Source organism: Antarcticimicrobium sediminis (assembly GCF_004348975.1).
In the GTDB taxonomy this organism is placed as follows: domain Bacteria; phylum Pseudomonadota; class Alphaproteobacteria; order Rhodobacterales; family Rhodobacteraceae; genus Antarcticimicrobium; species Antarcticimicrobium sediminis.
This window is the reverse complement of sequence record NZ_SMFP01000010.1, coordinates 57,672-112,573: the sequence shown is the minus strand read 5'-3', so window position 1 is coordinate 112,573 and position 54,902 is coordinate 57,672. Positions and strand designations below refer to the sequence as shown.

The following is a 54,902-nucleotide window of genomic DNA, read 5'->3' as shown; positions in this document are numbered from 1 at the left end:
CACCTGACGCCCGCGCCAGACCCCCTGCGTGCCAAAGCCCGGCACCTCGCTCAGATCGCTGACCTTGGCCGGTGTGATCCCAGCCTCACGCGCCGCGCGTGTAAGCGCGACAGACAGCGGGTGCGACGAGCCTTCGGCCAGCGCCAGCGCGATTTCCAGATCGGCGCTGGTGTGATCGCCCAGATTGGTCAGCTCCGGCGTGCCAGCTGTCAGGGTGCCGGTCTTGTCGAACACCACGGTATCAACCTGCGACAACCGCTCCAGCGCGGTCGCATGTTTGATCAACATTCCCTTGCGGAACAGCCGCCCCGAGGCGGCGGTGGTCACCGCAGGCACCGCAAGACCCAGCGCACAGGGACAGGTGATGATCAACACGGCGGCGGCAATGTTCAGCGCGGTGCGCAGATCCCACGTATACAGAAACCAGCCCGCAAAGCTGAGCGCCGAAAGAATATGAACCCCCGGCGCATAGAGCCGCGCCGCCTTGTCGGCCAGCGAGGTATAGCGCGAGCGCCCGGATTCCGCGATCGCCACCAGATCGGCAATCCGGTGCAGCGAGGTATCCTCGCCCACCGCGCTGGCGCGCACGGTCAAGGGGCCGGTCAGGTTGACCTCACCCGCCGACACGCCAAAACCCGGTTCGGCATAGACCGGCACGGTTTCCCCGGTCAGCAGCGAGCGGTCAAGTTCCGAGCGGCCCTCGGTGATTTCACCATCGACCGGCATCCGCCCACCGGGGCGCACCCGGATCAGGTCGCCGATCTTCAACGCGGAAACAGAGACCTCCTCTTCGGTCCCGTCTGCGGTCAGCCTTAGGGCGCGGGGCACCTCCAGCGCGGTCAATTCCTCGGCGGCGGAACGCGCCACGGCACGGGTGCGATAGTCGAGATAGCGACCGGCCAACAGGAAGAAGGTCAGCGTCAGCGCGGCGTCGAAATAGGCATGCGCCCCCGACAGCGAGGTTTCCCAAAGCGAGGTGACCAGCGCCAGCACGATGGCCAGCACGATCGGCACATCCATGTTCAACCGGCCCACCGACAGCGCCGCCCAGGCATTGCGGAAAAACGGCTGCGCCGAAAACGCGATGGCAGGAAGGGTGATCGCGGCCGAGATCCAGTGGAACATGTCGCGCGTCGCGTCGCTGGCCCCGGACCAGACCGAAACCGACAACAGCATCACGTTCATCGAGGCAAAGCCCGCAACCGCCAGCCGCATCAACAGGTCGCGCCCGGCCCGGTCGGTCTGGGTCGCCTGCAGCGCGCCGGGGTCAAGTTCATGCGCCTCATAGCCCGCGCGTTGCAGAACCGGGATCAGGTCGACGGCGCGAATATCCGGATCGGCCTCGATCATCGCGCGTTTGAGTGTCAGGTTGACCCGCGCCGTCTGCACCCCCGGGGTCGCGGCCAATTCACGCTCGACCGTCGAGATACAGGCCTGACAATGGATGCCCGGCAACGACAGCGCGATACGGGCATCTTTCGGCGCCTCTTCGATCGGCTTGACCGGAGCGGCAAGACAGCCGGGACAGGCGGCCGCCGATGGGGGGCGAAGTTCAGCTGTCATGTCTCAGCCATTCACATAGAACACCAGACGCTGGATGAAATCGGTGCCGTCCGCGGCCTTGGCCTTGAGGCGCAGATCCCATTTCCCCGGGCGCAGTTCGACCGGGGCGGTATAGGCCACACCGTCGAATTCAAACGCCGGGGTCACGTCGTCCTTGCGCTCGGTTGCGCGGCCGATGGTGGCATCCATTGCCGCCACCCGGACCGGCGCGCCCTGACTGTCGCTGATCGCCATGATCATCAACCCGCCGCTGTGCCTTACGTCGACGCTCCAGCCCAGCGCCTCTTGCGCGGCGCGACGGTTGTCGAACTCTTGGCTGGCGACATAGGAATTCGCGACTTCGAGCCCGGGAAAGGTGCTGACCGCACTATACGCCAGCCAGAGGTTCACCCCGATGATCACCCCGAAGGCCCCGACAAAGACCATCAAAGCATGACGTCCGGTGAATTCGCGTTCCGCCATGGTTCAGTTCTCCCGACCGTTGAAGGTGCTGTCCCTGAAGGCGCGCTCGCCGCTGTCCAGATCCTCGATCCAGAATCGCAGATCGCTGGCCTGGGCATTCGCAGGCGCCGACCCCTTGGGCGCCACAACATAGACCCTTTGAAGATGGGCCGTGTCCGCCGGAACATCAACCGTGTCCGTGGCCACCCCTTCCAGCTGGATGCTCAGGGCCGGGTCGCCCACCAGCGACATTTTGAACGGACGCACCTCGCCATGCTTGTTGCGCAGTCGGATATCATAGGTGTTGCGGATCGAGCCATCCGACAAGGTGACAAAGGTCGGGTTGCGCACCGGTGCCACGGTCAGGTCGATATCGGCGCGGATGAACAGCGCAAAGACCAGCCCGAAGCCCACCAACGCCCACAACACGGTGTAGAAGATGGTGCGCGGACGCAGGATATGCTTCCAGATGTTCTTCGGCGCGGTGCCAGCCCGCTCTGCCGCCTCGTCGCTCAGCGCCATATAGTCGATCAACCCGCGCGGCTTGCCGATCTTGTCCATCGTGTCGTCGCAGGCGTCAATGCACAGCCCGCAGGTGATGCAGGCCAGTTGCTGGCCATCGCGGATGTCGATCCCCATCGGGCAGACGTTGACGCAGGCCATACAGTCGATGCAGTCGCCACGTTCCTCGGAGCCCTCACCCTTGCGGAGTTTGCCGCGCGGCTCACCACGCCACTCGCGATAGCCAATGGTGATCGTGTCCTCGTCCATCATCGCCGCCTGAATACGCGGCCAGGGGCAGGCATAGATACAGATCTGTTCGCGCGCGAACCCGCCAAAAAGGAAGGTCGTGGCCGTCAGCACCGCGATGGTCATATAGGCGACCGGGTGGACGTGCAGTGAGAGGATATCCAGAACCAGCGTCGGCGCGTCCGTGAAATAGAACACCCAAGCCCCGCCGGTCGCCACCGAGATCAGCAGCCAGGCCGTCCATTTCGTGAGTCGCAGCCGGACCTTGCGGAAATCGAGCTTTTTCTGCCGGTGCAGGCGCAGCCGCGCATTGCGATCACCCTCGACCCAGCGTTCGACCAGAATGAACAGGTCAGTCCAGACCGTCTGCGGGCAGGCATAGCCGCACCAGACCCGGCCCAGCGCCGAGGTGAACAGAAACAGCCCCAAACCGGCCATGATCAACAGACCGGCGACGAAATAGAATTCATGCGGCCAGATCTCGATCCAGAAGAAGTAAAAGCGGCGATTCGCCAGATCCAGCAGCACAGCCTGATCCGGAAGCGCCGGGCCACGATCCCAGCGAATCCAAGGGGTCATATAATACAGCCCCAGCATGAGGCTGAGCAGCCCCCACTTGAGATAGCGGAACTTTCCCGACACGCGACGGGGATAAATCGGCTCCCGAGCGGCATAAAGGCTGGGGGCTGAGGGGGAATCGCTCACGGACATACTCCGGCTGGTCTTTGGGGTTGGGGCCTTGTCACACCTGACGCGGCACGTGACCTTGATATGGGTCAAAACATACGCGGGTTAATGCACATCGGGAAGGCAGGTTTTCAATGCGCTCTTGTGACGCGCGCCTCGCGCCGCAACCACGCGACAAAAGCACGGGCGGCGGGGCGCAATACGCCGGGCCGTGTGACGATGTGATAGCGGGCGTCGTGGCGCATCTCGAACAGCTCGACCAGACGACCTGCGGCAAGGTCGGGTTCGACAAAAAGGCGCACGGTGATCAGCACCCCCAACCCCTGACGTGCGCTTTCCAGCATCAGATTACCGGGAAGCTGGGTCCGACGGCGGGCCGCCCCGGGCGCGGCGCCATGGGTCTCCAGCCATGTGCTGGCCTCGTTGGTGCCCAGTTCTTCGATCCAGGGCAGATCAACCAGATCGGCGGGGTGCCCGACCTGTCGGCCCTGCAACAGCGCTGGCGCGGCAACCACGATCAGTTGCGCGTCCAGCAGTGCTTCGCTTTGCAACCCCGGCCAGGGCCCCTTTCCATGGCGCAGCGCCAGATCAATGCCGCCGGGTGTCAGATCGACAAGCTGTGGCGTCGGATCGACGCGCAGGTTGATATCGGGATGGGTCTGAGAAAACCCGGCCAGGCGCGGCATCAGCCAAGCCCCCGCAAAACTGGGCGTGACCGAGACATGCAGCGGCCGGTCGGCGCCCCGGCCCGTCAGCTCCTGCACCGTGGCCGAGATGGTGCCGAACCCCAACGCCAGCGAATCGGCCAATTGCCGCCCCTCGGCCGTTAGCCGCAACGCCCGGCCGGTCCGGTCCAACAGCGGCACGCCCATATATCGCTCAAGCGCGCGCAACTGCTGGCTTACAGCCGCGTGGCTGATGTTCAGCGCCGCGCCAGCGTCGCTGAGCTTGCCTGCTTCGGCAAAGGCGGAAAAGGCACGCAGCGCCGAAAGCGGCGGCATCGTCAGCCAGTCCATATGTAAGCCTCACTTACAGGATGCATGCCCAATTGAGTCGCATCCTGACCCGGCCTCAGTCAAGCCTGTCCTCACAGATCAAACCGCAGATCAAACCACAGACACAGGAGGGGACGATGATCGTCATCTATGCCCAGAGTTTCATGACCGCCACCCGCACCGGCCCCGTCGCGATCAAGCCCATGCCGCCCGCAACAGTGGCAGGCCACAGGCCCGCCCGCCCCTGGTGGCTGGCCTGGGCTTTCGGCCAAGGCTGAGCGCACGACAAAACCGAACGGGCCCGCCCATTTCCGAAGAGATGGACGGGCCCGCAATCGCGTGAAGATTTGAATTCAGAGCTTGGTCGGCGTCGGCTTCTCAGGAAACGCGCGAACAGATCGAAAAGCCGACGCCGTGCCTCCGGACCGCAAGGACGGTCCGGAGGTATTTCACATCACAGGCTATTCGCCGCCGCCCAACTGGTGGACATAAAGCGCAGCCGCCCGGATCTGATCTTCGCTCAGACGCAGGCCCCACGCGGGCATCACGCCAAAGCGGGCGTTGGTGACTGTCTCCTTGATGGTGTTGAAATCCCCCCCATAGAGCCAGATCGCATCGGTCAGGTTCGGCGCACCCTGGGCCCGATCGCCGGTGCCTGCCTCCATGTGACAGGCCGCACAGTTGTCCGCAAACACCACCGCGCCGGCATCGACCATTGCCGCATCCTGCGGAGTGCCCGAAAGCGACATGACGAAGTTCGTCACCTGATCAATCTCGTCCTCGACCAGCAACTCGTCACGGCCAAAGGCGGGCATCGCGGAATACCGCGCATCTGCGTCGTCCTCGTTGCGCACGCCGTGCGAGATCGTGGTGTGGATGTCTTCGATGCTGCCGCCCCAAAGCCAGTCGTCATCCAGCAGGTTGGGATAGCCCTTGGCGCCAGCCGCGCCAGACCCGTGACACTGGGCGCACCAAGTCTTGAACACCGCACCCCCGGCCGAAACCGCATAGGTGTTGAGCTCCGGATTGGCCGGGATCTCGGTCAGCTCGGCCGAGACCAGTTCAGCATTGATCGCCGCGTTGGCCTCGTTCACCGCATCGATCTCGACCTGGACATCACCGCGGGTGGACCAGCCAAGCAGGCCGGTGGTCGCGCCCTTGATCCCCGGCCAGGCCGGGTAGGCGATCGAATACGCGATGGCCCAGATGATGCAGACATAGAAGGTCCACAGCCACCAACGCGGCAGCGGATTGTTGAACTCTTCGATGCCGTCCCAGCTATGGCCGGTGGTTTCCGGATCGCCCTTTTGTCTTTGGGGTGCCTTGCTCATGTCCGGGCCTCCTTATCCGTGGCCGGTTTGTCGTCATGCCGGAAAGGGATATCAGCCGTGTCGCGATAGGTCTTGCTGCTGCCCGGGCGGAACACCCAGACAACAACCCCGACAAAGAAGGCAAATAGCGCAAGCAGCATCCAGCTATCTGCGAATTCCCTGAGAAGCGTATAGATTTCCATGTGTCCCTCCTCAGCGGCTGGCGTCAGGCGTGAAGGTCGAGAAATCGACCAGCGTGCCCAACATTTGCAGATAGGCGATCAAGGCATCCATCTCGGAAACCCCGGGCAACCCGTCAAAGTTGCGTACATTCACGCTGCTTTCACCATAGCGTTCGACCAACCCGTCATAATCGCTGTCGGGGTCGGACTGCGCAAGAAAGTCGGCCTGCCCAGTTTTCAGCATGTCTTCGGTATAGGGCACGCCAACGAAGGCATGCTGAGACATGACGTCCTCAATATAGCGCCCATCAACCTCGGTGTGCTTGAGGAAGCCATATTTCGGCATCACCGATTCAGGTACCACCGATTGCGGGTTCGTCAGGTGATCCACGTGCCATTCGTCCGAATAGCGCCCACCGACCCGGGCCAAGTCAGGCCCGGTCCGCTTGGAGCCCCACTGGAACGGGTGGTCGTACATCGACTCCGCCGCCAGCGAATAGTGGCCATAGCGTTCGACCTCGTCCCGCATGGGACGGATCATCTGGCTGTGACACACATAGCAGCCTTCGCGAATATAGATCTCGCGCCCGGCCAGTTCGAGCGGGGTGTAAGGGCGCATGCCCTCCACCTTCTCGATGGTGTTTTCCAACCAGAACAGCGGTGCGATCTGCACGATGCCGCCGATGGTCACGACCAAAAAGCTGAATACCAGCAGGAGGGTCGCGTTGGTCTCGATGATTTTATGCTTGTCGAGAATTGCCATTGCTCCAGCCCTCCTTATTCAGCCGGGACCACGGTCGCGAGGCTTTCTTTAGCCGGCGCCCGCTTAACGGTCATCCACAGGTTATAGGCCATTATGAGACCGCCGGTGAGGTACATGACCCCGCCCAGACCGCGCACCACATACATCGGATGCTTGGCCGCCACGGTATCCGCGAAAGAGTTCACCAAGAACCCGTTTGCGTCCACTTCGCGCCACATCAGACCTTCCATGATGCCGGTGACCCACATCGACGCCGCGTAGAGCACGATGCCGATGGTCGCCAACCAGAAGTGCCAGGACACCATCTGCAGGCTGTACAGGCGTTCACGCTTCCACAGCACGGGCACCAGGAAGTACAGCGCCCCAAAGGTGATCATCCCGTTCCAGCCCAATGCGCCGGAATGCACGTGACCAATGGTCCAGTCGGTATAGTGCGACAGCGAGTTGACCGAACGGATCGACATCATCGGCCCCTCGAATGTGGACATGCCGTAGAAGCCGACCGAAATCACCATCATGCGGATGACAGGGTCGGTGCGCAGCTTGTCCCACGCCCCCGACAGTGTCATCAGCCCGTTGATCATGCCGCCCCAAGAGGGCATCCAAAGCGCAATCGAGAACACCATGCCCAGCGTCGTGGCCCAGTCGGGCAGCGCGGTATAGTGCAGGTGGTGCGGACCGGCCCAGATATAGATGAAGATCAGCGCCCAGAAGTGGATGATCGACAGTTTATAGCTGAACACAGGGCGCTCGGCCTGTTTCGGGATGAAATAATACATCATGCCCAAGAACCCCGCCGTCAGGAAGAACCCGACCGCGTTATGACCATACCACCACTGGGTCATCGCATCCTGTACGCCGGACATCACCTGAACCGAACGCGAGCCCCAGATCGAAATCGGGATCGAGATGTTGTTGACCACGTGTAGCATTGCGACAGTGACGATGAAGGACAGATAGAACCAGTTGGCGACGTAGATATGGGGTTCCTTGCGCTTCATGATCGTGCCCAGGAACACCGCCAGATAGGCGACCCAGACAATCGTCAGCCACAGGTCCACATGCCACTCCGGCTCGGCGTATTCCCGGGATTGGGTCGCGCCCAGCAAATAGCCGGTGGCGGCCAGCACGATGAACAGCTGATAGCCCCAGAACACGAACCAGGCCAGGTTGCCGCCCCAAAGCCGTGCGGCGCTGGTCCGCTGAACAACAAAGAAGGAGGTTGCGATCAGCGCGTTGCCGCCAAAGGCAAAGATCACCGCACTGGTGTGCAGCGGACGCATACGACCGAAGTTGCCATGCCCGTTCAACCATTCAAAGTTGAGCTGCGGGAAGGCCAGCTGAAATGCGATGAAGGTGCCGACCAGAAAGCCGACCACGCCCCAGAACACCGTCGCGATCACGCCGGCGCGCACGACGCTGTCGAAGTATTCGTTTTGCGGGTTCGCGGGCATCGGTTCGCCCGTTCTGCGCAAGGTGAAGAGAAACAGACCACCGGACACCAGCAAAATAATCGTTGCGTGCACCAAGTAAGCTGTATCGCGCGCGTAGTTCATTGCCATTGCCGAGAACAACGCAATCAAACCAAGCGCGATTAGCTTGAGAGTATTAGACATTTCATGTCCCTTTTCCTTGTCCCGCGCGATTCTTCCGTCGCGCCAAACGGATTCAGACCGATCGTTTGATGCAGGAGCACCCCCGCCATCGCTTTGATCTGTATCAAAACACACTTGCCAAATCTATGAGAGGCATCGACACTATCCTGTAAAGGCTTCCGAATGTAGATGAAGCCAGATGAAAAGACAACGAGGTGCCAATGGCTTACAAAACCCTGCTGACCGTCCTGACGGATCCGAAAGTGTCAGACGCGGCGCTGGAGCAACTGGTCGCGCTGGCCGGCGCACAGGACGCCCACGCCGAGGCGCTTTGCTTGGGCGTAGATCGGACGCAGACCGGATATTATTATGCCGGGGCCAACGCGATGATCCTGCAAGAAACGCTGGAGCGCGCCACCGCCGAGGCCGAGGCGACACTGGCCTATGCCAAGGAAAAACTGGGCAAATCGGGCGTGCGCTGGTCAGCCGAGGATGGCGTGGCGCAGATCGCGGATCTGGGGCGTCATGTGGCCTATCGCGCTCGGTTTGCCGATCTGGTGGTGCTGCCGCGCCCCTATGGTGACGGCCACGGCGCCGAGGCCGAGCCGATTGTCGAAGCCGCGATGTTTGACGGACATGCGCCGGTTCTGGTGGTGCCAGACGGGGCCACCCCGATCAGCCAGCCCGGCACGGTTCTGGTCGCTTGGAACGAAAGTGTCGAGTCGATGTCGGCGATCCGCAAGGCGATGCCGTTTCTGACCGCCGCCGAACAGGTGCGAATCGTGGTGATCGACCCGCCGCAGCACGGGCCGGAACGCTCGGACCCCGGTGGGCTGCTGTCGCAGATGTTGTCGCGCCATGGTGTGAATTGCGAAATCGACGTGCTCAGCAAAACCATGACACGGGTCTCGGACGTGCTGAACCGCCACGCCGCCGATACCAGCGCCGACATGATCGTGATGGGGGCCTATGGCCATTCGCGCTTTCGCGAGGCGATTTTGGGCGGCGCCACCCGCAACATGCTGGAACAGGCCAAGGTTCCGGTCTTCATGGCCCATTGATCCGGATCTGATGCCGGGCTCCGGCCCGGTGATGCTTCGGTTTTGATCCACCAGTTCACGGGGTGCGGCCTGACGGTCGCACCCCGTTTTCGTCTCTCACGTTTCAGTTCAGGACATAGTGCATCCCCTGAAACTGGGCCCGGAGCGCCGCCGTGTCAGCGGCCAGCGCCTGCGGGTCAGTGCTGCGCAGCCCGTTCATGTCGCCTTCGACCGGGGCAATTGGCAGCCCGATACCGCAGGCCAGAAACCCGGCCTTGCGCAGCGTTTTCGACGCCGTCCCGCACGAAAACGCTGCCGCTCACCGCGCTGCGCACCTTTGAGGCGGCGGCGCGGCTGGGCGGGTTTGCCGCCGCAGCGCAGAGGTTGGAGGGGACGCAGGGGCTAAGGGAGACTGGGTAAGGAGCGGAGCCCTAGCCCAGAAAGCCGCCGTCGGCATCATCGCCAGCTTCGTCCATCAGCCGGCGCATATCGGGAATGGTGACATGGCGCTTGCCTTCCAGCTGGATCACCCCGTCCTTCTTCAGCGCCGACATCTGGCGGCTGACGGTTTCCAGCGTCAGGCCCAGATAATCCGCCATCGCCTCCCGCGTCAGCGGCAGGTCAAAGACCATCGGCCCCGACGGACCGTTGGGGCTGAGCGAGGCATCGCGCCGGGCAACGATCGACAGCAGCGAGGCGATCTTTTCGCGCGCGGTCTTGCGGCCAAGAACCAGCATCCATTCGCGCGCCGCGTCCAGTTCGTCCAGCGTCATCTCAAGCAGGCGATGGGCGATATGCGGGGTGCGCTCCATCATCTCTTCAAAGGGTTTCTTGCGGAAGCAACACATCACGACATCTGTGGTGGCCGTGACATCATAGGCCGCCCCGTCGCGCCCCGGGCGACCGACGAAATCGCTGGGCAGCAGCAAGCCCACCATCTGGGTGCGCCCGTCTTCCATCGTCTGGGTCAGCGAGGCGATGCCAGAGACGACCGACCCCACGAATCCCATCTTGTCACCCGACCAGATGATCGTCTGGCCCGCCTCGAAGTTGCGATAATACTTGATTTCTTCAAGCTCATTGAGCTCGTCCACTTCGCATCGCGCACAAACAGCGCGGTGGCGAATCGGACAGTCCGAGCAGTTTCCAGGAGTCATTTGAGTTTGCACGGACATGAGAGGGAACCTCAGTTGATCTGGGTCAAAGAATAGACATCTCGGACACCCTTAAGCTTAATCATATGTCTCTAAAATCTCAATTGTCCAAGCTGGGATTATTTGACGCGAAAGTTCCGCGTTATACCAGCTATCCCACCGCGCCGCATTTCGGTACCGGCGTTGGGCCTGAACAGTTTTCCGACTGGATCACGGCGGTGCCGGCGGGGGGGGCAATTTCGCTCTACGTGCATGTGCCGTTCTGCCGCCGACTGTGCTGGTTCTGCGCCTGCCGTACCCAGGGCACCCAGACCGACGCCCCCGTCATCGCCTACCTCGAAACCCTGAAGGCCGAGCTTGCCCTGTTGGGCCAACGCCTTCCCGAGGGGGTGACCCTGTCGCGGCTGCACTGGGGCGGCGGCACCCCGACCCTGCTGACTCCGGCGATGATGACAGAGCTGGCCAAGGCGATCTTTGACGTCGCGCCGATGGGCCCGGACGCCGAGTTTTCTGTCGAAATCGACCCGAACGAGATTGACGCGGCGAGGCTCGACGCGCTGGCGGCGGCGGGCATGACCCGGGCCTCGATCGGGGTACAGGATTTCGACGAGGAGATCCAAAAGGCCATCGGTCGCATCCAAAGCTATGAGCTGACCCGCCAAACGGTGGAGATGATTCGCGCCCACGGCATCGAAAGCCTGAACGCCGACATCCTGTTCGGCCTGCCGCACCAGACCCGGACGCGGATGACCGAAAGCGTGCAAAAACTGCTGTCGCTCACCCCCGACCGGGTGGCGCTTTATGGCTATGCGCATGTGCCGTGGATGGCCAAACGGCAACAACTCATCCCCTCCGACTCTCTGCCCACCCCCGAGGATCGGCTGGATCTGTTCGACACCGCCCGCCGGCTGTTCCACTGGGACGGCTATGCCGAGATCGGGATCGACCATTTCGCCCGCCCCGACGACGGGCTGACCCGGGCGCAACAGGCCGGCACGTTGCGGCGCAATTTTCAGGGCTATACCGACGATCAGGCCGAGGTTCTGATCGGCGTCGGGGCCTCGTCAATCTCGCGGTTTCCGCAGGGCTACGCTCAGAATGCCCCGGCCACCTCGACCCATACGGCGGCGATTCGCGCCGGGCGGTTTTCGACAGCACGCGGTCATGTGTTTCACGGCGAGGACAGGATGCGCGGGCGCATGATCGAAATGCTAATGTGCGACTTCCGCATAGATGGCGACGAAATTCGCACCCGGTTCGAGGTCGCGCAAAGCAGGCTTGAAACGATGTTCAACGCGGCCGAGCGCGCCTTTCCGAACATGCTGGCGCACCACGACAACGTGCTGGAGATCAAACCTGAAGCGCACCCGCTGACCCGCATGATCGCGCGCAGTTTCGACGCCTATGACCTAAGCAAGGCGGGCCACAGTTCGGCGATCTGAAGACACCACGGCACAGAGGGAAGCAATCGCCGGAAAAGGCGCCTATCCCGCCGCCGCGATCAGCGCGCGGGTGTATTCGGTCTGGGGCGCATTGAACATCTGCTCTGCCAGCCCGGCCTCGACGATATCGCCCTGTTTCATCACCATCACCTTGTGCGACATCGCCCGCACCACCCTGAGATCATGGCTGATGAACAGATAGGCCAGCCCGTATTTGCGCTGCAGATCACGCAGCAGGTTCACGATCTGCACCTGCACCGTCATGTCCAATGCCGAGGTCGGCTCGTCCAGAACCAGCAGGCGCGGGCGCAACACCATGGCGCGCGCAATGGCGATGCGCTGGCGCTGCCCGCCCGAGAATTCATGCGGATAGCGGTCCATCGCCGCCGGGTCCAACCCGGTTTCGACCATCACTTCACGCACCAACTCGCGCGGGGCACGGTGCGGGTCGACCTTGTGGATAGCCAACCCCTCGGCGATGATCTGGGCGCAGGTCATCCGCGGGCTGAGCGAGCCGAACGGATCCTGAAACACCACCTGCATGTCCTTGCGCAGCCGCCGCAATTCGCGCGTGGACCATTGCCGGATATCCTGCCCGTCAAAGGTGATCCCCCCGTCCGAGGCGATCAGCCGCATCAGCGCCAGCGCCAAGGTGGTCTTGCCCGATCCGCTTTCGCCTACGATGCCCAGCGTCTCGCCCGCGCGCACCGAAATCGACGCATCGTTGACCGCGCGCACATGATCGACCGTCCGGCGCATAAACCCCTGCTGGATCGGGAACCAGACCCGCAGGTGATCCGATTGCAGGATCTCCGGCGCCCCCTCCGGCACCGGGTCCGGCGCCCCCGAGGGTTCGGCGGCGAGCAGCTTTTTCGTATAGGGATGTTGCGGGTTCGCGAACAGCTCCGCAGTCGGGCCGGACTCGACGATCTCGCCATCCTTCATCACGCAGACCCGATCCGCCACCCGTCGCACGATGCCCAGATCATGGGTGATGAACAGCAGGCCCATCCCCTCGCTTGCCTTCAACTCTTCCAGCAGATCAAGGATCTGCGCCTGAATCGTCACGTCCAGCGCCGTCGTCGGCTCATCCGCGATCAGGATATCGGGCTTGTTCGACAGTGCCATGGCGATCATCACCCGCTGCCGCTGCCCGCCGGACAGTTGATGCGGATAGGCCCCTAGCCGGGTTTCCGGGTCGCGGATGCCGACGCGAGTCAACAACTCAAGGATTCGGGTCCGGGCCGCCGCGCCCACCAGCCCCTGATGCAGCGCCAGCGATTCTTCCAGTTGCTTTTCGATCGTGTGCAGCGGGTTCAGCGAGGTCATCGGCTCCTGAAAGATAAAGCTGATGTCATTGCCGCGCACCTTGCGCAGCTGCGCCTCGGAGGCGCCGATCATCTGCTGGCCCTTGTAGGTGACCGATCCTTCGACCTGTGCATTCTCGCTCAGCAGCGACACGGTGGACAGCGCCGAGACCGACTTGCCCGAGCCGGACTCGCCCACCAGCGCCACGGTTTCGCCCTTGTCGACAGAAAAGGAAACGCCGCGAACGGCGGGCATGCTCTGCCCGTCCTGACGGAACGAGACGGACAGGTTTTCAACCTCCAGAAGGCTCATTGAAAGGTCTTTCTCGGGTCAAAGGCGTCGCGCACCCCTTCAAAGATGAAGACCAGCAGCGACAGCATGATGGCAAAGGTAAAGAAGGCGGTGAAGGCCAGCCAAGGCGCCTGCAGGTTCTGTTTCGCCTGCAAGGTCAGTTCGCCCAGCGACGGTGCCGACGACGGCAGGCCAAAGCCAAGGAAATCAAGACTGGCCAGCGCGCCGATGGTGCCGGTGACGATAAAGGGTAGCATGGTCAGCGTCGCCACCATCGCGTTCGGCAGCATGTGGCGGAACATGATGGTCAGGTTGCCCACGCCCAGCGCCTTGGCGGCACGGACATATTCCAGATTGCGCGCGCGCAGGAATTCCGCCCGCACCACGCCCACCAGCGAGGTCCAGGAGAACAGCACCATCAACGCCACCAGCAACCAGAAGCCGCGCCCGAGAATGGCAAACATGATGATGATGACATACAGCGACGGCGTGGCGGACCAGATTTCGATCATCCGCTGAAAGATCAGATCGACCCAGCCGCCGAAAAACCCCTGAATGGCGCCCGCAGACACCCCCAGCAGACTGGCCGCGCCGGTGACCAGCAGCGTGAACAGGATCGACAGCCGGAAGCCATAGATCACCCGCGCCAGCACGTCGCGTTTGGTGTCGTCGGTGCCCAGCCAGTTCTGCGCATTGGGCGGCAGCGGCGCCGCGCCGGGCCGATCAACCGTGGTGTTGAAGGAATAGGGAATCGGCGGCCAGATCGCCCAGCCGCGCTGAAACCCTTCCGCGGTCTTGTCGAACGTGCCCTGCTCGATCTCCGCCATGATCTCATCAGGGATGTCGAAACAGTCCTCCAGCCCGCCCGAGGCGATCAGGCATTGCACCTCGGGGTCGCGATAGATTGCCTCGGTCTGGAAATCACCGCCAAAAGCGGTCTCGGGATAGAAGTTGAACACCGGCATGTAATAGCCGCCCCGGTATTGCACGAGGATCGGTTTGTCGTTGGCCAGAAACTCGGCGAACAGCGACAGGCCGAACAACACGGTAAAGATCCACAGCGACCAAAGGGCCCGACGGTTGCGTTTGAAATTGCGCCAACGGCGCTGATTCAGAGGAGAAAGCGCCATGCCTATCCCTCCCGCTTTTCGAAATCGATCCGCGGATCAATCAGAACGTACATAAGATCGCTCAGAATCCCCACCACAAGGCTCATCAGCCCGAAGATGAACAAGGTGCCGAAGATCACCGGATAATCCCGCGCCACCGCCGCCTCGAACCCGAGCCGGCCCAGCCCGTCAAGCGAGAAGATCGTCTCGATGATCAGCGAGCCGGAAAAGAAGATGCCTATGAACACCGCCGGAAACCCGGCGATCACGATCAGCATGGCGTTGCGGAACACATGGCCATACAGAACCGCGCTCTCGCTCAGCCCCTTGGCACGGGCGGTCATGACATAGTGTTTCTTGATCTCGTCCAGAAAGCTGTTCTTGGTCAACAGCGTCAGCGTCGCAAAGGCCGAGATGGTCGAGGCGATGACCGGAAGCGCAATATGCCAGAAATAGTCCCCGGCCTTGCCGATCAGGCTCAGATCCTCCCAGTTGTCCGAGGTCAGGCCGCGCAACGGGAACACCTGCCAATACGAGCCGCCGGCAAACAGGACCAGCAACAGGATCGCGAACAGGAACCCCGGAATCGCATAGGCCACGATGATCAGCCCGCTGGTCCAGGTGTCAAAGCCGGTGCCGTCCTTCACCGCCTTGCGGATCCCCAGCGGGATCGACACAAGATAGGCGATGATGGTGGACCACAGCCCCAAACTGATCGACACCGGCATCTTTTCCAGCACCAGATCGGTCACCCCGATCGAGCGGAAATAGCTCTGCCCGAAATCGAGCCGCATGTAATTCCACATCATGTTGAGAAAGCGTTCCAGCGGCGGTTTGTCGAACCCGAATTCGCGCTCCAGCTCGGCGATGAATTCTGGCGGCAGGCCACGGGACCCGACATAGCGTTCGTTCGCCCCGGTCTGGACCTGCACATCGGCCCCGCCACCGGCAAAGCTTTCGAACACATCGCCGCCCCCTTCCATCTGGGCGATGATCTGTTCCACCGGACCACCGGGGACGAATTGCACCAGCACAAAGTTGATGACCATGATTCCCAACAGCGTCGGAATCACCAGCAACAGGCGGCGGAGGATATATGCTCCCATCGGGACGGCAGACCTTTTGTTACTGTCGCAATGCGCCAGAGGATGTCAGCGCGGCGGCCTTGTCGGCATCAACCCACCACAGATCCTCGATGCCCAGCGCATAGGGCGGCAGGATCTCGGGATAGGCGTACTTGTCCCAATAGGCCACCCAGTATTTGCCCAGATACCACGTCGGCACCATGAACCGCCGGGCCCGCAGAACCCGATCCAGCGCGCGGGTATTCGCGCTCAGATCCTCCCATTCACGCGCCGAAACGATATTGTCGATCAAGGCCTCGATATCCGGCCCGTGAATGCCAGCGGGGTTAAACACGCTATAGGCCGCCGCCTCGCTGCCATATTGCTGATACAGCCCGGTCGATGGCTGCAACGAGGTGCGGTAGCCCGCCGAGATCATGTCGAAATCACGCTCGCGTCGGCGCAGGGTGAACTGCGCGTTGTCGATCCGGTTATAGCTGGCGTCGATCCCCATCACCTGCAGGTTGTCCACGAAGGGCATCACGATCCGGTCCATCACCGGGTCGTCGGACAGAAACTCGATCCGCAGGGTCTGGCCCTGTGCATTGCGGCGCACGCCATCATCGCCCACCGCCCAGCCAGCCGCGTCCAGAAGTTTCATCGCCTTGCGCAGATTGCCCCGGTCGGTCTGGCGGTCGGCGCGGCTGGAATGGGCCATCACCGGCTCGGATTCCAGCAACGCAGGGTCAAGATCATCGCCCAGCGCCTCCAGCACCGCGCGTTCGCGCCCCTCGGGCAGCCCCTTGGCCTCCAACGGGCTGTTCTGCCAAAAGGACTGGCGCTGGCGGAACAGGCCGTACTGCAGGCTCTCGTTGGTCCACTCAAAGTTAAAGGCCAGCTGCACCGCCTCGCGCACGCGGATGTCCTGAAACTGTGGACGGTCCATGTTCATCACGAAGCCGGTCGCATCCGGAACATTGCCGTCCTCAAGTTCCTCGCGCAGAACCCAGCCCTTGTCGATCGCCGGGAAATCATAGGCGCTCGCCCAGCTTTTCGAGTTGTTCTCCTGCCGCAAGGTGAATTCACCGGCCTTGAAAGCCTCCAGTGCCGCGATGGAATCAGAAAAATACTCGATCCGGATGGTCTCGTAATTGTTCCGCCCCACATTCACGTTCACATGATCGCCCCAATAGTCGGGGTTGCGCTTGTAGACCACGCGGCGGTTGATGTCATAGCTGTCGAGCACATAGGGGCCGCTGCCGATACCCGGCTCCATCCGTGGCTTGTCGATGCGGCGATTGTCGGGATCGGCTTCGAACCATGCTTTCGAGAACACCGGCGTACCGCCGACCTGGGTGATCAGCGCCCGGCGCGAAATATCCGGGGCGAAATAGAATTTCACCCGATGCGGCCCCAGCGCCTCGGCCTTGGGGATACGGCGGCGCACCGCCTCGGCATAGGATTGCAGCCCCTGTTCCAGCAGGATGTTGTGGGAAAAGACCACATCCTCGGCGGTGACCGGGGTGCCATCGGAAAACCGCGCTTCGGGGCGCAGGTTGAAGATCACCCAATCCTGACTTTCCGGGTATTCCAGACTTTCGGCCAGCAACCCGTAATAGGCCGCCGGCTCGTCATAAGAGGGGAAGAGCAGCGATTCATATTGCTCCCCCGAACGCGCGCCGGCACGGCCCTGACGGGTAAAGGGGTTGAAGTTGTCAAAGGTGCCCTGTGCGGCATAAGACAGCTCGCCCCCCCGGGGCGCATCAGGATTCACATAGTCGAAATGCGCGAATCCCTCGGGGTATTTCAGCTCTCCGAATTCAGAGAACCCATAGCTTTTTGTGACCACCTCTTGCGCCGAGAGCAGAGTCGCGAACCCGACCAGAAAAATCAGTGCAAGCCCCAGAATCGGCCCCCGGTGGGCGACGTCGCGCCGCGCAATGGCACGGGCCTGATGGTGTGCTTGCGCTCTGGTGCGCTGCGGTCCACGGTTCGGGATCATCCGGCGTATCCTCTTCTGAAACAGGCAGATCTGCCTCTTTGGGTCGAGATGTAAGCTAATGGTCCGCCCGGTCCATATTCAAGTTGCGATTGCGTGAACCGGGGTCGCAAACATGCAAAAGCCGCTGCGGCAAGGCAGCGGCTTTCAAAACGTGGTCGGCAAGAAACGAAGATCAGTCGTCCAAGCTGTCAAGATAGGCAATGACGTTGACCCGGTCCTGCTGCTTTTTGAGGCCGGCAAAGCTCATCGCGGTGCCCGGCACCACGGCGCTCGGCTTGGTCAGGTAGGCGTCCAGCGCCTCGGGTGTCCAGTCGCCGCCATGGTCAACCATCGCGCCGGTATAGCCAAAGCCGTCGATCGAGGCGACCGTACGGCCAACCACGCCATAAAGCGACGGGCCCGTTGCATTGGCGCCCTCTTCGATCTTGTGGCAGGCTTGGCATTTCTTGAACACCTTGGCGCCCTTGCCGACATCGGCCGAGGCCATCAACTCTTCAAAGCTGACTTGGACAACCTCTTCGGTGGCGCCCTCGTCTTCCATCTCGATCACATAGGACGCCTCACCGTGCCCGCCCGTGTGATAGATCCCCTCGGCCGCCCATTTCGCCAGAAGGAGCACCAGGAAGGCACCCAGAAACCCGGCGGCAGCTTTGGTTACTGTCATAGTGTCAAACATTGATCGCACGTCCATTCTAACTGTTTGCGAGGGTGTCTAAGGCTTCCCCTTGCTCGTGGCAAGGTATAGACGGCACGACCAAACGACCAAATCGCTCATTGTTGCACGGAATCCAAATCCATGACCAACCGCATCGCCTTTCAGGGGGAACCTGGCGCCTATAGCCACGAGGCCTGCCGCAAGGCCCGCCCGGAGATGGAGGCCCTGCCCTGCCGCACCTTCGAGGACGCAATCGAGGCGGTGAAATCGGGCCGCGCCGATCTGGCCATGCTGCCGGTGGAAAACTCCACCTATGGCCGGGTAGCGGACATCCACACGCTGTTGCCCCAATCCGGCTTGAAGATCATCGAAGAGGCCTTTGTGCGGGTGCGCATCAACCTGTTGGGCGTGCCCGGCGCGCAGTTGTCCGACATCACCCACGCGATGAGCCACACCGTCCTTCTGGGACAGTGCAAGGATTTCCTGCAACAGCATGACATCCACCGCATTACCGGCGCCGATACTGCCGGATCCGCGCGGCAGGTCTCCGAAGCCGGCGTGCCGGCGACTGCGGCGCTGGCCAGCGAATTGGCGGGCGAGATCTATGGCTTGACGGTGCTGGCGCGCCATATCGAGGACGAGTCGACCAACACCACCCGGTTTCTGATCATGTCGCGCGAGGCCGACTTCAGCCATCGGGGCCGCAACGGGATGATCACCAGCTTTGTGTTTCAGGTGCGCAACATTCCTGCCGCCCTCTATAAGGCGATGGGCGGCTTTGCGACCAACAGCGTCAACATGACCAAGCTGGAAAGCTATATGGTCGACGGCTCGTTCACCGCGACCCGGTTCTATGCCGATATCGAAGGGCACCCCGAGGATCCCAACGTCCAACTGGCGCTGGACGAACTTGGCTATTTTACCACCGATGTGGAAATCCTGGGCGTCTACCCGGCCTCACCCGAGCGCGGCTAACAGGCACGGCTGACAGGTGCAGCTGACCGGCCGCGCCTCAATTCAGGTACAGTCTCAGCCTCAATCTCAGGCACTGTGGGGCTGTCGATCCTCGACGGATTTGGCGAAGTCGGCCACTTTCAGCTTGAACCGCTTGGTCAGGTTTCCCTTGGCCAGTTTCAGCGATTGCAGAAACAGCCGCGCCGACAGCGTCTTGGGCGCGAGGTTCAGCGTGATCGCCATCCGGGTGCGACGCGGCGACAAGGCGACCAGATCCACCGACATAAGGCCGGTCAGGCCCGCACTTTCGGATTCAAATTCGACCCCCTCGGGCGACTCAAACCGCGACAGGGTCAGATGCAATTTGCGCCGCTTGCCGCGCAGATCAAACGCGGCATTCCAAGCCAGACCGGGCGCGACAGCAGCCGTGTCATCAACCCGCTCCACCTCGATCCCGCGGCGGATCACCGACCGCTCGAACATCTCGAAATCACTGATGGCGGCAAAGACCGCCTCGATCGGGGCGTCGATATCTTCTTTGCTCGAAAACTGCATACCTGATCCAATTCTTACCGTATTGCCGCAAGTGTCCCTTCAATCCAGCGTATCTGCAAGCCAGTTTTGCAGCAGAAAATGCGCGATCGCCCCCTTGCGGGCGGGCTTGATCGTCGGATGCTCCCCGGCAAAGGCCGTCATCATGTCGGCGCGGCTGACCCAAAGCGCATCCTCGATTTCCTTGGCGTCGATGGTGATCTCGCGCGCCAGCGCCTCGCCGGCGCAGCCAAACATCAGCGAGGCCGGGAACGGCCACGGCTGGCTCGCCAGATAGCGCACGGCCCCGACCGGCACACCGGCTTCTTCCATCACCTCGCGGCGCACCGCGGCCTCCATCGTCTCGCCCGGCTCGATGAACCCTGCGAGCAGCGAATACATGCCCTCGGGCCAACCCGGCGAGCGGCCCATCAGCACCGCGTCGCCATTGGTGATCAGCATGATCACCACCGGATCGGTGCGCGGGAAATGGTGGCAGGCACAGGCCGCGCAGTCCCGCTGCCACCCTGCCTGCGCGATCACGCTCTCAGCACCGCAGCGGGCGCAAAACCGATGCGTGGCATGCCAGCCGATGATCGCCTTGGCGGTGGCGGCCAGTTCGGCGTCGCGCGGACTCAGCCGGGTCATCACCCGGCGCAATTCGCCAAAGGCGGTGTCGTCGGGCAGATCGGGATGGCGCTGTTCAGAGCCATCCACGAAACTGCCCAATGCGCCATAGTCCAGCACCTCGGGCTCCCAGCGGGAAATGTCATGGGCGAAAATCGCGGCACCTCCCTCCTCCACGCCGAGCAGAACCGGTTCGCGGATCGCCTTGCCCAGACCGGCGGACAGCAGTGGGTGATCCATCCCGATCAGCCCCAGCGCGTCCAGCCCATCCCCGCGCAACAGCGGCTTGCCCCGCCACATCAGCAGACACCGCGCCGCCGGATCGGCCATCGCCCGCGCCAATGCCGCCGCATCGCCGCGAATCTCTGCCGCCCGATTCAGGCCGGAGCCGCCGAAGGTAACCTGTTCTGCCGTTCTCATCGCCGCCTGCCTTTTCGTTCGTCCACCAACAATCCCGGGCTGCCACGGCAGGCGGCCCAACTCAACCGATTTCCACCGGGACGCCCCGTCAGCGCCGGGAAAAGCGCGCCTCTGGTGCGGGAGCGCATTTGCACGAACTAACCGGGCGCCAAGGGAGGGAAACCACGGCGGCCCCTCGGGTTTGGCAGAGCATCAAAAGCCCATCGCACTCCCTTGTCATCGACGCGTCCGCGTCCTATGTAGGCGTCGAGAGGTTGGCGCGGGCAGGCACCTCGCCAACCCGGTCAGATCCGGAAGGAAGCAGCCGTAACGAGCCCCGCTTGGGTCGTTGTCCAGCCTCTCACCTTACCCCCCGGCATGAGTCTCCGCCATCAGGCGACCGCCCCTTTGCGGTCTCGTCGGGCGAATCATCCCCTCTTGCCACCGAACCCGCTCCCTGCGACCTGCCCGCATCGGGCCTTGATCTGCGGCTTTCCTTTTTGAAGCGGCACTCAGGCCTTTTTGAAGCGGCGCTCAGGCGTTCAACCTATGCGGCTCCGAAATGCCACCCGAAAGAAATTCGACGCGCCTCAATCAGGCATAGCGAAACCAGCGCATCTGGATCCAAATATATACAGTTATTAGAATATAATTAAAAACGGAACTATTTCGGTCAAGCGCGCAACACAACCTTGACGCGCCAGCCTTCGGCGGTGTTCATTTCCTTATTCAAAATTACTGACCACAAAGCCAAAGGCCCCCACTCCATGAAATGGCAGCCACAATTCGCTACGGGTGATGCGCAGATCGACGAACAACACAAGATGCTGTTCGCCACGTCCGAGCAATTTCGGCAAACGCTGGAGGCCGGTGAAGGTGAAAAAACCTATGATCTGTTTTTGGATTTCCTGAATGCTTATTGCGAAATGCATTTCTCGGTCGAGGAGGACTGCATGTTCGCCTACAAATGCCCCGTCGCAAAAGAAAACAAGCACGAACACGGCCTGTTTCTGAAACTGCTCGACAAGGAAAATACCCACTACCACGACCACGGCTTTGACGCCGCCCGGGCGATGGCGATGCTGGACAAGTTGGACAACTGGTTGGCAAGCCACATTTGCCGGATTGATGTCCGGCTCAAGGAATCCGTCTGACCAAGTCCGACCCGTGCCGGGCCATACGGCAAAGCGTCGCCGCGCGGCCCGGTGAACGCGTCTAGCTGGTGGACGCGCCGCGCCGGGGCGCATACCCTAGGCGCGAACCCAAATTCCGAAGGCCGCCCATGACCGAGACACCCGAGACCGCCTATCAGGTTCTCGCCCGCAAATACCGTCCCGAGACCTTTGCCGATCTGGTCGGCCAAGAGGCGATGGTGCGGACGCTGAAGAACGCCTTTGCCGCCGATCGCATCGCGCAGGCCTTCATCATGACCGGCATCCGCGGCACCGGAAAAACGACCACCGCACGGATCATCGCCAAGGGCATCAACTGCATCGGCCCCGATGGCACCGGCGGCCCCACGACCGAGCCCTGCGGCGTCTGCGAACATTGTCAGGCGATCATGGAGGGCCGCCATGTCGATGTGATGGAGATGGACGCCGCCAGCCGCACCGGCGTGAACGACATCCGCGAGATCATCGATTCGGTGCGCTATCGTGCCGCCAGCGCGCGCTATAAGATCTACATCATCGACGAAGTTCACATGCTCTCGACCAGCGCTTTCAACGCGCTGCTCAAGACGCTGGAGGAACCCCCGGCGCATGTGAAGTTCATCTTTGCCACCACCGAGATCCGCAAGGTGCCGGTCACCGTGCTGTCGCGCTGCCAACGATTCGACCTGCGCCGGATCGAGCCGGAGGATCAGATCGCCCTGCTGCGCCGCATCGCCGATGCCGAGCACGCCGAGATTGCCGACGACGCGCTGGCGCTGATCACCCGCGCCGCCGAAGGCTCGGCGCGCGACGCCACCTCGCTGCTCGATCAGGCGATTTCCCACGGCGCCGGCGAAACCACCGCCGAACAGGTGCGCGCCATGCTGGGGCTGGCCGACCGGGGGCGGGTGCTGGATCTGCTGGACCTGATCCTGAAGGGGGATGCGGCCGGCGCGCTGACCGAGTTGTCATCGCAATATGCCGAAGGCGCCGATCCCTTGGCCGTGCTGCGCGATCTGGCGGAAATCACCCACTGGGTCAGCGTGGTCAAGATCACCCCGGACGCCGCCGAGGACCCCACCGTTTCCCCGGATGAGCGCGCCCGTGGTCAGGTCATGGCCGAGGCGCTGCCGATGCGGGTGCTCAGCCGGATGTGGCAAATGCTGCTCAAGGCGCTGGAAGAAGTCTCTGCCGCCCCCAACGCGATGATGGCCGCCGAAATGGCGGTGATCCGGATGACCCATGTGGCCGACCTCCCCGCGCCCGAGGAATTGCTTCGCAAGCTGCGCGACAGCCCGCAACCGCCCGCCAGCCCCCCCGGCGGCGGCGCGCACGCCGGGTCCGCAAATGGCGCGACGACCGCAACGGCGGCGCGCGCAACCGGGGCCATGCCCACCTCTGGCGCCAGCATGAGCGGCCCAAGCGGTGGCCGTGGCGGCGCCCAGCAAACAGCGCTGGCACAGGACGCCGAGATGGCGCTGTCCCGCTATCCCACGTTCCACCATGTGGTCGAATTGATCCGCACCAATCGCGACGGCAAGCTGTTGATCGAGGTGGAAACCGGGGTGCGTCTGGTCAGCTACCAGCCGGGGCGGATCGAATTTGAACCGGCCCCGAACGCGGCGCGTGATCTGGCCCAGCAACTGGGGCAACGGCTGCAATCCTGGACCGGCAATCGCTGGGCGGTAACCGTCGTCAACGAGGGCGGCAGCCCGACCATCGCCGAAGACCGCGACGCCGCCGAAGATGCCCTGCGCGCGACAGCCACGGATCATCCGATGGTGCAGGCGGTCCTGGCCAAGTTCCCCAAGGCGAAAATCATCGACATCCGCACCCCCGAACAGATCGCGGCCAACGCCGAAGTCGAGGCGCTGCCCGAGGTCGAGGATGAATGGGATCCGTTTGAGGACGGGTGATCTGGCAACGGCCCCCCCCCGAACGTGCCCCATGCTCAACGACACGCGCAAAGGAGCGCACTCCCCCAGCCCCCGCGCCGCGCGGCCTTGTACGAAGCCGCCGCGCCCCGTATCTAGGACGCAACAGGTGCAATCCCACAGGAGACAGTGATGCTGAAAGGTTTGGGCGGGCTTGGCGACATGGCCAAGATGATGAAATCCGCACAGGAACTGCAGACCAAGATGGCCCAGATGCAGGACGATCTGGCCAATCTGACCGTCACCGGTGAATCTGGTGCCGGCCTCGTCAAGGCCACCGCCACCGCCAAGGGCGGGCTGACCGCGCTGGACATCGACCCGTCGATCTTCAACGGCAGCGACAAGGAAGTGGTCGAGGATCTGATCCTCGCCGCCATCAAGGACGCCCAAACCAAGGCGGCCGAGAAGGCGCAGCAGGAAATGGCCAGCCTGACCGAAAGCATGGGCCTGCCCAAGGATATCAAGCTCCCGTTCTGACAACATCATAACGGGAGCGGCGCGACAAAGCGGAAATCCAACGGGTTTCAGCGGTGTCGCGCCCCCCTACACTCCGGGGGCCCCCCCCTCCCCTCAACCCCCAAGGCCCCTCCGTCCCATGTCCTCGAACCGCGAGATCGAAAACCTGATCGAGCTGATGGCGAAACTGCCGGGGCTTGGCCCGCGCTCGGCCCGCCGCGCGGTACTGCATCTGATCCGCAAACGCGCGCTACTGCTGACACCGCTGGCTGACATGATGCAGACCGTCGCCGCCACCGCGCGCGAATGCCTCAATTGCGGCAATGTGGGCACCAGTGACATTTGCGACATCTGCGACAGCGAGAAACGCGCCACCGGCGAGCTTTGCGTGGTCGAGGATGTCGCCGACCTTTGGGCGATGGAGCGGTCGGGCATGTTCAAGGGCCGCTATCACGTGCTCGGCGGCACGCTCTCGGCGCTGGACGCCGTCGGCCCGCAAGAGCTGCGCATTCCCCGGCTGATCGACCGGGTCGCCTCAGAACACATCACCGAAGTGATCCTCGCCCTGAACGCCACGGTCGAGGGGCAAACCACCGCCCATTACATCGCCGACCAGTTGGAGGGTCAGGTGCTTTTGACCTCGCTGGCGCAGGGGGTGCCGATCGGCGGCGAGTTGGATTACCTCGACGATGGCACGATCAGCGCCGCCCTCCGCGCGCGCAAAGCGCTCTAGGGCGCGCGGCCCGTGGCGACGCCCGCGACACCCAGCCCGGCCCGTGCCGGCCTTTGGTATTTCCCGATCATTTTTGCCTGCGGCGCCGTCTTGGGAACGCTGCGCACGCTGGTTCTGACCCCGGCGCTTGGCCCGCTGCGCGCCGTGGCGCTGGAACTGCCGGTGATATTGGCACTGTCATGGATCGTCGCAGGCAGCCTGACCCGGGGTCGCCCCAGCCTGTCGAACGCCTCTGCGCGGCTGTGGATGGGCGCGATTGCACTGGCGCTGCTGCTGGTCGCGGAATGCGCGCTGGCCCTCGGCTTCGGGCAAACCCCGATGGGCTGGCTGGCGGGGCTGATCACGCCGCAGGGGCTGCTGGGTCTGGCCGGGCAAGCGGTGTTCGCCCTGTTGCCTTGGCTGCGATACGAAATCGGGCGCGGCTGACGGCCACGCCCGATGTTATTCTCAAGGCCCTGATCGCGCTCAGCGGTGCGCATCATCCTCGTCGTCGTCATCGTCGTCATGATCCGGCAGGTTGAACAGGCTTTCAGCATCGACCACCCGCACCGGCTTGTCCTCGTCGTCCGAGTTCGATCCGGACAGCGTGAAGGTTTCCAGCCCTTCGATCGCGGTCGGAATCTTCGGCTCAGAGTCCATTCCAAGCGATTGCTCGGTGCTGACCAGCTTGCGGCGCTCATCATCGGTCATCACGCTGCCATCGGCGGCCTTCTTGGCGGCGGCCTTCTGCACGGCGGCGTCAAGTTCGGACTGTTTACACAGCCCCAGCGCAACCGGGTCGATCGGCTGAATGTTGGAGATGTTCCAATGCGTCCGCTCGCGGATCGCCTGAATCGTCGGCTTGGTGGTGCCGACCAGCTTGGACACCTGTCCGTCGCTCAGCTCGGGGTGGAATTTCACCAACCACAGGATCGAGGCCGGACGGTCCTGCCGCTTGCTCAACGGGGTATAGCGCGGGCCGCGCCGCTTTTCTTCGCCAACCGAGGCGGGGTTGAATTTCAGCTTCAGCCTATACATCGGATCGGCTTCGGCCTTGTCAATCTCTTCCTGCGTCAGCTGGTTGTTCGTGACCGGGTCGAACCCCTTGACGCCGGCGGCCACATCGCCATCTGCGATGCCTTGGATTTCCAGCTCATGCATTTCGACGAAATCGGCGATCTGCTTGAAACGCAACGTCGTGTTGTCCACCAGCCACACGGCGGTTGCTTTGGCCATCAGAGGTTTTGCCATGTGTACATCTCCTTCAAACAAAACTTCCCCGTCGCCTGAAATAGGCGGTCCCGGAAGATCCGGAACGAGTTACCATTGTAGGGGAACTTAGGGCCTATATAATGGCGCAAAACGTATAAGGAAAGAGTGAATGCGCTGGGTTGCCCTGTGGCTGCTGACATGTCTTGCGGCCCTGCCCGCGCCGCGCCCGGCCCAAGCCGATGGCGAAAAGGCGGGTGTGTTCGATTATTATGTGCTCAGCCTCAGCTGGTCACCGAACTGGTGCGCGACCGAAGGCGACGGGCGCCGGTCCGACCAATGCCACCCGCGCCACGATCACGGCTGGGTGCTGCATGGTCTGTGGCCGCAATACCATCGCGGCTGGCCCGCCTATTGCCACACGGTCGAAGCGCCCCCCAGTCGCGGCCTGACGGCCGAAATGGGCGACATCATGGGCAACCCCGGCCTTGCCTGGCACCAGTGGAAGAAACACGGCACCTGTTCGGGCCTCTCCGCCCGCGACTATTTCACGCTGGCGCGGCGGGCCTATGACAAGGTGAACCGACCCGAGATCTTTCGCAAACTGGACAGGCCAGTGAAACTGCCCGCCAGCGTGGTGGAACAGGCGTTTCTGCAGGCCAATCCGGGGTGGACCCGCGACATGCTGACCATCACCTGCAAGGATGGCCATATCCAAGAGGCACGGCTGTGCCTGTCGCGCGATCTCAAGCCGGTGCCCTGCGGGCGCGACGCGATCACCGACTGTACGCTCAAGAACGCGATTTTCGACCCGGTGCGCTAGGGTCGGATGCGGCGGTGTGAGGGTCAAAGGCCAGGCGCTTGCCTGGCCTTTGACCGCTGGCTCAGGCCACTTTCAGCACGACCTTGCCGATGTGACCCGCGCTTTCCAGCCGTGCATGGGCGGCGGCAGCCTCCTCCAGCGGGAAGGTGCTGTCCATCACCGGTGCCACGCGCCCGGTGTCAAGCAACGGCCAGACCTTGTCCGACAGTTCCTGTGCGATGCGCGCCTTGGCCAGATCGCTTTGTGGTCGCAGGGTCGAGCCGGTGATGGTCAACCGCCGCGTCATCACCTGGGCAAAGTTCAGCTCGGCCTTGGGGCCGCTGAGAAAGGCAATCTGCACCAACCGCCCGTCATCGGCCAGTGCCTTGACGTTGCGCGGGATATAGTCGCCGCCAACCATATCGAGGATCAGATCTGCCCCCCCTTCCGCGCGCAGCACCTCGACGAAATCCTCGTCGCGGTAATTGATCGCCCGCTCCGCCCCCAGATCGGTGCAGACCTTGCACTTCTCATCCGACCCGGCAGTGGCAAACACCCGCGCGCCAAAGGCATTGGCCAGCTGAATCGCGGTTGTGCCGATCCCCGAGGTGCCACCGTGAACCAGAAACCGTTCGCCGCCGGTCAATCGGCCACGGGAAAACACATTGGTCCAGACCGTGAAAAAGGTCTCGGGCAGGCAGGCGGCCTGTTTCAGATCCATGCCCTGCGGAATACGCAGGCAATGGGCGGCAGGGGTTGCGACGAATTCCGCATAGCCACCGCCGGGCAACAGCGCACAGACCTGATCGCCGATCGACCAGTCGCTGACGCCCGCGCCCAGCGCCACGATCTCGCCCGAGGCCTCCAGCCCCGGCAAATCGCTCGCCTCCGGCGGCGGCGCATAGGCCCCCGCGCGTTGCAGCGCGTCGGGGCGGTTGACCCCGGCATAGGCCACCTTGATCACAACCTGCCCGTGGCCCGGTACAGGCACCGGACGTTCGACCAGTTTCAGAACCTCCGGCCCGCCCGGTTGGCTGATTTCCACCGCACGCATGGTCTTGCTCATCTCGCTATCCTTCTCGCTTGGCGCGACCCCGCGCCCGGTTCGATTTGATCCCGGCATACACCGAATTTCACGACGGCGCGAGAGAGGCGCGACCGCTTGCCACCGGGCGGCTATCGGATAGGATCTCGCCCCATGTTTCCCTTGATGCTGTATCTCTCGCTGGGCGCCAATGTCGCCGTCACCGTCCCGCTCGTCTGGATGACCGTAAGGGGCGGGCCGGCGATCTGTACGGTTCTAGGCCCGGACTCCCCATCCCGGCGCCTGCTGGGCGGGCTTTTCGCCACGCTCGCCTTGCTCAGCCTGCTGGGGCTTTATGCCTGGCCGACCGGCCATGACGAAACCGCAATGGCGGTGCTGCTGGGGCTGTTGCCGCCCCAGATCATCTGGTCGTTGACCGCCACCCTCGCCCTGCCCCGGCGCAACCCGTTGGTCTGGGGCGGTCTCGCGCTCAGCGTGCTGCACGGGCTGACGTTGAGTGTGGTCCTCTAGCGCGTGGGTCTCTAGCGCCCGTGATCGAGCGAGCCCGGCAACTCATCGCGCCGGTCTTTGGGGGCATGGATCTGCGCGGCCAACCAGTTCGGCCCGGCCAGCAGGGGTTTCAGCAGCGGATTGCTGCGAATCCGGCCCTTGATCCCCTCGATGCGCATCACGTCGTCAACCCGCCGGTCCAGAAACGCCCAGGTCTCCGCATGCCCCGGGCTGTCATCGCCCAGCCAGAAAAGCACGGTCGAGGAATAGACCGCCGAAAGCGTGGCGCGCTTGGTGTACCAGTTGACGTCGCGCGAGGTGTCGCCAAGCGTCGTCCAGATCAGATCACAGGTTCCCCAGACCGCCTTTGCCCCGTCGGCCGCATGTTGCGGCAGCGCAAACAGGGTGACGCCGCGACGCACCGCCTCGCGATCCGCAACCGCTTCGAGTCGAAAGCGCACGGCCAGCGCGATCTTGTCGCGAAAACGCATCCCATCGAGATGGGCCGCCGCCAAAAGTTCCAGCATCATCGCATCGCCACGGGCGTGATAGGCCAGCGCCAGATCGACCGCGCCGCGCGGACAAAGCGCGCGCGCCAGCGCCGGTTCGACACCGGCATCAGCGATCGCCGCCTGAAAAGTCGACTCGGTCCAACCGTCAAAGGCCACATGGATCAAAGCCGCATCCAGAAGCTTGGTCTTGATGTCTTTTTCTTGCATGATCGAGGCCTCCTTTGGCTGCCCGGCGCCACTCTAGACAAGATATATGCCGTTTGCTATAGGGCCAATTCCTGCAATTCCTTGCAACTCGAATCTAGAAAGGTGGTGACAACCACATGCAGGTTAGTGTTCGCGACAACAATGTCGATCAGGCGCTTCGTGTCCTGAAGAAGAAGCTGCAGCGCGAAGGCGTTTTCCGCGAAATGAAGCTCAAGCAACATTTCGAGAAACCGTCCGTCAAAAAAGCGCGCGAAAACGCAGAAGCTATCCGCCGCGCCCGCAAGCTGGCGCGCAAACAAGCCCAGCGCGAAGGGATGCTCTAAGCACCCCCCTTCAAGTGGCCTATTCGGCACTTCTAGACGACCCCCGTGGCCCCAAGCCCGGGGGTTTGTCTGTTTTTGGGGCAGGCGTTCGAGGCGGACCAGATCTCAGACCGCCGCCCTTGAACAAGCTGGCATTTGAACAGGCCCGCTTAGCCCAACCCGGGAATGGCCACCCCAAAGGTCTGCAACAGCAGCACCGCGTTCAGCGTCAGCACCACGCCCGCACCCAGCCCCGCCGCGCCCCGCGTCAGCCAGCCGATCCGGAACCCGCCCATGATGTCTTTGCGCGACACGAAGATGATCAGCGCCACCATCGGCACCGGCAGCGCGATGCTGAGGATCACCTGAGAAACCACCAGCGCCTGTGTTGCATTCACCCCCAACGCGACCACAGCAAAGGCGGGAACCATCGTCACCGCGCGGCGAAACCAGATCGGCAGACGGATGTGGACAAAGCCCTGCATGATCATCTGTCCGGCCATCGTCCCGACGACCGAACTGGAAACGCCCGAGGCGATCAGCGACACCAGAAACACCGCCGCAGCAGCACTGCCGAGCAACGGGGTCAGCGTGTGATAAGCGGTCTCGATCTCGGCCACTTCGCTATGGCCGGAATGAAAGGCGCCCGCCGCCATCATCACCATCGCCATGTTCACCAGCCCGGCTGCGGCCAGCGCCAGCACCACTTCGAGGTTGGAAAATTTCAGAACCGTGCGACGCTCTACGTCGTTGTTCATCCGCACCCGGTTCTGCGTCAGCCCGGAATGCAGATAGATCGCATGCGGCATCACCGTGGCACCGATGATGCCCACCGAAATGGTCAACGCCGCCAGATCGGGCAGGCTCGGCGTGATCATGCCCATCCCGGCCTCACCCCAGGCGACAGGCGCGATAAAGATCTCGATCAGGTAGCACAGGCTGATGATGGCGACAAAAGTGCCTATGATCAGCTCCATCGGGCGAAACCCGCGCGCCTCGAACATCAGGATGCCATAGGTCACCACGGCGGTTACCCCCATCCCCGCCATCAGCGGCATGTTGAACAGCAGCGCCAACCCGATCGCCCCGCCAAGGAATTCGGCCAGATCGGTGGCCATGGCCGCGACCTCGCTCACCGCCCACATGATCCAAACCACGGGGCGCGGGAAATGATCGCGGCACAGCTCGGCCAGATTGCGCCCGGTGACGATGCCCAGCCGTGCCGACAGCGACTGAAACAGCATGGCGATCAGGTTGGCCAGCAGCACCACCCAAAGCAGGGTATAGCCATATCCGGCCCCGGCCTGAATGTTGGTCGCATAGTTGCCCGGATCGATATAGGCGACCGAGGCGATGATCGCCGGTCCCGCAAACAAAAGCGCGGCGCGCGGCCCCCGGCGACGGCCCGCCAAAACCTCGGCCATGCCCCGACGGGTGCGCCCGGTCGATCCTGTTGCCCCTGTCTCCATGCCCCGATCAATCCCTTTTCCAAACGCATTTGTGGTCCGCGCGACGCCAAATAAAGCCTTGGCTACACTTTTTGCAAGAGGGGACGAGATGAAGCTGCGGCATCTGGCTAATTTGAAAGCCTATTTGCAAATTGAAGCGGCATCTGCAATCTATGCCCCCTATTTCGAACACCCCGGGAAGGGGGTCCCGCCCCGTGCCACACAGACCACCACCAGACGCCGAGGCCGAAGCGGCCGCCCATCCTGACCGGTTCAACCGGGCACGGGCTGCGCAATCGGTCGCGATTCTTGAGGATTACGCCGAGATGATCGGTGATTTGATCGAAGAGATGGGCGAGGCGCGAATCACAGATATCGCCAGACGGATGGGGGTCACCCACCCGACCGCAACCAAGGCAGTGGCCCGTCTCAAACGCGAGGGGCTGGCGGTCTCGCGCCCCTATCGCGGTGTCTTCCTGACGGACGAAGGGCTGGCGCTGGCCGACCGGGTGCGCGCCCGGCACCGCACGGTCGTGGCGGTTCTGCTTGCCCTCGGCGTGCCGCCCGAAACCGCCGAGATGGACGCCGAGGGGATGGAGCACCATGTCTCGGACCTGACGCTGGCGGCGTTCGAGACCTTTCTGACGCGCGCGGACTGAACCGGGTTAGCCCCAAGCCACCGGCAGGCGCAACGGCCCGCGAAACGCCCAGCCGCCAAATCGCGCGGCCCAGACCATCAGATCCGCCGCGCCACGGGCACAATCCCGGCCCGCGCGCGGATTTTGGCTCCGTTCATAAATCTTGGCCCGTCAATAGATCTTGGGCACGTAAAGATCATCCGGCAGAACCCGGCGTTCGTAATCGGGGTTATAGACCCGTTCGGGCAGATCGACCTTTTCGTGCTCGACCTCGGTATAGGGAATCTTGGTCAGCAGATGCTCAATACAGTTCAGCCGCTCGCGCTTCTTGTCGTTGCCTTCGACGATGTACCAAGGCGCCTCGGGGATGTTTGTGCGTGCGAACATCTCTTCCTTGGCCTTGGTGTAGTCTTCCCAGCGGATGCGGGATTCCAGATCCATCGGCGACAATTTCCATTGTTTCATCGGATCGTGAATGCGCATCAGGAATCGCAGCTGCTGTTCCTCGTCAGTGATCGAGAACCAGTATTTCAACAAGATGATGCCAGAGCGGGCCAGCATACGTTCGAATTCGGGAACGTCCTGAAAGAACTGTTCGACCTGCTCGTCGGTGGCAAAGCCCATCACCCGTTCGACCCCGGCGCGGTTGTACCATGAGCGGTCGAACAGCACGATTTCGCCCGCCGCTGGCAGGTGCGGCACATAGCGTTGGAAATACCACTGGCTTTGTTCCCGGCGCGACGGGGCTGGCAGCGCCACGACCCGGGCGATACGTGGGTTCAGCCGCTGGGTGATCCGCTTGATCACCCCGCCCTTGCCGGCGCTGTCGCGCCCCTCGAACAGAATACAGACCTTGGCGCCGGTATGTTCAACCCAGTCCTGCACCCGGATCAGTTCGGCCTGCAGCCTCAGCAGGTTGCGGAAATAGACCTTGCGGTCCAGCATCTCGGGATGGGCGTCGCGATAGATCTTGCGGATCTCCAGCGACAGCATCGGCTCAGCGAACTCGATCTCGATGTCTTCATCGAACGTGTCCTGAAGTTCAGCCTCAAGCCAGGCCAGCGAATGCGAGTCACTTTCGTCGGTCAAGATCAGATCCTTTCCTCGTGTTGCGTCAAAGGGGGCTAACCCCCTCATGTAAAAGTCTGGTGTCACGACGCGCCGGACACAAGGGGGCGTCCGACACAGACCGCCCGGCATCCACAAGTATTTCTGCGCCAGTGGTGCCTATATCTGCGCCAGGGGCGGTGGCGAAAGTGACGTCAGGGTCGGATCGGACAAATCCCCCGGGACTTCAAGGTCGAATTGGCCCCCGCGTCCGGCGTTCCGAACTGATACGGGTCAGACCGGCAAAGCGGTGGTGCGACAGACCGTGCGGAGGGCAAAACTCGACTGCATCTGCGCCACCCGCGGCAGACGCGACAAATATTGGCGGTGGATGCGCGCGAAATCCTCGGTGTCCTCGGCCACGATCTTGAGGATGTAATCGGCGGTGCCCGCCATCAGGTGACATTCCAGAACCGATGGAATGCTCGCGACCGCGCGTTCAAAGGCATCAAGCACCTCGTCGGCCTGGGCCTGAAGCGTGATCTCGACAAACACCGTGGTCGGCACCCCCATCTTGCGCTCGTCCAAAAGCGCAACATAATCGCGGATATAGCCCTCGCTCTCCAGCCGCTGCACCCGGCGATGGCAGGCCGAAGGCGACAGGTTCACCTGTTCCGACAAGTCCGAATTGGACATTCGCCCCTGTTTCTGGAGCGCGCCGAGAATCCTACGATCCGTTGCGTCAAGCGTCATACGAGCACACCTTTTGCGGAAATTGGAGCAATCTTCGAAGACTATTCGACATTTACCCCATTTGGCGAGCCATAATTTCAAGGAAATTGTGCGGCATTTCGCTTATTTTGGGAGGGCATAATCAACGCCTCCGGGGAGGACGCACAATGAAAATCGGTTGCCCAAAAGAAATCAAGCCACAGGAATTCCGTGTCGGCATAACGCCCAACGCCGCGACCGAGGCAGTGGCGCATGGCCACGAGGTGTTGATCGAAACCGGCGCAGGCACCGGGGCCGGGTTCGACGACGCCGCCTATCTGGCCGCCGGCGCGACAATCCTGCAAACCGCGGCAGAGATCTTTGCCGCCGCCGACATGATCGTCAAAGTGAAAGAACCGCAGCCGGGCGAGCGCAAGATGCTGCGCGAAGGGCAGTTGCTGTTCACCTATCTGCACCTGGCCCCGGACCCGGAACAGACCCGCGATCTGCTTGCCTCGGGCTGCACTGCAATCGCCTATGAAACCGTGACCGACGCCCGTGGCGGGCTGCCGCTGCTGGCGCCGATGTCCGAGGTCGCCGGCCGTCTGGCCCCGCAAAGCGGATCCTGGGCGCTGCAAAAGGCCAACGGGGGCAGCGGCGTGCTCATGGGCGGGGTGCCCGGTGTGCGCCCGGCCAACGTGGCGATCATCGGCGGCGGCGTCGTCGGCACGGCGGCCGCCCGGGTTGCCGTGGGCATGGGGGCCAATGTCACCGTGCTCGACCGCTCGATCCCGCGGCTGTCCTATCTTGATGACGTGTTCATGGGCCGCCTGACCACACAATATTCCGATGCCGCCGCGCTGGAAGAGCTGATCGCGCGGATGGACATGGTGATTGGCGCCGTCCTGATCCCGGGGGCGGCAGCGCCCCAGCTGATCCGCCGTGACCAGCTTGCGCTGATGCAGCCCGGCTCGGTTCTGGTCGATGTGGCGATCGACCAAGGCGGTTGCTTTGAAACCTCCAAGGCCACCACCCACGCCGATCCGATCTATGAGGTGGACGGGATCATCCATTACTGCGTCGCGAACATGCCGGGTGCGGTGGCGCGCACCTCGACCATCGCCCTGGGCAATGCCACCATGCCGTTCATGCTGGCACTGGCGGACAAGGGCTGGAAACAGGCCTGCCTCGACGATCCGAATCTGCTGAACGGGCTGAACGTGCATGCGGGTCAGCTGACCTATGCTGCGGTCGGCAAGGCGCTCGGGATCGATGTCGTCTCGCCGCAGGCCATCGTGGCGGCCTGAGCCTTGGATTTGCGCCGACCGGCATCTCCCGGTCGGCGCCTCTAGATACTCGGGCCCGAAGGATTAGGTTTCGATCCTATCCCTCGGGGATCGGACGTTGCAGCAGCGCAACAAGCGCACCCGCCGCAAGGATCACCGCCGCCGCCAGCAACCCGTTGCCGATATCGCCAGACCGGTCGCCAAGCCATCCCGCCGCCACCGGGCCGATGGTCTGCGACACGGCAAAGACCACGGTATAAAGGCTGATCGCGGCGCCCCAGCTTTCCATCGGCAGATTGTGACGGGTGAAATTGGTCACCGCCCCCGGCGCCATGAACACCGACAGCCCGAACACCACCGCCGACAGCACCAGCCCGGGCCCCGAGGGATAGATCACCGCCAGCCCCGACCCCACGGCGATACAGGCCAGGATCATCGCCAGCGGCAGGCCAGAGGCAAAGCGCGCGAACACCGGCCGCCAGACAAAGGGCGAAAGGCACAGGCAAACGCCCAGCAGCACCCAGACCGACGCAATCAGCCCGCCGCCCGCCCCCTGTTCGGTCATCCAGGCACTGAGGAAGGTCATGTAGACGATATAGCCCAACCCGAATGCGGCATAGCCCGCGATCTCTGGCAACATGCGCAGCAGCGGCAGGCGGGGTGGACGCACGCGCGCCCCCTGCCCCGGCGGGCGCAGGCTTTCCGAGGCCCACAGGCTGAGCGGGGCGAACACCACGCAGGCGGCCCCGACCAGATACCAGCCCATCGGCCACGAGGCGGGGCCATACCACTCCAACATCAGCGGCAGCGCCCCCCCGGCCAGCACGATCCCCGATCCGCCACCAAACCCGAACAGGAAGGCGATCGCCAAAGCGTTCTTGCGCGGGCTGTCGACAAAAAGCCGCGCCGCCAGCGCCCCGCCCGAGGAAAACGACAGCGCGCCGAACACCCCCGCCAGCACCCGCCAAAGCGTTTGCCACCACAGCGCCGGGTCGTATCCGGTGACCAAAAGCGCCAGCGTGGTGGTCACGATGCCAAAGCTGAACAGACGCGCCGGGCCGATCCGGCCGATCAACACCATGGTCAGCACCGCACCGACCAGATAGCCCAGCGCGTTCGCGGTATTGAGCCAGCCGGCCTGCGCATAGCTCCAGCCCAGTTCGGATTTCATCGCCGGCAGCAGCAGCCCATAGGCAAAGCGCGCGAACCCGTTGGTGATGCACAGCCCCAGCGCCAGCCCCAGCAGCACCAGCCACGGCCGCCGCTCGGCTGCGCTGGTTCCGATGCCATAGTCCGATATGCTCATGCCAGCCTCCCCGCTCCGCAGGACGGCACCCTAGCGGCGCTCGGGGTGGGCTGTCCATCCGGTCTGCCCGGCTTGCATTCAGGGGGCGGCAAGGCTAGCAGGACGTGACCAAGTATCGGGGGACCGTCATGGACGATCTTAAGGCAAAATATCTGACGCAAACCGCAGATGCGGCGGACGAGTCCGCGCTGGAGGCGATCCGTGTCGCCGCAGTCGGGAAAAAGGGCGAAATCAGCCTGAAAATGCGCGAACTGGGCAAGATGACCCCGGAACAGCGCCAGGTCGCCGGACCGGCGCTGAATGCGCTGAAGGACGAGATCAACAGCGCGTTGGCGGCGAAAAAGGCGGCGCTGGCCGATGCGGCGCTGGATGAGCGGCTGCGCAGCGAATGGCTGGATGTCACCCTGCCGGGTCGCCCGCGGCGCGGCGGTACGCTGCATCCGGTCAGCCAAGTCACCGAGGAAGTGACCGCGATCTTTGCCGAGTTGGGCTTTTCCGTCGCCGAAGGGCCGCGGATCGAGACCGACTGGCACAATTTCGACGCGCTCAACATTCCCGGCCACCACCCCGCGCGGGCCGAGATGGATACGTTTTACATGCACCGTGCCGAGGGCGATGATCGCCCGCCGCATGTGCTGCGCACCCATACCTCGCCGGTGCAGATCCGCACCATGGAAAAGGCCGGCGCGCCGCTGCGCATCATCTGCCCCGGTGGCGTTTACCGCGCCGATTATGACCAGACCCACACGCCGATGTTCCATCAGGTCGAAGGGCTGGCGATCGACAAAGACATCTCGATGGCCAACCTGAAATGGGTGCTGGAGGAATTCTTTGCCGCCTTTTTCGAGATCGACGGGATCAAGACCCGGTTTCGCGCCTCGCATTTCCCCTTCACCGAACCCTCGGCCGAGGTGGATATCCAGTGTTCCTGGGTGGATGGGCAGCTCAAGATCGGCGAAGGCGACGGCTGGATGGAGGTTCTGGGCTCTGGCATGGTGCACCCCAAGGTGCTGGAGGCCGGTGGCATCGACCCCTATGAATATCAGGGCTTTGCCTTTGGTATCGGCATCGACCGGCTGGCAATGCTGAAATACGGCATCCCCGATCTGCGCGCCTTCTTCGATTCCGACCTGCGCTGGCTGCGCCACTATGGCTTTGCCGCGCTGGACGTGCCGACGCTGCATGGCGGGTTGTCGCGCTAAGGCCACTACCGCATTCCTTGCCCGGCGCGCACAGCGTGCCGGGCAACATGCCAAGCCGCGCCCGGCACAATGGCGCTCCCTCCCCCTGCCGGTTCGCACCCGGCGCTGCGATCTTCTCGACTATTCAAGATTGCGCACCTTGCGTCCCCCACCTCCCCCGGTCCAGCCTGTAGATCACCCCGGACCAAGGAGACCCCCATGTTGTTTTTCACCTCAGAAAACCGACTGCAAAGCGTGCAGTCCGATCGCATTTTTGCGGCCTATGAAATCACCCGCACCTTCGTCGATTTCCTCGCCGCGATCTGTTTTCTGGTCGGCTCGATCCTGTTCTTTGCCACCGACACCCAATATCAGGCGACCTGGCTTTTCGTCGTCGGATCGCTGTTCTTCTGCCTGAAGCCGACGCTCAAGCTCGCGCGCGAGGTGCACCTCTGGCGCGTGGGGGAGATGCAATCGCTGGCCCGCCGCACCAAAGACTAGCGCCCAGATGCCCCCCGACCGGGTCGGAATGCGGCAGCGCCTCTTTCCCCCTCGGCCCACATGGGATAAGCACGGCGCGATCCAGAAATAACCCACGGGCGCGGACTGATGAAATTCACTCTTTCCTGGCTGAAAGACCACCTCGACACCACCGCAACGGTGGACGAAATCGCCGAGGCATTGACCGATCTCGGGCTTGAGGTCGAAGAAATCACCAACCCCGCCGACCGGTTGAAAAGCTTTACCCTCGCCAAGGTGACCCACGCCGAACAGCACCCCGATGCCGACCGGCTGCGGGTCTGCACAGTCGCGACCGACGAGGGCGACAAGCAGATCGTCTGCGGCGCCCCGAACGCACGTGAAGGCATCACCGTGGTGCTGTGCAAGCCCGGCGATTACGTGCCCGGCATCGACGTGACCTTGAGCGTGGGCAAGATCCGCGGCGTGGAAAGCCACGGCATGATGGCCTCGGAACGCGAGTTGGAGCTGTCGGACGAACATGACGGCATCATCGAACTGCCCTCGGGCGAGGTCGGCGAACGCTTTGTCGACTGGCTGGCGCAGAACAATCCGGCCAAGGTCGATCCGGTGATCGAGATTGCCATCACCCCCAACCGCCCAGACGCCCTGGGGGTTCGCGGTATCGCCCGCGATCTGGCCGCGCGCGGTCTGGGCACGCTGAAGCCACGCGAAACCACGCCAGTGCCGGGGGCCTTCCCCTGCCCGATCAGCGTCACCATCGACGAGGATACGCGCGATGGCTGCCCGGTTTTCGCCGGTCGCCTGATCCGCGGCGTCAAGAACGGCCCCAGCCCGCAATGGCTGCAGGACCAGTTGCGCGCCATCGGTCTGCGGCCGATCTCGGCTTTGGTGGACATCACCAACTTTTTCACCTTTGACCGCAATCGCCCGCTGCACGTGTTCGACGCCGACAAGGTGGCGGGCAACCTGCGGGTGCACCGCGCCACGGGTGGCGAAACCCTGCTGGCGCTGGACGACAAGGACTATACCCTCGGCGCTGGCATGATGGTGATCTCGGACGACACCGGCCCCGAAAGCATTGCGGGCATCATGGGGGGCGAGGCGACCGGCTGCACCGAAGACACGGTGAACGTCTTTGTCGAAAGCGCCTATTGGGACCATGTGCAGATCGCGCTGACCGGACGTGCTCTCAAGATCAGCTCTGACGCGCGCTATCGCTTTGAACGCGGCATCGACCCGGACTTCACGCTTGAAGGGCTGGAGCTGGCCACGCAGATGATCCTTGATCTCTGCGGCGGCGAGGCCTCGGAAGTCGTGGTCGCCGGCGCCATCCCGGATCACGCCCGCGCGTTCAAACTGGACCCGGCGCGGGTGCGCTCGCTGGTTGGGATGGACATCCACGAAAGCGAACAGCGCCAGACGCTGACCCGGCTCGGGTTCCGGTTGGAGGGCAATATCGCCCATGTGCCAAGCTGGCGCCCCGATGTGCAGGGCGAGGCCGATCTGGTCGAGGAAGTGGCGCGCATCGCCTCGCTGACCGGCCTCAAGGGGCGGCCGCTGCCGCGCCTTACCGAAGGGCTGCCGAAACCGGTGATGACCCCGCAGCAACGCCGGCAACAGGCCGCGCGGCGCACCTGTGCCGCCTTGGGCTATAACGAATGCATCACCTATACCTTCATCGATCAGGCCAGCGCGGCGCTGTTCGGGGGTGGCGATGATGCGACGATGCTGGAAAACCCGATCAGCACCGAGATGAGCCACATGCGCCCGGCGCTGCTGCCCGGGCTGTTGCTGGCCGCAGCGCGCAATCAGACGCGCGGGTTCATGTCTCAGGCGCTGTTTGAGGTCGGCCCGGCCTTTCACGGGGGCGAGCCGGAACAGCAACACAACCTGATCTCTGGTCTTCTGGTCGGGCAAACCGGACCAAAGGACGTGCATGGCGCGACCCGGCCGGTGGACGTGTTTGACGCCAAGGCCGATGCCGAAGCGGTGCTGGCGGCGATTGGTGCCCCGGACAAGGTTCAGATCCTGCGCGGCGCGCAGGGTTGGTGGCATCCCGGTCGGCACGGCAAGATCTGCCTTGGGCCGAAAAAGGTGCTGGGCGTCTTTGGCGAGGTGCACCCCAAGGTGCTGGAAGCGATGGATGTGAAAGGCCCGGTCATGGCCTTCACGATCTGGCCGGATCAGGTGCCGATGCCGCGCAAATCGGGTGCCACCCGCCCGGCGCTGGAGCTGCGCGACCTGCAGGCGGTCGAGCGCGACTTTGCCTTTGTCGTCGATGCCGAGGTCGAGGCGCTGACGCTTGTCAACGCCGCCAGCGGGGCCGACAAGGCGCTGATCGAACAGGTGCGCGTCTTTGATGAATTCATCGGCGGCTCGCTCGGCGAGGGCAAGAAATCGCTGGCGCTGAGCGTGCGGCTGCAGCCCCGCGACAAGACCCTGACCGAGGCCGAGATCGAAGCCGTCGGCAAGAAGATCGTCGAGAAGGTCGCCAAGGCGACCGGCGGGGTTCTGCGCGGCTGACACCGGCCCCCTCCGGGGGGAGTATTTGAAAACAAGAAGAAGGGGCGCAGTTGCGTCCCTTTTTTGCATTTCTGTTGCCGGCGGCGGGCGGGAAAGTGGCCTTGCGCCCCCCGGCACGCTATGACGGGTCAAAGTGACCCCAAGGAGAGGCCCATGACCCTGAGCATTTATCTTTCAGGCGAAATCCACACCGACTGGCGCGAGCAGATCATCAGCGGGGCCAAGGGGCTCGACGTGGTCTTCAGCGCCCCGGTGACCGATCACGCCGCCAGCGACGATTGCGGTGTGGCGATCCTCGGGGCCGAGGAACAGAAATTCTGGCACGATCACAAGGGCGCTAAGCTGAATGCCATCCGCACCCGCAAAGGAATCGCAGAGGCCGATGTGGTCGTCGTTCGCTTTGGCGACAAATACAAACAGTGGAACGCGGCCTTTGACGCCGGCTATGCCGCCGCATTGGGCAAGTCGATCATCGTGCTGAACCCGCCAGAGCATCAGCACGCGCTGAAAGAGGTGCACGCCGCCGCGCTCGCCACCGCCGAAGAGCCGCGCCAGGTGGTGGAGATCCTGCGCTATGTGCTGACCGGCGCGTTGCCGGGGTGAGGTGCAGGTCTGGGGCGCGGCGCAGGCCACGGGCATGACGCAGGTCTGGGGCTTGTCGTCAGTCGCGCGGCGGCGTCACCAGCCCCTTTTGCACTGCGGGCCGGTCCAGAAACCGGTCGAGATAGGCCACCACGCGCGGGAACCCGGCCCAGCCGACCGTTTCACGCGCCTCGTAGCGCTCCAGCACGCGCAACCAAGGTGCAATGGCGATATCGGCGATGGAATAGCTGTCACAGACCCAGTCGCGCCCCTGTAACCGGGTCTCCAACACCGCCAGCAACCTCCGGGTCTCGGCGATATAGCGGTCGCGGGGGCGCGGATCTTCGATCTCGGCCCCGGCAAAGGCGTGGAAAAATCCAAGCTGGCCGAACATCGGGCCGACCCCGCCCATCTGCCACATCAGCCATTGCAGGATCTGCATCCTGCCGGTCGCAGAGTCGCCCAGAAACAGGCCGGTCTTTTCCGCCAGATAGATCAGGATCGCGCCGCTCTCGAACAGCCCCATCGGGGCCCCGTCCGGCCCATGCGGGTCGAGGATGGCGGGGATCTTGTTGTTGGGGTTGAGCGAGAGGAACTCGGCGCTTTTCACATCCGCGTCCGACAGCGTGACCTTGTGCGCCTCATAGGCAAGCCCGGTCTCTTCCAGCATGATCGAGGCCTTGACCCCGTTTGGCGTCGGAAAGGAATACAGCTGGATGACATCCGGATTGACCGGCGGCCATCTGCGGGTGATCGGAAAGGCGGTGAGATCGGACATGGGCGCTCCCTTTCGTGCTGACACTCGCATAGCGGGTTTCACAGGGGGCGAACAGGGCCGAGGCCAAGCCCTCACACAGCAGGCGTTCACAGAATGCCTCGGGTGCGGTAGTCTAACCCCATCGCGCAGCATGCGCGCAGGTGTTTTTAAAGGGGCTAAGACATGGTTAAGGAATTTCGCGACTTCATCGCCAAGGGCAATGTCATGGACATGGCCGTCGGCATCATCATCGGCGCGGCCTTTACGGCGATTGTCAAATCCATGGTCGGCGATCTGATCAATCCCATCGTCGGGCTGTTCCTTGGCGGGGTGGATTTCACCAATCTTTATGTCGTGCTGTCAGGCGAGGTGGCTGCGGGTGCCAGCCTTGAGGCCGCGCGCGAAGCCGGGGCCGCCGTATTCGCCTATGGCGCCTTTGTCATGGCCGTCATCAACTTCCTGATTATCGCCTTTGTCGTTTTCATGTTGGTGCGCTACGTCAACAAGGTAAAGGAAGCGGCGACGGGCGGAAAAGAAGTCCCGGCAGAAGAAGCCCCCGCAGGGCCGTCGGAACTGGACGTTCTGTTGGAAATCCGCGATTCACTGAAAAAGTAAACCAAGCGTGAAACGGCCCTGTCCCGGCGGCACCGACGGCTGCCGGGACAGGGCCGTTTTGCTGACATGAAAGGAAATATACGTGCAAAACCTCACCGGAGAGATGGGCGCCTATGCGCCGGTGATCTTCAATGCCGCCAAGGCCCTGATCATTCTGATCGTGGGCTGGATGGCCGCTGGCGCCATCGCCGGGCTGGTCCGGCGCCGGATCAATACCACACCGCAGATCGACCCGACTCTGGGCAATTTCTTTGCCAGCATGGTCAAATGGGTGATTCTCGCGATCGTTCTGGTCGCGGTGCTGGGCATCTTCGGCATTCAGGCCACCAGTATCGTCGCAATCCTTGGCGCCGCCTCGCTGGCGATCGGTCTGGCGCTGCAAGGCACGCTCAGCGATCTGGCCGCCGGCGTTATGCTGGTGCTTTTTCGGCCCTACAGGTTGGGTCAGTTCGTGAATATCGGCGGCACATCCGGCACTGTGAAGGATCTCAATCTCTTCACCACGGAATTGGCCACGTCAGACAATGTGCAGATCATTATCCCCAATGGCAAAGCCTGGGGCGCGATCATCACCAATTATTCCGCCCATGACACCCGGCGCGTCGATCTGACCTTTGGCATCGATTATGGCGACAATGCCGATACCGCGATCCAGATCATCCTCGACACCGCACGGGCCGACAGCCGGGTCCATGCCACGCCAGAGCCTTGGGTTCGGCTGACAAATCTGGGTGACAGTTCGGTCGATATCACCGCCCGGATCTGGTGCGACGCCGCCGACTATTGGGAGGTGAAATTCGCGCTTACCAAGGCGGTGAAGGAAGCCTTCGACAAGGGCGGCATCTCGATCCCCTACCCGCATCAGGTGGAAATCCAGAAACAGGGCTAAGCCAACAGCCTTGCGCAAGATGCAACCGGCCGGTTTTTCCGGCCGGTTTTCTTTTGCCCCGGCCCATCCATGTTGCATCGTAGACCACAAGAATGCCGAAAACAAAAAAGCCGCCCCCAAGGGAGCGGCTTTTGCGTATTCCGTTCGGCGGATGGCTCAGGCGGCCAGAGCGCCTTTCGCTTTTTCGACGATCGCAACGAACGCATCGGGCTCGTGCACGGCCAGATCGGCCAGAACCTTGCGGTCCACTTCGATACCGGCCAAGGCCAGACCGTTGATGAAGCGGCTATAGGTCAGGGCTTCGTCATGGGCGCGCACAGCTGCGTTGATCCGCTGGATCCACAGCGCGCGGAAGTTGCGCTTGCGCTGTTTACGGTCGCGGGTCGCATATTGGTTCGCCTTGTCGACGGCCTGGGTTGCCACTCGGAAGGTGTTCTTGCGGCGGCCATAGTAACCTTTGGCGGCCTTGACGATCTTCTTGTGACGGGCGTGGGTTGTGGTACCACCTTTAACGCGGGACATACTGCAGCCTCCTCTTAGCGGTCGTAGGGCATGAAGCCCTTGACGATCTTGGCGTCGGGGGCGGACAGCGTAGTGTTGCCGCGGGCGTCGCGAATGAATTTCTTGGTGCGTTTGATCATGCCGTGGCGCTTACCAGCCTGGCCACCCAGAACCTTGCCAGTGGCAGTCACCTTAAAGCGCTTTTTGGCGCTCGACTTCGTCTTCATCTTGGGCATTTCCGTCTCCTATCTTGTGGGTCCGCTACAAACACGACTCGGCATGCCACTTGGGCCGGACGCGCGGTAAGTGGGGCTAGTATGAAAATCCGGGCGGATAGGCAAGCCCTTTATGGCAGGTAGCGCCCGACAACCGTGAAAAACACCTCGGGCACATCGCGCATCGTATATCCGGCGGGATGGGCCAGATAGGCATAGGCGATCATGCCCCCCGCGATCAGCAGCGTCGCCGCCGGAGCGAGCGGCGGGCGATTGTCGCTATAGGCGGACATCGCGGCCGGGATCGCAAAAAAGACCAGGATCAGCCCAAGGATCAAAACAAGATCGGTATCCATCCCGCCTCAGCCCGGATCGGTGTTGAAAATCAACCGCTCGTCGCAGGGGGCAACGCGCAGGATGTTGGTGGTGCCCGGCATGTTGAAGGGCACGCCGGCGATCACGACGATCTGATCCGCTTCGCTGGCAAAGCCGCCGGCACGGGCCGCACGGGCGGCATTGACCACGGCCCCCTTGAAGCGTTCCAGTTCGGCAGTCATCACGCAGTTGCAGCCCCAGCTCAGGCACAGCCGCCGCGCCGTGCCGCGCTGGCTGGTCATGGCGATGATCGGCACGCCGGGGCGTTCCCGCGCGGTCAAAAGCGCGGTGGTCCCGCTTTGCGTGAAGCAGCAGATCACCTTGATCTCTGTGGTTTCGGCGATCTCACGCGCCGCGGCCACGATCGCATCGGCAATCGAATGCCCCTCGACCTGACGCGAGGCGGCGATGATCGCGGGATAGTTCGGATCCGTTTCGACCTCGGTCGCGACCTTGTCCATGGTCTGCACCGCCTCGACCGGATATTTTCCGGCGGCAGATTCCGCACTGAGCATGATGGCATCGGTGCCCTCATAGATCGCGGCGGCCACGTCCGAGACCTCGGCGCGGGTGGGCATCGGGCTTTCGATCATGCTTTCCAGCATCTGGGTCGCCACGATCACCGGCTTGGCCGCGGCGCGGCATTTGCGGATCAGGCGTTTCTGGATCGGCGGCACCCGTTGCACCGGAAGCTCCACCCCAAGATCGCCGCGCGCGACCATGATCCCGTCAGAGGCGGCAAGGATTTCATCGAAGCGGTCGACCGCCGAGGGTTTCTCGATCTTGGCCAGAACCGCCGCGCGGCCATCGACCAGCGCACGGGCCTCTTCGACATCCTCGGCGCGCTGGACAAAGGACAGCGCCAGCCAGTCCACCCCAAGGGTACAGACAAATTCCAGATCGGCCCGGTCCTTTTTCGACAGCGCCGCCAGCGGCAGCACCACGTCGGGCACGTTCACGCCCTTGCGGTCGGAAATCTCGCCCCCTGCGATCACCGTGCACTCGGCGAAATCGGCACCGCAGGTATCGACCTTCAGCCGGATCTTGCCGTCATTGACCAACAGGCCCGCGCCGGGTTCTAGCGCCTGAAAGATTTCCGGATGCGGCAGACAAACGCGGTGGGCGTCCCCCGGCGCATCGTTCAGATCAAAGCGAAAGCCATCGCCTTCACGCAACATCACCGGACCATCGCCAAAGGTGCCAACGCGCAGCTTGGGCCCCTGCAGGTCGGCCAGGATGGCGATCGGGCTGTCCAGATCGCGTTCGATCTGGCGGATGATGCGGTGCTTTTCGCGAATCTCGTCGTGGCGGCCATGGCTCATGTTCAGGCGAAACACATCCGCGCCGGCCTCGTGCAGGGCCCGTATGGTCTCGTAATCCTGTGATGCCGGCCCTAGGGTGGCCACAATCTTGACGTTGCGCAGGCGCCTCATCCGCTCTCTCCTTGCCTCATTGCCCAATGCATCGCGTCCGCCGGGCGGGACATGTCACCGCATCGACCGGCCCACTGGTTATTGCCCAATTCCCATTCTACGACAACTGTCCTAAAGGTGATGGCAAAGCGATGACAGGCAAATGACATATACCCCTTTTTTTCTTCATGGTGAAACCCGCCCCGGCCGTTGGCTGATCACCTGCGACCATGCGTCCAACACCGTGCCGCCACAGGTGGGCGGTGGCGATCTGGGGCTGCCGCGCCCGGATATGGAACGCCATATCGCCTATGACGTCGGCGCCTATGGCGTCGCGCGCCATCTGGGCGAATTGCTGGATGGTCCTGTTATCGCATCGAATTTCTCGCGTCTCGTGATTGATCCGAACCGCGGCGAGGATGATCCGACCCTGCTGATGAAGATCTATGATGGCTCGGTTATCCCAGCCAATCGCGAGGCCGACGCGGCCGAGCGCGAGTGTCGACTGGACCTGTGCTATCGCCCCTATCACGCGGCGCAAGCGCAGCTGGCGGCGCGCGCCCATGCCGTCATCCTGTCGGTGCATTCCTATACCCGCCAGTTGCGCGGACGCGCCCCGCGCCCTTGGGAGGTTGGCGTTCTCTATGCCCGCGACGACCGGTTGGCGCGCCCGCTGATCCGGGTGCTGGAGGCCGAGGGCGATATGATCGTGGGCGACAACGAACCCTATAGCGGCCACCTGCCCGGCGATTCCATCGACAAGCACGCGCTGCCGCAGGGCCGGCCCAATGTGCTGATCGAGTTGCGCAACGATCTGATCGTTGATGAGACCGGGCAACGCGCCTGGGCCGAACGGCTGGCGCCGCTGCTGCAACGCGCGCTGGAACAGACCGGGCTCTGATCGCGCGAACCGGGAAGTTTACCGCCCTATTCTGTACATATCGCCCCGACGGGTGACAGAAGCACCGATTGCCCCTAGATCTGTGCTGAACGGCAAGGGAGCCCGAGAATGGACACGCAGACCGAAATCGAACTGCAGGCCGCCGCCTTTCGCCGGCTGCAACAGCACCTGATGCAAGATCGCCCCGACGTGCAGAACATCGACCTGATGAACCTCGCCGGGTTCTGCCGCAACTGCCTGTCGCGCTGGTATCAGGAGGCCGCCAATGCGCGCGGCATCGAGATGACCAAGGCCGAGGGGCGCGAAGCCTTCTATGGCATGCCCTATGACGACTGGAGGGCGCAGAACCAGACCGAGGCCAGCCCCGAGAAGCAGGCCGCGTTCAAGGTCGCCTTTGACGAGAACGTGGGCAAGGAAAAGGGCTGAGGGCAGACCCACTCCGGGCGGGAAACGTGGCAAGCCGCGTGCCTTGACGCGCCCTTTGGGCGCGGCCTCCGGCAGGAGTATTTTCGGCCAGAAAAAGGGCGAGCCGGGGGCATGGGGTATCGGGGCGTGGCCCGCTGCACAGACCCTGTTCGCGCATCTGGCTTATCAGGCGCGACGCGGGGCGCTAGGGTCTGCGGGTCTGCCCCTGAAGAGAGGTGCCCGATATGGCACGTATGCCCACGTATTTCATCTCGCATGGCGGCGGCCCGTGGCCGTGGATGCCGGATATGGCCGCGCATCTGGAGCCGCTGGCCAGATCGCTCGCCGCGATGCCGGGCGAGATCGGCGCGCGGCCCGAGGCCGTGTTGATGATTTCAGGCCATTGGGAAACCGACGCCTTTGCGGTGATGCACAGTGCGCGGCCAAAGATGGTCTATGATTACCACGGCTTTCCGCCCCATACCTATGAGATCACATATGCCGCGCCGGGCGCACCGGCGCTGGCCGAACAGGTGGCCGGGTTGATCGCCGGGGCCGGGCTGCCCACCCGGCTGGACGATGCGGTGGGTTATGATCACGGCACATTCGTGCCAATGGCGCTGATGTATCCACAGGCGGATATGCCATTGTTTCAGGTGTCGTTGCGCCACGGTTATGACCCGGTCGCGCACATGGCTTTGGGCCGCGCACTGGCGCCGCTGCGCGATCAGGGGGTGCTGATCGTGGGATCGGGGCTGAGCTATCACAATCTGGCGCAGTTCGGGCCGCGCGCGCGGGTTCCCTCGGTGGCGTTCGATACATGGCTGAATGATGCGCTGGCGCTGCCTCCAGAGGAGCGCAGCGCGGCGATCCTGAACTGGGAGGCGGCGCCCTATGCCCGCGCCTGTCACGCGCAGGAGGATCATCTGGCCCCGCTTTTCGCAGCGCTGGGGGCTGCGGAGCAGGAGGCCGCGACGCGGGTCTATCACCAGAGCGAGATCTTTGGCGGCGTCACCGCATCAAGCTTTCGCTTCGGCTGAGGTGAAACGAAAGCGGGCGGCCGCATCGGGCCGCCCGCAAAGGGTCTGTCGCAAAAAATCTGTCGTCGCGCGGATCAGATCGCCGACTTCAGGCTTTCCGAGATATAAATCTCGCGCAGGCGCTTGGCCACCGAACCCGGCTTACCGCTGCCCACGGCAACGCCGTCAACCTCGACAATCGGCATCACGAAGGCAGAGGCCGAGGTAAAGAACGCCTCATCTGCTGCCTGCGCCTCTGCGATGGTGAAGGGGCGTTCTTCGATCTCCATCTGCGCCTCTTGCGCCATTTTCAGAACCGAGGAGCGGGTGATGCCGTGCAGGATGTCGTTGGACAGCTGGCGGGTGATGATCTTGCCATTCTTGACGATATAGCAGTTGTTCGAAGAGCCTTCGGTGACGAACCCGTCCTCGACGAACCAGGCGTCATCCTTGCCCTCTTTCTCGGCGGCCATCTTGGCCATCGACGCATAGAGAAGCTGCACGGTCTTGATGTCGCGGCGGTGCCAGCGCAGATCGGGAACCGAGATCACCTTGATGCCCTCGTCGGCCTTGGGATCGGTGGAGAGCCCCGGGCGCGACTGGGTGTAGAGCACCACGGTCGGCGGGGTGCCTGCGGGCGGATAGTGGAAATCGCGGTCGCCGACGTCGCCGCGCGAGATCTGAAGATAGATGCCGCCCTCTTGCAGCCCGTTCAACTCGATCAGCTTGCGGTGAATCTCCAGCCATTCGTCGCGGCTGATGTCGCAAGGGATCTCGAGTTCTTTCAGCGACCGGGCAAGGCGCGCCATATGGCCGTCGAATTCGGTCAGCCTGCCGTCGAGTACGCAGGTCACCTCATAGACGGCATCGCCCATGACAAAGCCCCGATCGAAGATCGACACCGTGGCTTCGGTTTCCGGCATGTAGTCGCCGTTCAGGTAAACGGTGCGGGTCATGGGGTCTTCCTTTTCTTGTCTGCGGGCTCCGCCCGCTCTGTACTGAAACCGATTTCCCGGATCACATCCGGGCAGGGGGCTTACCCCCAGAGCGCGGCAACCGGGGGGTGCACGCCCTTGTCGTCAAACATCAGCGGCTGATCGCGGTCTTCGGCCAGAAGCAGCGGGCCGTCAAGATCCACAACACGCGCGCCTTGCGCCACCAGCGTGGCGGGCGCCATCGCCAGCGAACTGCCAACCATGCAGCCGACCATGACACCATAGCCCTCGGCCAGCGCCGCATCGCGCAGGGCCAGCGCCTCGGTCAGGCCACCGGTCTTGTCGAGCTTGATGTTGATGACATCGTATTTGCCCTTGAGCGCGGGCAGCGAGGCGCGATCATGGCAGGATTCATCAGCGCAGACCGGCACCGGGCGCTCCATCCCGATCAGCGCGTCATCTTCCCCCGCCGGCAGCGGCTGTTCCACCAGCCCCACGCCAAGACGGATCAGATGCGGCGCCAGATCGGCATAAACGGCGGGGGACCAGCCCTCGTTGGCATCAATGATGATGCGGGACTCAGGGGCGCCTTTGCGCACCGCCTCAAGCCGGGGCATGTCGTCGGGCGTGCCGAGCTTGATTTTCAACAGCGGGCGATGGGCGTTCTTGGCCGCCTGTTCGCGCATCGCCTCTGGGGTGTCCAGCGACAGGGTATAGGCGGTGATCTCCGGGCCCGGCGCAGGCAGACCGGCCAGTTCCCAGACCCGCTTGCCGGCGGATTTGGCTTCCAGATCCCACAGCGCGCAATCGACCGCGTTGCGCGCCGCCCCGGCGGGCAGCAGACCCTGCAGCGCGGCGCGGGTCACATCACCGGGGAGGCTGCGGATTTCCGCTTCGACACTGTCGAGCGTTTCGTCATAGCGGGCATAGGGTACGCATTCGCCCCAGCCGCTCACGCCGTCGCGGGTGATGCGCACAGTCAGCACCTTGGTCTCGGTGCGCGAACCGCGGCTGATGGTAAAGACCTGCGCCAGTTTGAATACGTCGCGGGTGACCTCGATCGACATTTCTGTCTCCCTTCGGGGCGCGCGCCGACGCCCATATCTTCTTCTTGTTTCAAATACTCCCGCCGGAGGCATCCGGCAGGAGTCGCTGGCGGGGCGCCAGCTTTGTGGCGAAGCCTACAGCGCCGCCAACGCGGCGGCCAGTTTAGCCGCGCCGAACCGATAGGGATCGGTGGCGGGCAGGCCCATGCTTGCTTCGAGATCGGCCAGATAGGCCGTGGCCTCATCCTCGGACATATGCTGCGTGTTCACCGAGATCCCCACCACCTTGCAGGCCGGGTTGGCAACCTGCGCCAGCGGCAGCGCGATGTCGCGCAGCGCCTCGAGCGTCGGCGGGGTATAGCCGGGCAGCCCGCGCATATGGGTGCGGGTCGGCTCGTGGCACAGGATCAGCGCGTCGGGTTGGCCGCCGTGGATCAGAGCCATGGTGACACCGGAATAGGAGACGTGGAACAGGCTGCCCTGGCCTTCGATGATATCCCAGTGATCGTCGTCATTGTCAGGCGTCAGCCATTCGATCGAGCCGGCCATGAAGTCGGCGATCACTGCGTCGAGCGGCACACCGGCGCCGGTGATCAGGATCCCGGTCTGGCCGGTGGCGCGGAAGGTCGATTTGATGCCCTGCTCACGCAGCGCGGCGTCCAGCGCCAGCGCGGTATACATCTTGCCGACCGAACAGTCGGTGCCGACCGCCAGCACCCGTTTGCCGCTGCGCTTGATGCCGCTGGCGATGGGGTATTTCACCTCGGGCACCCGCACGTCGTGCAGGCTGCGGCCGGTGGCCTCGGCGACGGCGACCAGATCGGGCTCGTCGCGCAGCAGGTTGTGCAGGCCGGAGGCAAGGTCAAAGCCCTCTTCCAGCGCCGCGACCAGCACCTTTTTCCACGCCGGGCTGATCAGCCCGCCGCGGTTGGCAACGCCGATCACCAGCGTCTTGGCACCGGCCGCCTTGGCTTCGGCCAGATCCATGTCGGCCAGGCCCAGATCGGCCTTGCAGCCCTCCATCCGGTATTGGCCAACGGCATTCTCGGGGCGCCAGTCCTTGATACCCTGTGCCACCTTGGCGGCCAGTTGGTCGGGCGCATCGCCCAGGAACAGCAGATACGGGGTCTCGATCATCGCGCGTGTCTCCTTTGATTCGTGCGCACGCTATAGGAAGTCAAAACGTAATGTATCGCGTTTTCCACCGCAGCTTCCGAAAAACACACAATATCCTTCACCAGAACAAAGAGAACGCCGAAGAATTGCGCATTACTCGCGCCACGCACGCCCAATGCTGCGCCTGCACAATTCCCTTGCGGCCCGCCGCGCAATTTAATACGTCCCAAGACTGAAAATTCGCAATATCCTTACCTACCCTTACCTGACCCTATCTGGAGAGAGTGACATGAGCTTCCGCATCCAGCCCGCCGCACCGGCACGGCCCAACCGCTGCCAATTGTTCGGCCCAGGCTCGCGCCCGGCGATCTTTGAAAAGATGGCCGCCAGCGCCGCCGACGTGATCAACCTGGATCTGGAAGATTCGGTCGCCCCCAGCGACAAGGACAGCGCCCGCGCCAATATCATCGAGGCCATCTCAAGCATCGATTGGGGCAAAAAGACCCTGTCGGTGCGCATCAACGGGCTCGACACCCCCTATTGGTACCGCGACGTGATCGACCTGCTGGAACAGGGCGGCGAGCGTCTGGACCAGATCATGATTCCCAAGGTCGGCTGCGCCGCCGATATCTATGCGGTCGATGCGCTGGTGACGGCGGTCGAGACCGCCAAGGGCCGGAGCAAAAAGCTCGGCTTTGAAGTGATCATCGAAAGCGCGGCGGGTATCTCCCATGTGGAAGAGATCGCCGCCGCCTCGCCCCGCATGGTCGCGATGAGCCTTGGCGCGGCGGATTTCGCCGCCTCGATGGGGATGCAGACCACCGGCATCGGCGGCACACAGGAAAACTATTACATGCTGCACGAAGGCCAGAAACACTGGTCGGATCCGTGGCACTGGGCGCAGACCGCCATCGTCGCCGCCTGCCGCACCCACGGGGTGCTGCCGGTGGACGGCCCCTATGGCGATTTCAGCGACGCCGACGGCTTCCGCGCGCAGGCGCTGCGCTCGGCCACGCTGGGCATGGTCGGGAAATGGGCGATCCACCCCAAGCAGGTGGCGCTGGCCAACGAGGTGTTCACCCCTTCGGAGGCCGCAGTCGCCGAGGCGCGCGAGATTCTTGCGGCCATGGAAACCGCCAAGGCCAATGGCGAGGGCGCGACCGTCTACAAAGGCCGGTTGGTGGATATCGCCAGCATCAAGCAGGCCGAGGTGATCGTGCGCCAGTCCGAGATGATCGCAGGTATCTGACCTCGACGCGATCGACAGACATTCTCAGGGGCGCCTTTGGGTGCCCCTTTTTCATAGAGCCCCTTCATAGAGCCCCCGGCTTCGTCGAGGGGGCCAATCCGAACCGAGGCTGATCCATACCGCCCCGCGCACCACGCAGCAGGTCGCAACCAATGCCGTTTGAGCCGCTATTTATAGCCAAAGATCCCGTTGGGCACCCATTTCAGAGATTTGCCTTTCTTGGCCCGGCGCATCATCAGGCACGAGGTATTGAGCCGGTTGAAATAGGTCGCCTGAAAGTCGTACCAGCCCGCTTGCGGCACCTCGACCTCGGTCACATAGGTGCTGTCGCAGGCCTGGCGCCCATCGAAAAAGCCGACGCGCTGGCCGCCGATGCGGGCATCAAGCCCGTCATTGGTGTAGAAATCCACCTCATAGACCCCGGGCGCATCGAACCGGATATAGCCGGTGATCGAGGCGGCGACATTCTCGTCGCGCTTTGATGTCAGGGTCGGGGCCCCGGCAGCGCTGTCGCGATAATCCAGCCCGCGCAGGGCCGGACCCCGTTGGGCGCCCTTGCGCAGCACCGCACCAGCATCGGCAAGGGTGCGAATGTCCTGCCCGTTGGGGGCATATCCATAGGCCACCTTCAGCCCCGGCTTGACCCCACCGGGTTGTGGGTTGGCCGGGGTCAGTTGCAGCGGCGCAGCCCCGAGCAGCGTGGCCGATACGGTGCCGGTAGCAAGAACGAGGGCAGCCAAGGCTGCGCGAATTGCGGTCTTCATGATCGGTTCCCTTCGACTCTGCGCCGCGACAACACGGGCCGGGGAAAGGTTAGGCGGCGGGGGCGCGCCGGGCAAGGGGCTTGCGCCGTGGCGAAGCGATTGCGGGGTAACCCTCAGCCCGCCGCGCGGCGCTTGAGATGATAGGTCAGCGCCCGGCGGATCAACAGGCGCAGGGCTGGGTCCATGATCGCGTCGGTCACTCCGGTCTCATCGAACAGGATGGCGCGGCGGCCCTCGACCGGCCAATCGGAGCCGGCAAGCTCGCGAAACTCATCGATCAGCGAGGTCTGGCAATGCACGAACAGGGCGAAGCCGCCGGATTTCGCCACCCCCAGCCGCAGGGTGGTGCCCGCGCCGGTTTCAGGCGTGAGATAGGCCGGTTGACCCCAGCGCAATTCCTCGGAAAGGCGCCCGGCCTCGGGCGTGTCCGCGGCCACCGACAGGATCAACGCACGCAGGGCGCGCAGACCGGTTTGCGTCTCTGGCGGGAACCCCGCGAAGGCGGCGGCGACCGGGGCGCTCATCTCCATGCGGGGCCCCTCCCTGCGGCAGCGGCGGCGGCTGGCGCAGGGGGCATCTGGGGCCACTTCGGCGCACAGGCGCACGGCGCAAGGCCGGGTTGGGCCCTTGATTGCGCGGCGCGGGGATGATTGGGCTGGGTCATCGCGGTCTCCTCTATGGGCAGTTTAACGCGATTCGGGGCCTGCCCACCAACCCGGCGAGTTGCATCCGCCTGCGCAGAGCGCCATATAGCCCTGAAGACAGCCCCATGGTCCCACAGCGAGAGGCCCGATGACCCAATATCTGGAATTCGAGAAACCCCTGGCCGAAATCGAAGGCAAGGCAGAAGAGCTGCGAGCGCTGGCCCGTGCCAACGCCGAAATGGACATGGCGGACGAGGCGGCCGCGCTTGACGCCAAGGCCGAGGCGCTGTTGCGCGACCTTTACAAGGATCTGACCGCCTGGCGGAAATGTCAGGTCGCACGGCACCCGGATCGGCCGCATTGCCGCGACTATATCGACGCGTTGTTCACCGAGTTCACGCCGCTGGCCGGGGACCGCAATTTCGCCGACGACCATGCCATCATGGGCGGTCTGGCGCGGCTGGACGATCGGCCGGTCATGGTGATCGGGCAGGAAAAGGGCAGCGACACCAAATCGCGGATCCGGCGCAATTTCGGCATGGCGCGCCCCGAAGGCTATCGCAAGGCGGTGCGCCTGATGGAGCTGGCCAACAAGTTCGGGCTGCCGGTGGTCACGCTGGTGGATACGCCCGGCGCCTATCCCGGCAAGGGTGCCGAGGAGCGCGGCCAATCCGAGGCGATCGCGCGCTCGACCGAGAAATGCCTGCAGATCGGTGTGCCGCTGGTGTCGGTGATCATCGGCGAGGGCGGCTCTGGCGGAGCGGTGGCGCTGGCCACGGCGGATCGCGTGGCAATGCTGGAACATTCGGTCTATTCGGTGATCACGCCCGAGGGCTGTGCCTCGATCCTGTGGAAGGATGCCGAAAAGATGCGCGAAGCCGCCGCGGCAATGCGCCTGACCGCGCAGGAGCTGAAAAAGCTGGGCGTGGCCGACCGGGTGATCGACGAACCGCTGGGCGGCGCACATCGCGACCGCGCGGGCAGCATTGCCGCCGTGGGCAGCGCGCTCAAGGCGATGCTGGGCGAGATGGACGGCAAGACTCCCGCCGCGCTGATCAAGGCCCGGCGCGAAAAATTCCTCGCCATGGGCTCCAAGGGGCTGGCGGCGTAAGCCCCGCCCCTCCCGGCCCCCTCTTTGAAGGGGCCGCCGCCTGTCCTTGCCTTTTTACCCCC

Annotated in this window: 59 protein-coding genes and 1 other RNA gene (2 of these 60 cut by a window edge); 26 read left to right on the top strand and 34 right to left on the bottom strand. The window is 63.3% G+C overall.

From position 1 onward, the window contains the following. The 4 genes from E1B25_RS15280 to E1B25_RS15265 all read right to left on the bottom strand — a co-directional run. A protein-coding gene (locus E1B25_RS15280; protein ID WP_132830385.1) for a heavy metal translocating P-type ATPase crosses the window boundary here: on the bottom strand, window positions 1–1,563 show its 5' portion. Its footprint begins 621 nt before the window's first position; 1,563 of the gene's 2,184 nt are visible here — the first part of the coding sequence; its start codon is at window positions 1,561–1,563; its stop codon lies beyond the left edge, outside the window. 3 nt (window positions 1,564–1,566) lie between these two features. Further along, window positions 1,567–2,025: a FixH family protein gene (locus E1B25_RS15275; protein ID WP_132830384.1), complete on the bottom strand. Its 459-nt coding sequence runs from the start codon at window positions 2,023–2,025 to the stop codon at window positions 1,567–1,569. Window positions 2,026–2,028: 3 nt separating this feature from the next. After that, a complete protein-coding gene (ccoG, locus tag E1B25_RS15270; protein ID WP_206338558.1) occupies window positions 2,029–3,465 on the bottom strand; it encodes a cytochrome c oxidase accessory protein CcoG in 1,437 nt (478 codons plus the stop codon). Between the two features lie 107 nt (window positions 3,466–3,572). Further along, window positions 3,573–4,457: a LysR family transcriptional regulator gene (locus E1B25_RS15265; protein WP_132830382.1), complete on the bottom strand. Its 885-nt coding sequence runs from the start codon at window positions 4,455–4,457 to the stop codon at window positions 3,573–3,575. A gap of 116 nt (window positions 4,458–4,573) precedes the next feature. On the opposite strand from E1B25_RS15265, the gene E1B25_RS22175 reads away from it, so the two are divergent. Then, window positions 4,574–4,714, top strand: coding sequence for a hypothetical protein (locus tag E1B25_RS22175; protein WP_165937632.1), 141 nt, complete (start codon window positions 4,574–4,576; stop codon window positions 4,712–4,714). A 183-nt stretch (window positions 4,715–4,897) separates the two neighbouring features. Here E1B25_RS22175 and ccoP read toward each other — a convergent pair whose 3' ends face one another. From ccoP to ccoN, 4 genes are read right to left on the bottom strand one after another with little or no spacing between them, the layout of a single operon-like run. Beyond that, window positions 4,898–5,767, bottom strand: a complete 870-nt coding sequence (ccoP, locus tag E1B25_RS15260; RefSeq protein ID WP_132830381.1) for a cytochrome-c oxidase, cbb3-type subunit III — start codon at window positions 5,765–5,767, stop codon at window positions 4,898–4,900. Continuing rightward, window positions 5,764–5,949 (bottom strand): cbb3-type cytochrome c oxidase subunit 3, encoded by a 186-nt coding sequence (locus E1B25_RS15255; RefSeq protein WP_132830380.1) that lies wholly within the window; start codon window positions 5,947–5,949, stop codon window positions 5,764–5,766. The genes ccoP and E1B25_RS15255 overlap by 4 nt, the downstream gene beginning before the upstream one ends. 10 nt (window positions 5,950–5,959) lie before the next feature. After that, window positions 5,960–6,691 carry a cytochrome-c oxidase, cbb3-type subunit II gene (gene ccoO, locus E1B25_RS15250; RefSeq protein ID WP_132830379.1) on the bottom strand — a complete coding sequence of 244 codons (732 nt, stop codon included), beginning with the start codon at window positions 6,689–6,691 and terminating at the stop codon, window positions 5,960–5,962. A gap of 14 nt (window positions 6,692–6,705) precedes the next feature. After that, window positions 6,706–8,307, bottom strand: coding sequence for a cytochrome-c oxidase, cbb3-type subunit I (ccoN, locus tag E1B25_RS15245; protein ID WP_132830378.1), 1,602 nt, complete (start codon window positions 8,305–8,307; stop codon window positions 6,706–6,708). Between the two features lie 200 nt (window positions 8,308–8,507). Here ccoN and E1B25_RS15240 point away from each other — a divergent pair, with 200 nt between their 5' ends. Then, complete coding sequence (locus tag E1B25_RS15240) at window positions 8,508–9,347, top strand: universal stress protein (RefSeq protein WP_132830377.1); 840 nt, start codon at window positions 8,508–8,510, stop codon at window positions 9,345–9,347. Between the two features lie 410 nt (window positions 9,348–9,757). Here E1B25_RS15240 and fnrL read toward each other — a convergent pair whose 3' ends face one another. Then, complete coding sequence (fnrL, locus tag E1B25_RS15225) at window positions 9,758–10,501, bottom strand: transcriptional regulator FnrL (protein WP_132830375.1); 744 nt, start codon at window positions 10,499–10,501, stop codon at window positions 9,758–9,760. A 65-nt stretch (window positions 10,502–10,566) separates the two neighbouring features. On the opposite strand from fnrL, the gene hemN reads away from it, so the two are divergent. Continuing rightward, window positions 10,567–11,922 (top strand): oxygen-independent coproporphyrinogen III oxidase, encoded by a 1,356-nt coding sequence (gene hemN, locus E1B25_RS15220; protein ID WP_132830374.1) that lies wholly within the window; start codon window positions 10,567–10,569, stop codon window positions 11,920–11,922. Window positions 11,923–11,964: 42 nt separating this feature from the next. On the opposite strand, the gene E1B25_RS15215 is transcribed toward hemN, so the two are convergent. From E1B25_RS15215 to E1B25_RS15195, 5 genes are all read right to left on the bottom strand, one after another. Then, entirely contained in the window at window positions 11,965–13,542 is a 1,578-nt protein-coding gene (locus E1B25_RS15215) for an ABC transporter ATP-binding protein (RefSeq protein ID WP_132830373.1), read from the bottom strand. Next, the gene (locus E1B25_RS15210; protein WP_132830372.1) at window positions 13,539–14,651 is read right to left on the bottom strand and encodes an ABC transporter permease; all 1,113 of its coding nucleotides are present in this window, start codon (window positions 14,649–14,651) and stop codon (window positions 13,539–13,541) included. The genes E1B25_RS15215 and E1B25_RS15210 overlap by 4 nt, the downstream gene beginning before the upstream one ends. 2 nt (window positions 14,652–14,653) lie before the next feature. Next, window positions 14,654–15,736 carry a microcin C ABC transporter permease YejB gene (locus E1B25_RS15205; RefSeq protein ID WP_132830371.1) on the bottom strand — a complete coding sequence of 361 codons (1,083 nt, stop codon included), beginning with the start codon at window positions 15,734–15,736 and terminating at the stop codon, window positions 14,654–14,656. Window positions 15,737–15,755: 19 nt separating this feature from the next. Continuing rightward, window positions 15,756–17,696: an extracellular solute-binding protein gene (locus E1B25_RS15200; RefSeq protein ID WP_132830370.1), complete on the bottom strand. Its 1,941-nt coding sequence runs from the start codon at window positions 17,694–17,696 to the stop codon at window positions 15,756–15,758. Window positions 17,697–17,868: 172 nt separating this feature from the next. Continuing rightward, window positions 17,869–18,372, bottom strand: coding sequence for a c-type cytochrome (locus E1B25_RS15195; RefSeq protein ID WP_132830369.1), 504 nt, complete (start codon window positions 18,370–18,372; stop codon window positions 17,869–17,871). 120 nt (window positions 18,373–18,492) lie between these two features. On the opposite strand from E1B25_RS15195, the gene E1B25_RS15190 reads away from it, so the two are divergent. Then, on the top strand, window positions 18,493–19,326 hold the full coding sequence (locus E1B25_RS15190; protein WP_132830368.1) for a prephenate dehydratase: 834 nt from the start codon (window positions 18,493–18,495) through the stop codon (window positions 19,324–19,326). Between the two features lie 66 nt (window positions 19,327–19,392). Here E1B25_RS15190 and E1B25_RS15185 read toward each other — a convergent pair whose 3' ends face one another. Further along, window positions 19,393–19,860, bottom strand: coding sequence for an SRPBCC family protein (locus E1B25_RS15185; RefSeq protein ID WP_132830367.1), 468 nt, complete (start codon window positions 19,858–19,860; stop codon window positions 19,393–19,395). Window positions 19,861–19,899: 39 nt separating this feature from the next. Continuing rightward, on the bottom strand, window positions 19,900–20,883 hold the full coding sequence (gene nudC, locus E1B25_RS15180) for an NAD(+) diphosphatase (RefSeq protein WP_132830366.1): 984 nt from the start codon (window positions 20,881–20,883) through the stop codon (window positions 19,900–19,902). Between the two features lie 248 nt (window positions 20,884–21,131). On the opposite strand from nudC, the gene ffs reads away from it, so the two are divergent. The 6 genes from ffs to E1B25_RS15150 all read left to right on the top strand — a co-directional run bounded on the left by ffs (window position 21,132) and on the right by E1B25_RS15150 (window position 25,562). Then, window positions 21,132–21,228, top strand: an RNA gene (gene ffs, locus E1B25_RS15175) — signal recognition particle sRNA small type. Between the two features lie 326 nt (window positions 21,229–21,554). Further along, window positions 21,555–22,016, top strand: a complete 462-nt coding sequence (locus E1B25_RS15170) for a bacteriohemerythrin (protein ID WP_132830365.1) — start codon at window positions 21,555–21,557, stop codon at window positions 22,014–22,016. A 128-nt stretch (window positions 22,017–22,144) separates the two neighbouring features. Then, window positions 22,145–23,929 (top strand): DNA polymerase III subunit gamma/tau, encoded by a 1,785-nt coding sequence (locus E1B25_RS15165; RefSeq protein WP_132830364.1) that lies wholly within the window; start codon window positions 22,145–22,147, stop codon window positions 23,927–23,929. Window positions 23,930–24,079: 150 nt separating this feature from the next. Next, complete coding sequence (locus E1B25_RS15160; RefSeq protein WP_132830363.1) at window positions 24,080–24,424, top strand: YbaB/EbfC family nucleoid-associated protein; 345 nt, start codon at window positions 24,080–24,082, stop codon at window positions 24,422–24,424. 118 nt (window positions 24,425–24,542) lie between these two features. Then, on the top strand, window positions 24,543–25,136 hold the full coding sequence (gene recR, locus E1B25_RS15155; protein WP_132830362.1) for a recombination mediator RecR: 594 nt from the start codon (window positions 24,543–24,545) through the stop codon (window positions 25,134–25,136). Between the two features lie 12 nt (window positions 25,137–25,148). Next, on the top strand, window positions 25,149–25,562 hold the full coding sequence (locus tag E1B25_RS15150; protein ID WP_132830361.1) for a hypothetical protein: 414 nt from the start codon (window positions 25,149–25,151) through the stop codon (window positions 25,560–25,562). Between the two features lie 39 nt (window positions 25,563–25,601). Here the strand turns inward: E1B25_RS15150 and E1B25_RS15145 are convergent, their stop codons facing one another. After that, window positions 25,602–26,366: a DUF1013 domain-containing protein gene (locus tag E1B25_RS15145; protein ID WP_132830360.1), complete on the bottom strand. Its 765-nt coding sequence runs from the start codon at window positions 26,364–26,366 to the stop codon at window positions 25,602–25,604. 130 nt (window positions 26,367–26,496) lie between these two features. On the opposite strand from E1B25_RS15145, the gene E1B25_RS15140 reads away from it, so the two are divergent. Then, window positions 26,497–27,147: a ribonuclease T2 family protein gene (locus tag E1B25_RS15140; protein WP_132830359.1), complete on the top strand. Its 651-nt coding sequence runs from the start codon at window positions 26,497–26,499 to the stop codon at window positions 27,145–27,147. 61 nt (window positions 27,148–27,208) lie between these two features. Here E1B25_RS15140 and E1B25_RS15135 read toward each other — a convergent pair whose 3' ends face one another. Further along, window positions 27,209–28,192: an NAD(P)H-quinone oxidoreductase gene (locus E1B25_RS15135; protein ID WP_132830358.1), complete on the bottom strand. Its 984-nt coding sequence runs from the start codon at window positions 28,190–28,192 to the stop codon at window positions 27,209–27,211. 132 nt (window positions 28,193–28,324) lie between these two features. Here E1B25_RS15135 and E1B25_RS15130 point away from each other — a divergent pair, with 132 nt between their 5' ends. Continuing rightward, window positions 28,325–28,681, top strand: a complete 357-nt coding sequence (locus tag E1B25_RS15130) for a hypothetical protein (RefSeq protein ID WP_132830357.1) — start codon at window positions 28,325–28,327, stop codon at window positions 28,679–28,681. An 11-nt stretch (window positions 28,682–28,692) separates the two neighbouring features. Here E1B25_RS15130 and E1B25_RS15125 read toward each other — a convergent pair whose 3' ends face one another. Then, window positions 28,693–29,379: a COQ9 family protein gene (locus E1B25_RS15125; protein WP_132830356.1), complete on the bottom strand. Its 687-nt coding sequence runs from the start codon at window positions 29,377–29,379 to the stop codon at window positions 28,693–28,695. A 116-nt stretch (window positions 29,380–29,495) separates the two neighbouring features. Between E1B25_RS15125 and rpsU the strand changes: the two genes are divergently transcribed. After that, window positions 29,496–29,702 (top strand): 30S ribosomal protein S21, encoded by a 207-nt coding sequence (gene rpsU, locus E1B25_RS15120; RefSeq protein ID WP_132830355.1) that lies wholly within the window; start codon window positions 29,496–29,498, stop codon window positions 29,700–29,702. A 149-nt stretch (window positions 29,703–29,851) separates the two neighbouring features. Here the strand turns inward: rpsU and E1B25_RS15115 are convergent, their stop codons facing one another. Then, window positions 29,852–31,150, bottom strand: a complete 1,299-nt coding sequence (locus E1B25_RS15115) for an Nramp family divalent metal transporter (protein ID WP_132830354.1) — start codon at window positions 31,148–31,150, stop codon at window positions 29,852–29,854. 194 nt (window positions 31,151–31,344) lie between these two features. On the opposite strand from E1B25_RS15115, the gene mntR reads away from it, so the two are divergent. After that, window positions 31,345–31,788 (top strand): manganese-binding transcriptional regulator MntR, encoded by a 444-nt coding sequence (gene mntR, locus E1B25_RS15110; protein ID WP_245510728.1) that lies wholly within the window; start codon window positions 31,345–31,347, stop codon window positions 31,786–31,788. 150 nt (window positions 31,789–31,938) lie between these two features. On the opposite strand, the gene ppk2 is transcribed toward mntR, so the two are convergent. Both ppk2 and E1B25_RS15100 read right to left on the bottom strand, forming a co-directional pair. Continuing rightward, a complete protein-coding gene (gene ppk2 / locus E1B25_RS15105; RefSeq protein ID WP_132830352.1) occupies window positions 31,939–32,856 on the bottom strand; it encodes a polyphosphate kinase 2 in 918 nt (305 codons plus the stop codon). A gap of 252 nt (window positions 32,857–33,108) precedes the next feature. After that, window positions 33,109–33,567: an Lrp/AsnC family transcriptional regulator gene (locus E1B25_RS15100; protein ID WP_132830351.1), complete on the bottom strand. Its 459-nt coding sequence runs from the start codon at window positions 33,565–33,567 to the stop codon at window positions 33,109–33,111. 146 nt (window positions 33,568–33,713) lie between these two features. Here E1B25_RS15100 and ald point away from each other — a divergent pair, with 146 nt between their 5' ends. Beyond that, window positions 33,714–34,832: an alanine dehydrogenase gene (gene ald, locus E1B25_RS15095; protein ID WP_132830350.1), complete on the top strand. Its 1,119-nt coding sequence runs from the start codon at window positions 33,714–33,716 to the stop codon at window positions 34,830–34,832. 76 nt (window positions 34,833–34,908) lie between these two features. Here the strand turns inward: ald and E1B25_RS15090 are convergent, their stop codons facing one another. After that, on the bottom strand, window positions 34,909–36,117 hold the full coding sequence (locus E1B25_RS15090; RefSeq protein WP_132830349.1) for a YbfB/YjiJ family MFS transporter: 1,209 nt from the start codon (window positions 36,115–36,117) through the stop codon (window positions 34,909–34,911). A 128-nt stretch (window positions 36,118–36,245) separates the two neighbouring features. Here E1B25_RS15090 and pheS point away from each other — a divergent pair, with 128 nt between their 5' ends. The 4 genes from pheS (at window position 36,246) to E1B25_RS15070 (ending at window position 40,907) form a co-directional block, all read left to right on the top strand. Continuing rightward, window positions 36,246–37,319: a phenylalanine--tRNA ligase subunit alpha gene (pheS, locus tag E1B25_RS15085; RefSeq protein ID WP_132830348.1), complete on the top strand. Its 1,074-nt coding sequence runs from the start codon at window positions 36,246–36,248 to the stop codon at window positions 37,317–37,319. Between the two features lie 198 nt (window positions 37,320–37,517). After that, window positions 37,518–37,799, top strand: a complete 282-nt coding sequence (locus E1B25_RS15080) for a YrhK family protein (protein ID WP_132830347.1) — start codon at window positions 37,518–37,520, stop codon at window positions 37,797–37,799. Window positions 37,800–37,907: 108 nt separating this feature from the next. Then, entirely contained in the window at window positions 37,908–40,304 is a 2,397-nt protein-coding gene (gene pheT / locus E1B25_RS15075; RefSeq protein WP_132830346.1) for a phenylalanine--tRNA ligase subunit beta, read from the top strand. Window positions 40,305–40,457: 153 nt separating this feature from the next. Next, entirely contained in the window at window positions 40,458–40,907 is a 450-nt protein-coding gene (locus tag E1B25_RS15070) for a YtoQ family protein (RefSeq protein ID WP_132830345.1), read from the top strand. A gap of 58 nt (window positions 40,908–40,965) precedes the next feature. Here the strand turns inward: E1B25_RS15070 and E1B25_RS15065 are convergent, their stop codons facing one another. Then, complete coding sequence (locus E1B25_RS15065) at window positions 40,966–41,664, bottom strand: glutathione S-transferase N-terminal domain-containing protein (RefSeq protein ID WP_132830344.1); 699 nt, start codon at window positions 41,662–41,664, stop codon at window positions 40,966–40,968. A gap of 162 nt (window positions 41,665–41,826) precedes the next feature. On the opposite strand from E1B25_RS15065, the gene mscL reads away from it, so the two are divergent. After that, entirely contained in the window at window positions 41,827–42,258 is a 432-nt protein-coding gene (gene mscL, locus E1B25_RS15060) for a large conductance mechanosensitive channel protein MscL (protein ID WP_132830343.1), read from the top strand. An 82-nt stretch (window positions 42,259–42,340) separates the two neighbouring features. Beyond that, window positions 42,341–43,147 carry a mechanosensitive ion channel family protein gene (locus tag E1B25_RS15055; protein WP_165937631.1) on the top strand — a complete coding sequence of 269 codons (807 nt, stop codon included), beginning with the start codon at window positions 42,341–42,343 and terminating at the stop codon, window positions 43,145–43,147. 156 nt (window positions 43,148–43,303) lie between these two features. Here the strand turns inward: E1B25_RS15055 and rplT are convergent, their stop codons facing one another. The 4 genes from rplT to pyk all read right to left on the bottom strand — a co-directional run bounded on the left by rplT (window position 43,304) and on the right by pyk (window position 45,671). After that, window positions 43,304–43,669 (bottom strand): 50S ribosomal protein L20, encoded by a 366-nt coding sequence (rplT, locus tag E1B25_RS15050; RefSeq protein WP_132830342.1) that lies wholly within the window; start codon window positions 43,667–43,669, stop codon window positions 43,304–43,306. Window positions 43,670–43,683: 14 nt separating this feature from the next. Beyond that, entirely contained in the window at window positions 43,684–43,884 is a 201-nt protein-coding gene (gene rpmI, locus E1B25_RS15045) for a 50S ribosomal protein L35 (protein WP_132830341.1), read from the bottom strand. A gap of 110 nt (window positions 43,885–43,994) precedes the next feature. Then, a complete protein-coding gene (locus E1B25_RS15040) occupies window positions 43,995–44,219 on the bottom strand; it encodes a hypothetical protein (protein WP_132830340.1) in 225 nt (74 codons plus the stop codon). Between the two features lie 6 nt (window positions 44,220–44,225). Next, window positions 44,226–45,671 (bottom strand): pyruvate kinase, encoded by a 1,446-nt coding sequence (gene pyk / locus E1B25_RS15035; RefSeq protein WP_132830339.1) that lies wholly within the window; start codon window positions 45,669–45,671, stop codon window positions 44,226–44,228. 142 nt (window positions 45,672–45,813) lie between these two features. On the opposite strand from pyk, the gene E1B25_RS15030 reads away from it, so the two are divergent. From E1B25_RS15030 to E1B25_RS15020, 3 genes are all read left to right on the top strand, one after another. Next, complete coding sequence (locus E1B25_RS15030; protein WP_132830338.1) at window positions 45,814–46,551, top strand: N-formylglutamate amidohydrolase; 738 nt, start codon at window positions 45,814–45,816, stop codon at window positions 46,549–46,551. Between the two features lie 108 nt (window positions 46,552–46,659). Further along, window positions 46,660–46,977 carry a DUF1244 domain-containing protein gene (locus E1B25_RS15025; protein WP_132830337.1) on the top strand — a complete coding sequence of 106 codons (318 nt, stop codon included), beginning with the start codon at window positions 46,660–46,662 and terminating at the stop codon, window positions 46,975–46,977. 224 nt (window positions 46,978–47,201) lie between these two features. Continuing rightward, the gene (locus E1B25_RS15020; RefSeq protein ID WP_132830336.1) at window positions 47,202–47,996 is read left to right on the top strand and encodes a DODA-type extradiol aromatic ring-opening family dioxygenase; all 795 of its coding nucleotides are present in this window, start codon (window positions 47,202–47,204) and stop codon (window positions 47,994–47,996) included. 74 nt (window positions 47,997–48,070) lie between these two features. Here the strand turns inward: E1B25_RS15020 and E1B25_RS15015 are convergent, their stop codons facing one another. From E1B25_RS15015 to dgcN, 3 genes are all read right to left on the bottom strand, one after another. Further along, entirely contained in the window at window positions 48,071–48,931 is an 861-nt protein-coding gene (locus E1B25_RS15015; protein WP_132830335.1) for a D-amino-acid transaminase, read from the bottom strand. Between the two features lie 80 nt (window positions 48,932–49,011). After that, complete coding sequence (gene dgcA, locus E1B25_RS15010) at window positions 49,012–49,977, bottom strand: N-acetyl-D-Glu racemase DgcA (RefSeq protein ID WP_132830334.1); 966 nt, start codon at window positions 49,975–49,977, stop codon at window positions 49,012–49,014. Window positions 49,978–50,091: 114 nt separating this feature from the next. Further along, complete coding sequence (gene dgcN / locus E1B25_RS15005; protein ID WP_132830333.1) at window positions 50,092–51,093, bottom strand: N-acetyltransferase DgcN; 1,002 nt, start codon at window positions 51,091–51,093, stop codon at window positions 50,092–50,094. A 268-nt stretch (window positions 51,094–51,361) separates the two neighbouring features. On the opposite strand from dgcN, the gene E1B25_RS15000 reads away from it, so the two are divergent. Further along, window positions 51,362–52,321, top strand: coding sequence for an L-malyl-CoA/beta-methylmalyl-CoA lyase (locus E1B25_RS15000; protein ID WP_132830332.1), 960 nt, complete (start codon window positions 51,362–51,364; stop codon window positions 52,319–52,321). 167 nt (window positions 52,322–52,488) lie between these two features. Here E1B25_RS15000 and E1B25_RS14995 read toward each other — a convergent pair whose 3' ends face one another. Continuing rightward, window positions 52,489–53,085, bottom strand: a complete 597-nt coding sequence (locus E1B25_RS14995) for a hypothetical protein (RefSeq protein WP_165937630.1) — start codon at window positions 53,083–53,085, stop codon at window positions 52,489–52,491. 113 nt (window positions 53,086–53,198) lie between these two features. After that, window positions 53,199–53,615 (bottom strand): DUF1801 domain-containing protein, encoded by a 417-nt coding sequence (locus E1B25_RS14990; RefSeq protein ID WP_132830331.1) that lies wholly within the window; start codon window positions 53,613–53,615, stop codon window positions 53,199–53,201. A gap of 262 nt (window positions 53,616–53,877) precedes the next feature. On the opposite strand from E1B25_RS14990, the gene E1B25_RS14985 reads away from it, so the two are divergent. After that, entirely contained in the window at window positions 53,878–54,840 is a 963-nt protein-coding gene (locus E1B25_RS14985) for an acetyl-CoA carboxylase carboxyltransferase subunit alpha (protein WP_132830330.1), read from the top strand. A gap of 54 nt (window positions 54,841–54,894) precedes the next feature. On the opposite strand, the gene E1B25_RS14980 is transcribed toward E1B25_RS14985, so the two are convergent. Further along, window positions 54,895–54,902, bottom strand: partial view of a lytic murein transglycosylase gene (locus tag E1B25_RS14980; RefSeq protein ID WP_132830329.1) — the final stretch only. The gene runs 1,225 nt beyond the window's last position; the window shows 8 of its 1,233 coding nt (coding positions 1,226–1,233); the start codon falls outside the window, past its right edge; it ends in the stop codon at window positions 54,895–54,897.

Bases quoted from the DNA above. Each gene is read 5' to 3' on its own strand.
- E1B25_RS15275 (WP_132830384.1), bottom strand. From the start codon at position 2,025: ATGGCGGAACGCGAATTCACCGGACGTCATGCTTTGATGGTCTTTGTC.
- ccoG (WP_206338558.1), bottom strand. From the start codon at position 3,465: ATGTCCGTGAGCGATTCCCCCTCAGCCCCCAGCCTTTATGCCGCTCGG.
- E1B25_RS15265 (WP_132830382.1), bottom strand. From the start codon at position 4,457: ATGGACTGGCTGACGATGCCGCCGCTTTCGGCGCTGCGTGCCTTTTCC.
- E1B25_RS22175 (WP_165937632.1), top strand. From the start codon at position 4,574: ATGATCGTCATCTATGCCCAGAGTTTCATGACCGCCACCCGCACCGGC.
- ccoP (WP_132830381.1), bottom strand. From the start codon at position 5,767: ATGAGCAAGGCACCCCAAAGACAAAAGGGCGATCCGGAAACCACCGGC.
- E1B25_RS15255 (WP_132830380.1), bottom strand. From the start codon at position 5,949: ATGGAAATCTATACGCTTCTCAGGGAATTCGCAGATAGCTGGATGCTG.
- ccoO (WP_132830379.1), bottom strand. From the start codon at position 6,691: ATGGCAATTCTCGACAAGCATAAAATCATCGAGACCAACGCGACCCTC.
- ccoN (WP_132830378.1), bottom strand. From the start codon at position 8,307: ATGTCTAATACTCTCAAGCTAATCGCGCTTGGTTTGATTGCGTTGTTC.
- E1B25_RS15240 (WP_132830377.1), top strand. From the start codon at position 8,508: ATGGCTTACAAAACCCTGCTGACCGTCCTGACGGATCCGAAAGTGTCA.
- fnrL (WP_132830375.1), bottom strand. From the start codon at position 10,501: ATGTCCGTGCAAACTCAAATGACTCCTGGAAACTGCTCGGACTGTCCG.
- hemN (WP_132830374.1), top strand. From the start codon at position 10,567: ATGTCTCTAAAATCTCAATTGTCCAAGCTGGGATTATTTGACGCGAAA.
- E1B25_RS15215 (WP_132830373.1), bottom strand. From the start codon at position 13,542: ATGAGCCTTCTGGAGGTTGAAAACCTGTCCGTCTCGTTCCGTCAGGAC.
- E1B25_RS15210 (WP_132830372.1), bottom strand. From the start codon at position 14,651: ATGGCGCTTTCTCCTCTGAATCAGCGCCGTTGGCGCAATTTCAAACGC.
- E1B25_RS15205 (WP_132830371.1), bottom strand. From the start codon at position 15,736: ATGGGAGCATATATCCTCCGCCGCCTGTTGCTGGTGATTCCGACGCTG.
- E1B25_RS15200 (WP_132830370.1), bottom strand. From the start codon at position 17,696: ATGATCCCGAACCGTGGACCGCAGCGCACCAGAGCGCAAGCACACCAT.
- E1B25_RS15195 (WP_132830369.1), bottom strand. From the start codon at position 18,372: ATGTTTGACACTATGACAGTAACCAAAGCTGCCGCCGGGTTTCTGGGT.
- E1B25_RS15190 (WP_132830368.1), top strand. From the start codon at position 18,493: ATGACCAACCGCATCGCCTTTCAGGGGGAACCTGGCGCCTATAGCCAC.
- E1B25_RS15185 (WP_132830367.1), bottom strand. From the start codon at position 19,860: ATGCAGTTTTCGAGCAAAGAAGATATCGACGCCCCGATCGAGGCGGTC.
- nudC (WP_132830366.1), bottom strand. From the start codon at position 20,883: ATGAGAACGGCAGAACAGGTTACCTTCGGCGGCTCCGGCCTGAATCGG.
- E1B25_RS15165 (WP_132830364.1), top strand. From the start codon at position 22,145: ATGACCGAGACACCCGAGACCGCCTATCAGGTTCTCGCCCGCAAATAC.
- E1B25_RS15160 (WP_132830363.1), top strand. From the start codon at position 24,080: ATGCTGAAAGGTTTGGGCGGGCTTGGCGACATGGCCAAGATGATGAAA.
- recR (WP_132830362.1), top strand. From the start codon at position 24,543: ATGTCCTCGAACCGCGAGATCGAAAACCTGATCGAGCTGATGGCGAAA.
- E1B25_RS15145 (WP_132830360.1), bottom strand. From the start codon at position 26,366: ATGGCAAAACCTCTGATGGCCAAAGCAACCGCCGTGTGGCTGGTGGAC.
- E1B25_RS15140 (WP_132830359.1), top strand. From the start codon at position 26,497: ATGCGCTGGGTTGCCCTGTGGCTGCTGACATGTCTTGCGGCCCTGCCC.
- E1B25_RS15135 (WP_132830358.1), bottom strand. From the start codon at position 28,192: ATGAGCAAGACCATGCGTGCGGTGGAAATCAGCCAACCGGGCGGGCCG.
- E1B25_RS15130 (WP_132830357.1), top strand. From the start codon at position 28,325: ATGTTTCCCTTGATGCTGTATCTCTCGCTGGGCGCCAATGTCGCCGTC.
- E1B25_RS15125 (WP_132830356.1), bottom strand. From the start codon at position 29,379: ATGCAAGAAAAAGACATCAAGACCAAGCTTCTGGATGCGGCTTTGATC.
- rpsU (WP_132830355.1), top strand. From the start codon at position 29,496: ATGCAGGTTAGTGTTCGCGACAACAATGTCGATCAGGCGCTTCGTGTC.
- E1B25_RS15115 (WP_132830354.1), bottom strand. From the start codon at position 31,150: ATGGAGACAGGGGCAACAGGATCGACCGGGCGCACCCGTCGGGGCATG.
- E1B25_RS15100 (WP_132830351.1), bottom strand. From the start codon at position 33,567: ATGACGCTTGACGCAACGGATCGTAGGATTCTCGGCGCGCTCCAGAAA.
- ald (WP_132830350.1), top strand. From the start codon at position 33,714: ATGAAAATCGGTTGCCCAAAAGAAATCAAGCCACAGGAATTCCGTGTC.
- E1B25_RS15090 (WP_132830349.1), bottom strand. From the start codon at position 36,117: ATGAGCATATCGGACTATGGCATCGGAACCAGCGCAGCCGAGCGGCGG.
- pheS (WP_132830348.1), top strand. From the start codon at position 36,246: ATGGACGATCTTAAGGCAAAATATCTGACGCAAACCGCAGATGCGGCG.
- E1B25_RS15080 (WP_132830347.1), top strand. From the start codon at position 37,518: ATGTTGTTTTTCACCTCAGAAAACCGACTGCAAAGCGTGCAGTCCGAT.
- pheT (WP_132830346.1), top strand. From the start codon at position 37,908: ATGAAATTCACTCTTTCCTGGCTGAAAGACCACCTCGACACCACCGCA.
- E1B25_RS15070 (WP_132830345.1), top strand. From the start codon at position 40,458: ATGACCCTGAGCATTTATCTTTCAGGCGAAATCCACACCGACTGGCGC.
- E1B25_RS15065 (WP_132830344.1), bottom strand. From the start codon at position 41,664: ATGTCCGATCTCACCGCCTTTCCGATCACCCGCAGATGGCCGCCGGTC.
- mscL (WP_132830343.1), top strand. From the start codon at position 41,827: ATGGTTAAGGAATTTCGCGACTTCATCGCCAAGGGCAATGTCATGGAC.
- rplT (WP_132830342.1), bottom strand. From the start codon at position 43,669: ATGTCCCGCGTTAAAGGTGGTACCACAACCCACGCCCGTCACAAGAAG.
- rpmI (WP_132830341.1), bottom strand. From the start codon at position 43,884: ATGCCCAAGATGAAGACGAAGTCGAGCGCCAAAAAGCGCTTTAAGGTG.
- E1B25_RS15040 (WP_132830340.1), bottom strand. From the start codon at position 44,219: ATGGATACCGATCTTGTTTTGATCCTTGGGCTGATCCTGGTCTTTTTT.
- pyk (WP_132830339.1), bottom strand. From the start codon at position 45,671: ATGAGGCGCCTGCGCAACGTCAAGATTGTGGCCACCCTAGGGCCGGCA.
- E1B25_RS15030 (WP_132830338.1), top strand. From the start codon at position 45,814: ATGACATATACCCCTTTTTTTCTTCATGGTGAAACCCGCCCCGGCCGT.
- E1B25_RS15025 (WP_132830337.1), top strand. From the start codon at position 46,660: ATGGACACGCAGACCGAAATCGAACTGCAGGCCGCCGCCTTTCGCCGG.
- E1B25_RS15020 (WP_132830336.1), top strand. From the start codon at position 47,202: ATGGCACGTATGCCCACGTATTTCATCTCGCATGGCGGCGGCCCGTGG.
- E1B25_RS15015 (WP_132830335.1), bottom strand. From the start codon at position 48,931: ATGACCCGCACCGTTTACCTGAACGGCGACTACATGCCGGAAACCGAA.
- dgcA (WP_132830334.1), bottom strand. From the start codon at position 49,977: ATGTCGATCGAGGTCACCCGCGACGTATTCAAACTGGCGCAGGTCTTT.
- dgcN (WP_132830333.1), bottom strand. From the start codon at position 51,093: ATGATCGAGACCCCGTATCTGCTGTTCCTGGGCGATGCGCCCGACCAA.
- E1B25_RS15000 (WP_132830332.1), top strand. From the start codon at position 51,362: ATGAGCTTCCGCATCCAGCCCGCCGCACCGGCACGGCCCAACCGCTGC.
- E1B25_RS14995 (WP_165937630.1), bottom strand. From the start codon at position 53,085: ATGAAGACCGCAATTCGCGCAGCCTTGGCTGCCCTCGTTCTTGCTACC.
- E1B25_RS14990 (WP_132830331.1), bottom strand. From the start codon at position 53,615: ATGGAGATGAGCGCCCCGGTCGCCGCCGCCTTCGCGGGGTTCCCGCCA.
- E1B25_RS14985 (WP_132830330.1), top strand. From the start codon at position 53,878: ATGACCCAATATCTGGAATTCGAGAAACCCCTGGCCGAAATCGAAGGC.